Raw genomic sequence first — 57,158 nt, 5'->3', positions numbered from 1 at the left:
TTTCAGACCTAACATTTGGGGAATGTTGGGGCCGTAAACATCTGCATCTAATAACCCGACTTTAGCCCCAGCTAACCTGAGTGCAGCGGCTAGGTTAACTGAGGTTGTGGATTTGCCAACGCCACCTTTACCACTAGAGATTGCTAAGGTTGTTTTTACTCCTGGAATTGTACAAATTTGAATGTAGTTTTTTTTGCTCCAAGAAAGTGGTGATAACGCAGTTTGAATGTCTGTTTGTAACTGGTGTTGGTGAGAACCAATGTATAGACGTAGGTAAACATAGTCATCGACAACACGTAAGTTTCGCACCATTCCTAAACTAATGATGTCGTTTTTTAAGGTAGGTTCGATGACTTGTTTAAGGAGTTGGATAACTTCTTGTTGACGGGCAATAGTGAAAGGATCAGGAGGTGGCGTTTGTGCCGCTGCATCTGACCTATGGAAGGGGGATTGGTGGCTAGACATTAATAACTAACTCGATTTTGGGATCAATTTTGGAAAAAAGCGAGATACTGATATGTAAGCTATAGTTCTCATTATGTAAGGGCATTGAATTTTCTTAGTATCTCTGTGGTTCAAAAATAAATTTGATTAACTACAAAGACACAAAGTAAAATCTCTCGACACTTAATAAAAAGTTTGCAAGTTGTGGACAACGAATTTACTCACGTTCCGATTATTGACATCCAGGCGTTGGTTTTTGGAGAAGGCGATCGCAACATAGTAGCTACTCAAATTGGGCAGGCGTGTCGCGAATGCGGGTTTTTCTATATTGTCGGGCATGGGGTGGACGAGGAGTTACAACAACGGCTAGAACGGCTAAGCCGCCAGTTCTTTGCCCAAGATTTGGAAACAAAGCTTAAAATTCGTATGGCTTTGGGTGGTAAAGCATGGCGGGGATATTTCCCGGTGGGGGATGAACTAACATCGGGTAAACCTGACCTCAAGGAGGGTATTTATTTTGGCGCTGAATTGGCAGAAGATCACCCACTTGTGAAGGCTGGTACTCCGATGCATGGTTCTAATTTATTCCCTGCCAATATTCCGCTGTTTCGTGAGACAGTGTTGGAATACATGGCAGCTATGACGCAGCTAGGATACAGGCTGATGGCTGGCATCGCCTTAAGTCTGGGATTGGAAGAATCTTATTTTGCTGACCGTTACACTTCAGATCCATTAACTTTGTTCCGCATCTTTAATTATCCTCCTGACTTATCATTGCCTGACAATAAAGCTAGATGGGGCGTTGGAGAACACACTGATTATGGTGTTTTGACAATTCTCAAGCAAGACGACTTAGGCGGATTGCAGGTGAAATCGAAATCACGCTGGATTGCTGCACCGCCTGTTCCTGGTTCGTTTGTGTGCAATATCGGAGATATGCTTGATCGCATGACAGGAGGTCTGTATAAATCCACACCTCATAGGGTGCAAAATCAAGCAAGAAGCGATCGCCTTTCGTTTCCGTTCTTCTTTGATCCCAATTTTGATGTCGAAGTGAAGCCAATTGATCTAGGTAACGTCATACATCAAAACCAGGATGAACGCTGGGATGGCGCTAATGTTCACAACTTTCATGGAACTTATGGTGATTATGTGTTGAGTAAGGTGTCTAAAGTTTTCCCAGAATTGCGTCGTGCAGTATTGTAGATTCAGCTAGATTTGCTAGTTAGGCTCTTTGGAAATTTTCATCATGCGATCGCCTCCAGGTTGTAGTTGATAATCCACCTTTTCAATGTCTATCTTGTAACCTTTTGATGTGTAATGTTTCACTATTTCATCTAAATGTTGTGAAGGCTGCCACATTAAAGTTAAGAGTGGGAATATCCGAACTTCCTGGGCAATACGTAGCATTTCACCCACTGAATCGAGGTGAAAATCATAATCAAGATGGTCTGAATATAAAAATAATAAGTGTGAACAAAGGGCTATCTCAAATTCTTGATTTTTATATTCTAATTTAGGCAATTCACCAACTACATATCTATTCTCCTGTTTCCCATTTTCGTAATCAACAATAAATTCTTGAATGACTTTTACTCGATTGTGTCGCAAATCATCTGGAGATTTATGATAGCTCCATACCCAATCATTTTGTGTAGCCTTTACTTGGTTAATGATGTTATCCACAACTTCATTAAATCTTTGCAAAATTTCCTCACTGGAAAATTGGTACAGTGGATCAACAGAAACTACACTTTTACCTTGACGGGTCATTTCAGCATTAAAGCTTGCTGGGCCATCTCCAATTCCAATAATTTTTTTATTTAAATCTGCGTCTGTTAAATTAAATAATTTTACATATTCATCCATCGACCTCCCAAAAGGAACTACTTTATCTAGAATCATTGCCATAGGATTTATCTCAATAAAATTTCTGGAAACAGATTATACATTACACTGGAGCCACTACAGGTATAGTTCTAATTAGAATTAGAAAGTACAATAATAGTTTGCTAGAATAACGCGTACAGGATTGATAGCAGGAAAACCGAGTTTATGTCTATCGTCATTTCTCTGAGTCCAGAATTAGAAGCACAACTGCGTCAAAAAGCTACACAACAAGGTCAAGATGTAAGCCTTGTTGCGGCTGAATTGATAACTCGCATTCTGGAGTGGGAGTCCCAAGACTCAGAAGCAGCTGTTGCAGGTATCCAGCGCGGTTTGGATGATTTTGAAGCAGGACATTCTCGTTCCTTTCAAGAGTTTGCTGAGGAACAACGCCGTAAGTACAATCTGCCAGTTGATTAATGAGTTATCAAGTTGAAATTTCCAGCATAGCTGAGGCAGAAGCAGACAGTGCATTTGTTAAACTATATTAATTGACAAATCCTGAGAGAGTAAGACAATGGTATGAAGGGTTGCTAAGAACAATTGAGTCTTTATCGAAAATGCCTAAGCGTTGTCCTCTAGCAAGAGAAAATGAGTATTTCAGCCAAGAAATTCGGCAAATTCTCTACGGTCGAGGCCGTAATTCTTACCGTATTCTCTTCACTATTCTTGAAACTACTGACTTTTCTATAGTTCGTATTCTCCACATCCGGCACGCTGCACAACAAACCTTAGGTGAAAATCAGGAGTTCAACGAAGCCTAAATTACCAAAATACAAGCATGTAGACGTAAAGTTACTTGTTACTAGTATAGTACGGCAGAAATAAGCAGACCATTAAATAGCCAAAACTTTGCCTTTATATGTCCACTAAATTTTTCTAATTCCGGCTTCCTGTTCAGAGGATAGTGCTTGTTTTAGGGTTTGTGAGTACTGTATTCTACTAATTATCACGAAACAAGAGACGGCAATTATTGAGCAGCGTCTCAAGTTCTCTAGTAACTTTAAAGGGATTTTTACCTATAAATACAGCTGCGATCGCAGCTTCATAAGGATTTTTACCTATTCTCTTAACAGCAGTTATGGCATCTTTATTAGATAATCCTCGAATACTAACTAACCATGCAGCTAATACATGACCAGTGCGTCCAATACCACCTGAGCAGTGTACAACTACTTTCTTACCTTGGTTGTCTGCTGTTATTAAAAAAGGAATTATTTTTTGTGTAAGTGTTTCTAAATCAGCTAAATGGAAATCTTCAATAGGTGCAGAGCAGACTTGTTGATTTCCGAATTCGTGTTGGTATATGCCTAGAAGATTAGAGTATTTAGCTAGTTGTTTATCGGGAAGAAGACAACAAACTCGCTGGATGTCTTGTTGTTTCATAAACTCAATCCATTCGTATACCTTATTTTGAGAATATCCTGGTCGTGCAGCACCAAATACTATTGGTTCATGCTCCCAGGCAGGAGCAAATTTATACATACTTAAACCTCTGAATTTTTAATCTTTTTAATTGCCCGTTCTGCGTAAATACAAACATCTCTATCTGGATCATATAATGCTTGCTGAAGAGCATTTAATGCTATAGGATCGCCTAAATTACCTAAAGTGATCGCAGCTTCTTTTCTGACATCTGAATACTCATCTGTTAATGCTTCAATTATTGTTGGTAAATATTGTAAATCGGGTATTTTTTGCAACACTTGCAGGGCAAATTTCCGTACTTGCCAATGTTCATCTTTAATAGCAATTCCCGCAGCGGAAGCAGCTTTAGGATTAGCATGAATTGCTAAAGATTTAGCAGCATTACGGCGTACTTGCCAATCAGAATCAGATGTCAGTGCTTGAGTTAATAATTCTATAACTTTTTCATCTCCCAAATGTCCTAAAGTTAAAGCTGCTGCACGGCGCACGTTGTTATCTGAATCAGCTAAAAGAGATAAAGCGGGTGGACATATCTCAACTTGATTTAGATAACGGAGAGTTGTGATAGCTGCTTCTTTTAATTGAGGATGTTCTGACTCAAAGAAGGACAGTACCGCAGGTAAAGATTTAGCGTCATGAATTTTTCGCAAAAGAATTAATACGTTGAGTTGAAGATTCACATTTTCTTGCTGCAAAGCATCAAGTAATAGTAACAGATGCTCTGAGGAAACCAACTCACCTAATGCTGATAATGCTTCACTACGAATTTCCGCTTCTGGGGAAGCAAGAGATTGCAATAAAGCAGGAATGGCAGCAGGATTAGCTAGTTCCCACAATGCAGTTAATACGATTTTTTGCACAGCGGTGCTTTCGTCTTGTAAAGCAGTAATTAGGGCATCAATTGCTTCTTCTTCACCCAAATGTTGCAGAGTTTTGACTGCCACTAAACGCTCATTAACATCAGGCGATCGCAGCATTTCCAACCATTGATTTAATTCAGAATCTGTACCTGTAGACATCCCAACACCTCTACCGCAATAAGAAAGGAATTTGTACTGTAATCGCGTTTGTCGGACATTCTTTCTCGCAGGGTAGACAAAACCAGCACTCATCGTATTTCATATACGCTTTGCCTGTTTCTGGATTTTTTGCTAACACATCTAAAGGACAAACTTCAATGCAAGCTACACATTTCTCTAAACATTTTGACTCATCTACGATTACAGGAACGTCTACTCTTTGATTAATTAAAGCCATATTTTTACTCTACTTTGTGAGAATTTGTAAGTACTCTTTCACCGCAGTAAATAGTCCGATATCCAATGCATCAGCAATTAGAGCGTGACCAATAGATACTTCTAAAATTCCGGGAATTGAACAGAACTTTTCGAGGTTATGCAGATTTAAATCATGTCCAGCGTTCACTCCTAAACCAATTTCTTGAGCTTTTTCGGCAGCTGTATGGTATTGCTGAAATACAGATTCTACATTGCCATTACGAAAAGCTGTCGCATAAGGTTCAGTGTATAACTCAATGCGATCGCTGCCAATCTCTTTCGCTCGTTGAATTTGACTCAAGTCTGCATCCATAAACAGACTCACTCTGATTCCAAGGTCTTTTAACTCTTGAATGATTGGTTTGAGCCAAGCACCATCAACAGCCAAATCCCATCCGTGGTCTGATGTGAAAGCATCAGGTGCATCGGGAACTAATGTACACTGTGTTGGCTTGATCTTTCGGATAATATCTAAAAATTCAAGCGATGGATAGCCTTCTATATTGAACTCAACACTTAATATCTGCGACAATGCATCAACATCTGCCGGCTTAATATGTCGCTGGTCTGGACGTGGATGAACTGTAATACCTTGTGCGCCTGCTTTAATGCAGGTAGCAGCAGCTTCAATCACACTCGGTCGACCAAAGTTGCGAGTATTTCTAAGTAAAGCGACTTTGTTTAGGTTAACACTGAGATTTGTCATATTTTACTTATCAATAGTTGCACGTAAAAAGCGATAACCCAAATCAATTTCTGTGAATTCGCGGATTTTTCCATATTTTGTATCCCATTGACCATTACTCAAATCTGTTGCAAGTGACTTCAATCCTTGCTCAAATAAACTCGCGTCAGCTAAGGCAAAAGATGATATACCGGCACGGACTTCTGGTTGTAAATATAATTCAGGTCGTCTCCAGGCTGCTGCGGCAAATAAATCAGATAAATCGTAGGGTAACATTAAAGGAAAGGCTTCAACATTTCTTTGGGTATTTGCCTGTATTAACTCTATTTGTTCGTTGAGTGGTAGAAAGCGTAAGGCATCTTCCCAAAGCCAAGGAAAGTAATCGTAAAGCCAGATTTTTTGAGCCAGTCTAATATCAAAAGTCAATAAAACAATTGTCCCTGATTTGACAATTCGATGCATTTCACGAAAGGCTTTTTCTAGGTTAGAAAAGTGATGAATTGCTAAAATACTTATTAATGCATCAACAGATTTGTCTGCTAAAGGGAGAGCTTCTGCATATCCGGTGAACCATTTTACTTGGGGATGTTCTGCCGCCTGTGTTCGCATTACTGATGAAGGTTCTATGGCATAAACAGAATATCCTTGGTTGGCGATCGCACGACTGTAACCACCAGTACCAGCGCCAATATCAGCAATAATACTATTTTTCGGCTGGTTAAGCAAATCAATTAATGTGTTGACAATCCGAATATCAGGAACGCGAGTTTTTGTATATTGTTGACCAATCGAATCGTAAATAGGCATTTTCAAAACTCAAGATTTGAATTATTTTTGATTGCTCATGAGAACGAACGCCTCCAAGAGTTGCCATAACTTGAGGATCTTGATGCATAATGCAAAACTGAGCAAGATGTTCAAGCTGTAAGCGATCGCCAATGAGATGAGTAGTGGAAAATGTTTCTATAGATTGCATATCATCAGGATTTGACTCTTACCGAGTAGATATCATTTAAAGATGATCCGAGTATCTCCATAACTGTTAAAAAATTTTTACCTAAATCATGAGAAATAGCCATTAGAACAGTAACAATAAATGAGCTTCAAATTCTAACATAAAAGCTATTCAAATTATCTTGCATATTTTATCGCAATTTACCTAAAAATAATCCTGTAAATGCAAAAAAATAACACTTGAAATAACCAAAAAATAAATTTAATATATTTTGTAATAGTTGCCAAAAATGTTTTCATTAACACACTTGGTAATATAAATACCCGCTCCGTGTGGGAGTTTATATTATCTTTTATCAAAACAGAATTCAGGAGTCAAAAGCCAGAATTCAGCATGAATTCTGTACTACACTTCGACAAGCGGTAGTTGAGCGCAGTCGAAACTCAGTGCATCGCTGGCAGATGAATAAACTGGTTTAAGACCCGCCAGTGATTGCATTCTGACGCCAAGCCGCGAGCGTTACCGACTCCGCTCCTGTTAGCGTAGCGGGGCACAGCCCATTCTGGATTCTGAGTTCTTCTTCAACGGCTCAAAAAGGAAAATTATGCTTAGTTTAAATATCACGTGGCCCATACCATTAATCTTGTCTATACTAAGTTTTGGGTCGAATATAAAAACTGTATCAGCACAGTCTACTGATAATACTTATACATTTTCCGCTGACTACAATACATCAGTTGTCATTGATCCAAACTTTAGACCAGACCTAGGTATTGTTAGGGCAACTATTACAGGCGAAAGCGTCGAACCCGCCCCTTATGGGTTGAATTCATTTACCAGCAATACTTATGGCAAGCTTGAGCCGATTGTCAATCCATCCATCAACAAATATACCTTTAATTCAGATCCAACCGTATTTGGCTTAAAGGATGAACCAATACTTTTTGACAGGTATTATGGCGGTGCTAATGAGTTATTTGGTAGAGCTAGTGATACTGCGGAAATTAACTTTGCAGAGCAGACTATCAAGGGTGGTGGTACTATAACTATTTTTGGCGGCACAGGCTTGTTCAAGAATGCTACAGGCGCAATAAGTTTTACTGAAGAAGATAAACTTAGTCCACCAGGAACTCCCTCTAAGGGTTTAGCTAAACTGACATTCTCTTTGCAAACTGCCCGGCAGGTTCCAGAACCAACATATACTACTACCCTAATTGGCATAGGTGTAATTGGAGCAGGTTTACGATTAAAGCAACAGCGTCATAAAGCTTCTTTAAAAGAATAAAACTTCGACATAATTGGGAAGGGAAACAGGCTTTATACCTGACTTTGAGACCCACAGCAGTATTCAGAATCAAGCAGCGCTAGTGCGGCTGTCTCAGCTACAAGATAACCGTTTTGAGCAAGCGTATATGGACGAGGGTGGCGTTAATGCTCAGTTAGAGAACGCAGCTATTTTCCAACGCGAAGCAGCATTTGGACAAAATCCCGATCTCGTGGTGCTGGAAACCGGGGATTGCCTATTATTAGGAAGCACTTTAATACTGCCAGTGCCATCACAAATTACCAATTTTCCCAGGTTGCACGGAGATATAATCTAGCTAGTAATTCTGGTAAATCAGTTACAACATCTGGTCAGTAGGATAATGCAAGATAGCTGACTTAGAATCAAATTGATTTAGTGGCGATCGCTTGCGGTGTCCAAGTGGGGCCGTCACAATGTGGTTTATCTGCTGTCCAAATCAGCTTATCTAAACAGATTTGCCGCTTATCCATGTTTTTCGTCCAAGCATGGTAGACCATGTACTCTGTCTCACCATCTGGCCCAAGAACAATAGAGTTATGTCCCGGCCCTATAACAAAATCAGGGACAGATTTTAGCACGCGCGGCCCAGTTTCGTTTCCCGCATCCGAGTAAGGCCCCATCACGCTATTAGCAACGCCGTAATCTACACCGTAGTTCTCGGTTTCCCAGCGTCCACCACTATAAAAGCAATAGTATCGGCCCTCATGTTTACGGACACAAGGGCCTTCTAAAGTATGCCAGTCAAAAATTTCACCATACATCAAACGGTTGGCTAAAAACCGTTGCCAATCTGATCGCGCACGCAAAACGACCTTACCCTCACCAGCAAGCTTTGTCATGGTTTGCAGGCGGTCTACAAACAGTGCTGTGCCAACACGTACACCACCCTCTGTATCCAGAAAATCACGGGCGTAAAACAGATACCACTGTCCATCATCATCGCAAAATGGGTGCGGATCAATTGCAAAGGGACAAGACTTCAGGTTTACAAGCGACTCGCCAACATCTTGATAAGGGCCTAACGGGGTGTCGCTTGTAGCTACACGCAACTGATGATTTTTATCTTCGTGTCCCACAGAGTAGTAAAGATAGAATTTGCCATCACAGTAAGCTACTTCGGGGGCCCAAAAATTATTACCAAGGGCGGGGTCTGGCCGCAGTAGTGCGTTACCAACAAAATTCCAATTTACAAAGTCAAATGACTGTAACAGAGGAAAAACACATTGATTTCTAGTGGAGTCAATGTTTTGGGCGGGAGCTACTTCATTAACTGTTCCTTCCGCCTCTGCTGCACCAGTACCGATCGCATAGTATACGCCTTGGTGCTGCCAAACAAAAGGATCGGCCAAATAGCCTTTGTAGACTGGATTAGTATAGGTTTGCATTTAATACCAGCTTCAATTTTTGTATAAATTACCTAATACAACAGAATTCAAAATAATGATTTTCAAAAATCTTTGCAATAATTGGAATCGGCTGTATCAGTTAAGTAGGTCAACTCAATTAAAGATAAAACAATAGTAGGGTGCGTTGTCGTGTAGCGCAACGCACCATCTTGATATCGTCTATCATTGTGCATTAGGCGTTCCACCATAACATACCCTACATCTTAGATTTTTTAGGTTAGATTTTTTAGGTTGAGCTACTTATTTGGTGAAATAATATCAGAGAGTTTGCATGGCTAATATATCGATGTAGAGACATTGCAGTGCAACGTCTCTACTAACAATCATTAACTGAACCGTATTGCTTTATAAATTCTCTGCACTAGCTGCAATTCGATTCCAAGCTGCTATCACTGACTGTAATTTCTTTGGTAGCTGATTTTGAGAAATATCGTTGTACTGAACTGTACCCTCTTGGCTGGTAAGAGTGTAAGTAATGAAATCAGCAGAACCGTTAGGTGCTGGATAACTCAAATTTTTGAATTCAGCAAATTTCTTTTTCTCTAATAATCGTTCAAACTGTTGCACTAATCTTACAGAAACGCGGCGAACACTACGCTCAGAATCATTAGCATCACCAATCCGTACCCGAATCAAACGCCCATCATTAAGCAAAACAGTTTCGTATGTTCTGCCAGTTATGCCTCCACTAGAGATTTCCCGAAATACCACACCTTGATCTAATGGTGGTGGTAACTCACTTGCGGGAATTGAGACAGGGCGCAGTGTACTATCGCTAGCCTTTTCATTTAACCTAATTGCAGAACCTGTTTGATTGGTGTGATAAACCAAGCTTTGCTTTCTCTCACCAACAACTACTTGCCAACCTGGGACTAAAGCTTGGGTACAGAATTCGTCAACATTAGGCAATTCTAAACAGCCATCTCTCCAAGTTTGCTTTTGAGCTTTAATGATAGTTAGTTGGGAAACTGGAATTTGCAAACGCTCAGATGCAGCTTGCAAAACCGCATTTTTGACAGATTCTGGTAAATTTGCTGGCAGGCTACTAATTAAAAATTGATTGGTTCTTTCTAGTGAGAGATTTGTAGAATCAGCAGAAGCACTTTTTATTAGTGTTAATCCACTACCAACCGACAAAATAGCAGTCAAAACAAAAGCAGTGAGAACTCGTCTTTGATTGGTAGTATATTTGCTTTTTAGGAGATTGTTCATAGTAAAGTGATTCACATTAGTAATTAACCAGTGTCTACTACTTATTTGTTATTAGTTACTGGCCAAAAGGCAAAGTAACAATAACTAGTAAGTAATGGCAAAAGAAAGCATTGGCAGATAAAAGTATAATATCCGGTTTTCCAGATCGGAATCTTTTTTAACTTATCTCAGATAATTCAGAGATTTACGCAATTACATAACAAATCTCGATTAAGCCGCATTTCTACTTATTTCAGGAACACCCGAAACTAAACTACTACTCTGTCAACGAAAAATTGAAGAGTATATGCTGTTCGTAGTTGGCGTCCTCTTCGCTAAAGTGTCAACTACGAATCTATCAAATCAAACGTGAATTAGCATCTGTCTTCTGCTTAGGCAGATATAAATACAGACGCTTATGTACTGATTGTTTGTTCCTTAACATTTACAATAAATTTATGTAGCGTTGTAAAAGAAGATATCTAATAACAAGTCCTTTTTTTGCAGTACTGTCTCACCACTGCCTCCATATACCCCAATCTATCAGCAATGCCAAAATTTAAAATAATCTGAAGCGGTTTTAGGCGCTAATAGCTTGTTGTTCAGATTCCATTAATTGATTACTTAGGGCATCAAATCTAATAGTACAGGCTGCCCAGTCTTTCAAATCAGGTGCTAGCCAGACTAACTTACGAAGAATTTCATCATTGACCCACAAAATTAGGGGAAAATGAAATTGTTTGCGAAACTCGTTCCGCATCAGATTGGCGCTGCTGATTAGTTGATTAATTTCTACCACAGATTCTAAACCCCGCACCATCAAAGCTTCTGGTTGGGTAGTGCCAATTGTAGTTGTGATAGTTGTGTAAAGTGTTTGGGCGTCAGGGGAGAGCAGGATTTCTTGAATGCCTGTTGATGAAAATTCTGTTAACAAATTCAGTATTTGTTGCTGGTTTTTAACAGAGTTACAACAGGCTAATAACAGTGAAAACTCTCCATCAGAAACCGCGATCGCCCTCGCTAATCTCTTAGTGGCGGCTGTGGTACTGATCATGCTATTTTCCGAATCACTTGAGCTTATCATTAAAAAATCCTGCTTTTTATTTTAAAAATAGCTGAGCGATATTCAGCTATTCTACCCTGTTAACTTTTACTCAAAAGTGTTACCCAGATATTGGGATAGTATTTTCTCTGTGATACCTAGCATAATCTGACTCATATCTGATCAGCAACTATACAGTCAACGGATAATTGGCAAGTAATGTCAAATTCGTGTAAACCAAAGAGAGCAAAAGCTAAGTTAGCACTCAACTATCATCCTAATCTCTAAAATGTCATCTCTGTCAGCAATTAAGTACAAAGCTTAATAAATATAGTTAAAATACACACTAAGTATAAACGGTAAAATAAATATCGAGAAGTGGGATAAAACTTAATTAGTTACTGGCTTATATGAAGGGAAACGCAACTTCTGCCCAGTTATCTCAGTCATTGTTCATAATTTTGATGAAGTTTGTAGCTAATTATGAACAGGTTTGTAAAGTGGTGTGTTGAGTTTCATCCTTGGCGGAATTTTCGCCAAAGTAGAAAGCCAGGATTATTTGCCATAATCGTTACCTTGAGTGTGTTAGCTACGGTAATGCTATCGTTTCCTCTGAACGCTCAAATCATGGGACAGCGATTGTCTCCGGCATTGCGCTTGGCGCAATCGCCAGCATCTGAGCTAAGGGGGGTATGGTTAACAAATATTGATAGTGATGTGCTGTTTTCGAGCGATCGCCTTAAAGGTTCTTTGCAACGCCTTGATCAACTAAACTTTAACACTATATATCCAGCGGTTTGGAATTGGGGGTATACATTATATCCCAGCAAAGTGGCTGCCAGAGTTATTGGGCGATCGCTTGATCCCACACCGGGGCTGCAAGGGCGAGACATACTCAAAGAAATGGTCAATGTGGGGCATCAGCAAGGGCTAACAGTCATTCCCTGGTTTGAATTTGGTTTCATGGCTCCAGCTGATTCCCTGCTAGCCAAAAATCGTCCCCAATGGCTCACCAGTCGCAGCGATGGTAGCCGAATTGTCAAAGAAGGAACACATAATCGGGTTTGGCTAAATCCCTTTCGCCCAGAAGTACAACAATTCATCCAAGATTTAATTATTGAAATCGTCAGAAACTACGACATCGACGGTATTCAATTTGATGACCATTTCGGCTTGCCATCGATATTGGGATACGATGCTTACACAGTGGCACTGTACAAAAAAGAACATCGTGGAAAAGCGCCCTCAAGAAACCCGCAAGATCCAGAATGGGTGCGCTGGAGAGCAAACAAAATTACCGACTTCACAAAGCGGGTATTTAAAGCCATCAAAGCCACTAAAAAAGATTGCATCGTTTCTGTTGCGCCAAATCCTCAGCGTTTCTCCTACGACTTCTTTTTAGCAGATTGGCAGAAATGGGAACGGATGGGAATTATCGAAGACTTGGTGTTGCAGATATACCGAGATAACTTAAATGTATTTATTAGTGAATTAGAGTACCCAGAAGTCCAAGCTGCAAAGAAACATATTCCTGTGAGCGTAGGTATTTTGGCTGGTTTGAAAAACAAATCTATACCGATGCAACAGATAGAGACACAAGTGCAAAAAGTACGCGATCGCAACTTTGCCGGTGTCTCTTTCTTTTTCTATGAAACCCTCTGGAACATGAGCAAAGAAAACCCGCAACAACGCCAGTCTGCTTTCCGAAAAATCTTCCCAACCCCAACGACTTACCCAAATTTGCTAGCAGATTGGAAACCGTAGGGGGATGAAGGGGCAGGGGGCAGGGGAGCAGGGAGCAAGGGGAGAAAAACTCTTGACTCCTAACTCCTCACTCCTAACTCAGCACTCTCAATACCCTACCTCCTAACTTCCTATTCCCAAACGCCCAGCCAAGCCGGGAGTCAGAGGGAGAAGAGTCGCAATCATTAAGAATAGAGCCAAAAGACCTAAAGCGGCTCTGGCATCATCGGGTTCACTGATTTCATTCAAGCTGGGGCGTTCTTGCTCCCGTTGTAAGAAGAAAATTACGATCGCCCAGTACATGGCAATAACATTACCGAGAGAGACTAGCGCCAACAAAATTAAAGTTGCTACTGTTGCCCTTCTTGCAGTTTTGCGTCCATAAATCGCTTGAACGATACGTCCTCCATCTAGCTGTCCAGCGGGCATTAAGTTCAAAGCGTTGATTGTTAATCCTAGCCAACCAATCACCACGAGAGGATGGATGCTTACTAAAGGTGACTGCAAAGCTGAACCAAGGACAACTCGTGCTAAGCTTCCTACCAAAATCGAGCCTTGGAAAAACTGATTTGGCAATTGAAATAAACTACCAGGGTGGGAAAGCAGTAAACCAGTGATCAACATTAGTAAAGAAACAATACCACCTGCGGCTGGCCCTGCCAAAGCAATATCAAATAGTACCTTGCGGTTGGGTAACAAGGATTCAAAACGGGTAATTGCGCCAAAGGAGCCAATTTGTACAGCGGGTAGAAAGTATGGCCAGCTAAGGCGGATTTTGTGACGTCGAGCAAGTAACCAATGCCCAATTTCATGTACTACCAAAATCGCAAATATCCCAGCACCTATCGGCAAAGCTTGTGTAACCCGTTCTGGATTGGCAAAGAAATCAAAATTCAGGAGTAAACCTGCGGCTTCTAAACTTGTGGCGATTGTCGCTACTAATAAGATACCCGCAAAGGCTTTCTGTGATAGTAACATCGGACGGGGATCATTGCGGCTCGGCAGGACAATCACCACGGGTTTACCATCTGTGTTTTCTACTAAAAACAGGCGATATTGCTCGCCAAGACGTGCTTGTAAACTTGCTGTTAAACGGTTGTGAACCTCCTCTGGTTCTCCTCGCAAATTGCCTTTAAAAATGGCTCCATCTTGATAAGCGATCGTTTCTGTGGCAAAAAACGTGTCAATACCGAAAATGCCTTTAATTGCGCTCAAGTCATCTTCAGGTATCGGCAGGACTTCTGGTTTTAGTTCTACAGTTACTGCTGACTGTGTAGAATTTGCTTCAGCGGAGGAATTAGCACTAAGCCTTTCGGTTGCCCGCTGCTTAAGTATGGCTTCTTGTCCAGCTGCGCGTAATCGTTTTCCCAAAAAGATGTACAACCCAGCAGAACCCACCACCAAGAATAATATACCCACTATATTGATATAAATCCCGGCTGCAAACAGTCCAAAAAACAGCAACCAAGGAGCCATCAACACCACCGACTGTAACCAGGCTAAGATTCCCAGCTTACCAAAAGGTCTGGCGCGATAAAAGCCCCAGCCCAAAATGCCGAAAGCTACCAGCACGATCGCCGCAATAATAGAAGTTTCTGATAAAGTAGACATCTCCAAACCTTTGCTATTGAAACCAAGCCAGAACAAGTCCGGTATTGCAGATACATCTATTAATCTATAACGCCAGCCGTCGTCTGCTCAAATGATATAGCTAACGAGGGCGATCGCCTCTTATCCTTCTCCTATCGGAAGCCAGCGCAATTATGCCCATAGGAGTTTACCGCAGTACGTAAAACCCAATTGCACAAGTCGAACTTACAATAACTCGACTTAATTAAATTATCGGTGAAAGTATCTCCATAAATTAGCTTTATCGTGGAGATACTCACCAAATATTGATTGTGCTGTCCTGACTGCCGCTGGCAGGCTTCTTTCCATCCAGATTGAAAGCGGCAGACCAAACTTTTTAAAAGTAGAGAATCTGTGGCTTTCAAACATTTTCTAATTATCTGTAATCACAAAATCAAATAGTTGATGCGCCATTTCTAATTTAGAACAAGGTGTAATTTCTAGTTGACGCCCTTGCTTATCTAAAACGATCGCTTGATTTTGATCACTGCCAAAACCACTATCAGGTTGATCGATAGGATTAGCAACAATAGCATCCAATTTTTTACTTTGCAATTTTTCCATTGCAGGCGTAACAATATCCCCAGTCTGTGCTGCAAACCCAATTAGCAGTTGATGCGGTTGTTTGTGTTGTCCTAATTGGGCGATGATATCTGGTACAGGTTCTAAAGGTAAGACTTGAGGCAGCGATCGCTTGGGTAATTTTTCTGTACTATAATCCTTGGGTTTGACATCCGCTACTGCTGCCGACATCACAATTAGATCAGCGTTAGGAAAATACTCTAGCATTGCCTGCTGCATTTGGTCTGCACTGAGAACAGAAATTGCTTGCACTCCCAATGGTACGTCCCAACTAGCTGGGCAGTTTACCATTGTAACGCTTGCCCCTCGGTGAAGTGCCGCTTGTGCTAAAGCCAATCCCATTTTACCTGTGGAGGGATTGCCAATAAACCTCACTGGGTCAAAATGCTCCCGCGTTCCCCCAGCACTAATTAATACCCTTTTTCCTGCTAAATCTCGTTTGCCTTGAGTGTGCAACAACGATTGAATATAAGCCAAAATTTCCGGGGGTTCTGCCAACCTACCAGCACCAACGCGATCGCACGCTAGTAAACCTGATGCTGTACTCATTCCATGATATCGGCTATCTAGCAATAGCTGTTGCCAATTCCGCTGCACCGTTAACTGTTCCCACATATCTGTATTCATTGCTGGCGCTAAAAGTACAGGACAAGTAGAAGCCAGCACAGTATTTGTGAGCAAATTATCAGCCATGCCGTAGGCTAACTTTGCTAGTGTATTAGCTGTTAAAGGGGCAATTACTATGACATCTGCCCATTCACCTAACTCGATATGTAAAGGGCGAGAGTGAGTTGCTTGCCAAAAATCATTATCTGTGTATGCAGGATGACGCGATAGAGTGGCTAAAGTCAAAGGCGTGACAAACTTTTGTGCCGAATCGGTGAGGATGACTCGAACTTCCACCCCAGATTTAAATAATGTTGAAACTAGTTCACAAACTTTGTAGGCGGCAATACCGCCGCCTACACCAACTAGAACCCTTTTTAATTTGGGATTTGACATAGTAAAGAACTAGGAGTGATTAGTTACAAAGAGTCAGAGGTTGGAAATATTAACATTTAACTCCTAACTCCTAACTCCTAACTCCTAACTAAGCAAATCGTTACGCCTCATCGTAGGGTTCCAAGTCTAAGAGGTAGATATAGGGTTCAACTAACTCAGGACGCTGAAACGCGATCGCGCGTAGCAGATGCCAATCATTCAAACCCTCAAAAGCATTACTGTAATTATCCAGCTCCAGACGTGTAGCCAACTGTTCTACTTCTGTCGCAGTCATGGCAGCAATTTCTTTCCGGGAAATGCTTAGAGTTGTCATAATGCTTGCCCCTCCCTAATGCAGCACTCAGCAACGCCACTTGCTCTACTTGGGGAAACCCCAAGACCCTTCGGGTTCGGCAGTTGTTCATGGGGGAAACCCCAAGACCACACTCCCTTATCGCAGTGGCTCCTCAGCATGGGTTAAGTTGCGCTTTTTTGCAGCCACCCAATATATATTACTCATTTAAGAGCATTGATTTCGTGAAATTTTTCAGGATTTATACCAGAAATTGTAAAAAATTTGTAACCCTGATTAACCAATTGCATTTACAACAAAATTTCGTAGCACTTCTAGCATTTGTGGACTGATTTCATGTCCCATGTCAAATTCGTGGTAATCTACCGCGATTCCTAGTGATTTTAAAGTTGCCTGTGCTTTTATGGCTGCTTGCAATGGCACAACTTCATCTTTTCTTCCATGAGTAATTAAAGTTGGCGTCAAACCATTGTTAGCTGCTGTTGCTGCACCGGGATGTAAATACCCACTCATCACAACTAAACCTGCAAAAGGTAACTTCAATCCCACATCCAAAGTCATTGCGCCGCCTTGAGAAAATCCACTCAAAATGGTGCGCGATAAAGGTACACCAGTGCTACTCTCTAGAGATACTAACCAATCTATTAGCAATTGCCGACTTTCTGGCAGACCCTGATACATATTTTCTGCACTTAAGTCGTACCATGCTCTCCCTATAGGAGAATAGGGATAAGGAAAAGGTGCATTAGGAAAGACAAAGTGATAATCTGGCAAGTTGAAAAATGGCAATAAAGATGCCACATCCTGAGCATTTGCACCCCAACCGTGTAGAGTAACAATTAAGCCTTTAGGTTCTTGCCCTGTGCTTGGGGAAACGGTGATAGATTCTAAAGTTTTAGTCATTGGTCAATGGTCAATGGTCAATAGTCATTAGTCAATGGTCATTAGTAACTCGCAACTGACAAATGACAGTCTTATTGCTAAGTATGCAACGGCAGGAAGAGAAATTTCACATTTCTTACCCCTTCTTGGTACTCTTAGTTTCTTGGTGGTTTGTAAAATAAACATCTGCCCCAACTTTTTCACTTCAAAGGAACCTTGGGAATTATGGCGCGTCTGGCACTGCTGAGTGTATCTAACAAAACTGGTTTAGTTGACCTTGCCCGTAGCTTGGTTGAAGAATTTGAATTCGATTTAATCAGCAGTGGGGGAACAGCCCAAGTCCTCAAGGATGCAGGGTTACCAGTTACAAAAGTCGCTGAATATACAGGTTCTCCAGAAATTTTAGGTGGCCGAGTCAAAACACTGCATCCCCGGATTCATGGGGGAATTTTAGCGCGGCGAGATGTGGCGCAAGATTTAACAGATTTAGAAAATAATCAAATTCGCCCGATTGATTTAGTGGTAGTAAATCTCTATCCTTTTGAGGAAACTATTGCTAAACCTGGGGTAACTTTACCGGAAGCGATTGAACAAATCGATATCGGTGGCCCAGCAATGCTAAGGGCAGCATCAAAAAACTTTGCCCATCTGACAGTATTGTCTAATCCAGGACAGTATGACGAGTATTTGCAAGAGTTACGCCAAAATAACGGCGAACCTTCTCTAGAATTTCGTCAAAAGTCAGCACTACAAGGATTTTTGCATACTGCTAGCTACGACCAAGCGATCGCTTCTTATCTCAGCAGTCAATCTCAGGAATCTCTACCGTCACAGTACACCCTCTCCGGGCAGCAATTGCAACCTCTACGCTACGGCGAAAATCCTCATCAAAGCGCTGGATGGTATCAAACTGGAAATACCCCAACTGGATGGGCAGCCGCTACCAAACTGCAAGGCAAAGAACTCAGTTACAATAATTTGGTGGATTTAGAAGCAGCACGGCGGATAATTTCTGAATTCACCGATAGCCCCGCCGCCGCAATTCTCAAACACACTAATCCTTGTGGTGTGGCTTTGGGAAATTCTCTGGTAGAAGCTTATGAAAAAGCTTTTAACGCGGATGCTGTTTCGGCATTTGGTGGGATTGTTGCACTCAACCGTCCGATTGATGCTGCGACTGCACAAGAATTAACTAAGACATTTTTAGAATGCGTGGTAGCACCAGCAATTGCAGAGGACGCCCAAGAAATTCTGGCAAAAAAATCTAATGTGCGCGTTTTAACTTTAGCAGATTTAGCTACTGGGCCAAAAGAAACAGTCAAAGCGATCGCTGGTGGTTTTCTTGTCCAAGCTGCTGATGATGCGAACGCTGACACTAGTAAATGGCAAATAGTCACTGAACGTCAACCCACTCCTGTGGAGTTAGCAGAATTGTTATTTGCGTGGAAAGTTTGCAAGCACGTTAAATCGAACGCCATAGTTATTACAGGCGATCGTACTACTTTAGGAGTTGGTGCTGGTCAAATGAACCGTGTTGGCTCGGTTAAAATTGCCTTAGAACAAGCTGGAAACAAAGCTAGAGGCGCATTTCTTGCCAGCGATGGATTTTTTCCCTTCGATGATTCAGTGAAAACAGCGGCGGCGGCGGGAATTACTGCCATTGTTCAACCAGGGGGAAGTTTACGTGATAAAGATTCCATTAAAGCTGCTAATGAACTCGGCTTAGTAATGGTGTTTACTGGTGTGCGTCACTTTTTACACTAAATTGTTATTGGGCATGGGGCATTGGAAGTCCTTAGTGGGGAGTCAGGAGTAGAGACGCGATTTATCACCTCTGTACAGGAGTCAGGAATCAGAAGTTATTTGGTTATTGTTCCTTTAATTCTCTGCCCCTCTGCCTCTTAAAAGTTCTAGTCCCCAAATTGGTACAGTTTGCAAATTGTCACCTAATATACTTGCTTTTTAATTGAAGCAGTGTTATCTTACAATCGTGTGTGAGGAGCAAGTTAAAAATAAAAAGCGTTTGGGGTGGAAACACGGCAACACTCCCAAGCGCTTTTTAATTTATGCTCAGCAATAGCATTTCTAATCCGGTTTTGAAATTGTCACCTAATATACTTGCTTTTTAATTGAAGCAGTGTTATCCTACAATCATGTGTGAGGAGCAAGTTAAAAATAAAAAGCGTTTGGGGTGGAAACACGGCAACACTCCCAAGCGCTTTTTAATTTGTGTCCAGAAATAGCATTTCTAATCCGGTTTTGAAAGTGTCACCTAATATACTTGCTTTTTGCTTGAAGCAGTGTTATTCTTCATTTGTGTGTGAGGAGTAAGTTGAAACTAAAAAGCGTTTGGGGTGGAAACACGGCAACACTCCCAAGCGCTTTTTGATTTATGCCCAGAAATAGCATTTCTAAATCCGGTTTTGAAAGTGTCACACAAGACACTGCTACTTTAATTGAACTAGTAATACTATGTACTCATGTGTGAGGAGCAAGTTAAAGCTAAAAAGCGTCTGGGGTGGAAACACGGCAACACTCCCAGGCGCTTTTTACTTGGTATGTCGTAAAACGCCTTCACGCATCTGCTAAAATTTTTAAATCATCATCTGTAGAGTAACAGCAAAGCTTCAGGTGCAAATTAACCGACTGACGCAACAAATTCAGTTCATTATCGAAATTGATCAGCTTAAACAGATAATGCGCCAAACCCTGCTCATAGATGGGTCACGCCGAGAAAATAGTGCAGAGCATTCTTGGCATTTGGCTATGATGGCAATGTCGTTAGCAGAATATGCACCAGATGCTGTTGATATATTTCATGCTATCAAAATGTTGCTGATTCACGATTTGGTAGAAATTGATGCAGGTGATACTTTCTGCTACGATGTGCAGGCGAATCAGCATAAAGCTCAAAGAGAAGCTCAAGCAGCGTTACGTTTATTCGGACTTTTACCAGCAGACCAGGGGGAAGAGTTACATCTACTCTGGGGTGAGTTTGAAGCAGGAGAAACACCCACAGCGAAATTTGCCGCAGCCCTAGACCGCATACAACCCTTACTGCATAATCAGAAAAATGGAGGCGGGACTTGGCGCGTGAATGGTATTACGCGGAATCAAGTAATGAAACGGGTAGCACCTGTAGAAATAGGTGCGCCGCAACTATGGCCGTTTGTTGTACAGTTAATTGATGATTGTGTGGCAGCAGGATATTTACAAGAATCTCCTGATTTGGGAGTGCTGAGTTAGGAGTCAAGAGAGACGCGATTAAACTCTTACGAGAAGCCGCTCTTCGAGCATCTACGCGTCTGTACAAGGTTAGTTATTTCTTTCCCTGCTCCCCAATACCCAGTTCCCTGTTCAAGACTGATGGGTTAAAATATGCTCCCACTCAGGCTTAGAGAGGGGTTGCGTATTTATTTGCATATCAAAACAATCACTAGCAGCAACAACTAAGGCTGAAATAATTTTTTCCACACTTAGGCTTTGGGGCAGCTGCACGTCCGTAAAAGATTCTGCACCAAAGACTTGAGAATACAACTCAGCATCCGATTGTAAACGGATAGAACCATGTTGCAAAATTGTGCTACCGCGTCGCAGTTGGGCGCTACCAATGAGTTTGCTTCCATTTGGTAAAACTAAATCTGCACCAGTAGCCGTGCCAAAACAATTAGGGTTGTGGATATAGCCTCGCCCAGCTGTACCATAATGCAATTCTACGCCAAGCGATCGCCACCCTTGAATCAAAAACTCACAAATTTTTTCATATACTTCCAGGCGTTTGCCAGTCAGCCTAGATGTAATCACAGCGTAAGTTAAATCACCTTGGTGCAACACCGCCCGTCCACCTGTAGGACGCCGCACCAAATCTAGTTTTTGACCTTGCCAAGTCAAATGCTGCCAATATTCAGGATATTGGCGTTGATGATAGCCGAGAGAAATGGCAGGTGGCGACCACCTATAAAAGCGCAGAGTTGGGGGATGTTTGCCTGAATGGTGCTGTTCTAGCAACCAATGGTCAATCGCCATCTGCACATTTCCGGTAGCTTCTAGTTCGGGAATCAGTCGCCACACTTTAGAGTTCAAGGTCAAAAGTTAGGAGTGAGGAGTTATGAATTAAAAAAGTTGATACAACTGACAACTCATAACTCACAACTAGAGCGAAGCGACTTAGTTAAGCCGCTCCAAATTCAGATTGTAAAGCTTCATCGTTGTCATCAGCGATCGTTGCCACGATTGTAATCAACCGCGAGACTTCGCCAGGAGATAACTCCGCTAAGGTGCGTGTCGAGATGACAACTACTTGGTTGTCAATAATACCGTAACGGGCTTCAAAGGTGCTAGAGCAGTTCAACTCTAACAAACGTCGTAGTAACTTGGGTTCATCTTTAACAGGCAACTTTAGCACTACAGACCAAACCGTTATAGTGTCTTCATCGCTTGTCCCACTAAGTTGTACAAATACTTCCACACTGCCATACTTAAACTTCCAGAGATAGCCACCCTCTGGGCTGTGGCGAACCATCGCGCTGTCATCTTGTTCTAGACTGTCTATAACATTTTCGATTACTTCCAGATGGTTAATGCTTGTTGTATCGGCATTTAACTCATTGGTGAATTGGTTGCTAGTTGGGGTTTCTTGGTAGCTTGTCATACAGATTTTTGTTTGAATCTACTCACACTTTCATCTACACATACTTTATAGCTTGTGAGCAAGGTTAATTTGAGCTTCCTTAAGTGATAGTCTTGTCATCAGTCATACCGGATATATTTCAGGTAAATATAGTAAAAAATATTACATTTAATCAGCTAAAAAATTATTTGTAAGATATTTTTAGCTGCACCTAGCTTACACACACAGAACAGCATATTTAAAGTCTATCGCCCAAAAGGATGCGCGAAACTATGTCTTCTATCTCCCAAATTGTGCAACGTGATGTTCGACGGTTGGGTATTAACCCGAATCACTGGTATGTGGTTGCACGGTGTAATGAAGTAACAACTAAGCCTAAAAGTGTGATAATTTGGCAGCAGGCGATCGCACTTTATCGCGACAGTAAAGGACAAATTCACGCATTAGAAGACCGCTGTCCCCACCGCCAAGTTAAACTGAGTCACGGGCAAGTTATTGGCGATGAATTGGAATGTGCTTATCACGGTTGGCGTTTTAATTCTACAGGTGAATGTGCAGCAGTTCCTTACTTAGCAGCCAATCAGAAACTACCAAATTGTAAAATTCGCCGTTACCAAGTCCAAGAACAAGACGGTTTTATATGGTTATTTCCCGGAGACGTTGAACCATCTGTAGAACCTCTGGGTTTACCAGAATGGGAACATTTAAATTATATTGCGACAGTTTCAGTTATTAATTGTCAAGCTCATTATTCTTACTTAATAGAAAATCTGATGGATATGTATCACGGACATTTACATCAAGATTTACAAGCTTGGGCTGAGGCAGTCTTACAAGATATTGATGAAGATACTAACCGTGTGGATGCTCATTATACAGCACAAAGTTATTATAAAATAGATAAAATTTGGTCTATATCTCAATTATTTTTTCCAGCATTAAGGCGGTTGCATCCTGAACTATTAGACGTGAGTTATGTTTATCCACATTGGGTTTCTACACTAGGAAAATATTTTAAAATTTATTGTTTATTGTGTCCAGTGAATGAGACACAGACAAAAGCTTATTTAATTCATTTCACCTCATTAAATGCATTTTGGCGTTTGCATAAATTGCCTGTATGGTTTCGGCGATTTGTCAAAGATAGTTTGTTTGGTGCAGCGCAAAAGTTACTTGATGGTTTGGTTATTCAAGATGTGCAAATGATTGAAGAGGAACAGCAGGCATATTTGCAGAATTCCGAGAGACGTAATTACGAATTGAATCGAGCATTGGTAAGCGTACAAAGGTTAATGCAGAGTCAAGTTCAGAGGTTGGAGTAAGGTTTTGAATTACTCCTGGTGCAGAGTATGCGGTGAAAGGTTAATGCAATGGATGAGCAAGAGGGAGCTCAACTTACACCAGGTGGACTAAAGAAACTTGGCAATCTTGTTAATATTAAAGATGAAGCTATTAGTGAAGCTATATAAGAATGTGGTAGAAAGCAAGACAGGTTAATCAGTTACGCAGCAATTATCAAAATTCTGAAGCCTAAAACAACAGCGTAAATTACTATTCACGAGTATTAATTATGACCCAAGTTTCAAGGATTGAGGAAATCAAAACTATGCTTTTTCAGCTACCAATTGAAGAACTAATAACGTTGATAGCAGAAATTGAAGAAAAACTCGAAACAGTGAGAATCATGCAACTGGCAGAAACAGGTTTTCAGGAGTGGAACGACCCAGAAGAAGATATTTATAATGACTAAGCCTAAAACATCAGAAATTTGGTTAGTCCGATTTCCTTTTAGTGATTTAACTTCCACAAAACTTAGACCAGCCCTGATTTTGGCAGTGCATCGAGAAGAATTAATTATATTAGGTATTTTCTCCAAAATTCCTGTTGGTGAGTTAGGGGAAACTTGGGTATTAATTTCATCAACATATCCTCAGTTTTCACAAACAGGACTAAAAAAGACATCTTTAATCAGGGCTGATAAAATTGCCACTGTTAATGAGTCAGTATTTGAAAGGCAATTAGGAAACTTGCCATCAGATATCTTGACTTTGGTGCAAGAAGCACTGAAAAAATCTCTTAACATTAATTAGGTGAAGCGATCACTCCTAGTATTCGCTGCATATCGAAAATGCTAGAATCACCATAGCGCAAATGCTTTTACAAGAGTCAGGGTGGAAAAAATAGAACTGTAACTCGATGAGAAAAACCTTGAGAAAGCGCACGCATTAGCAAAGTCTCGTCATTTTATCAACGGATTGAAGCACTCGGTTACAGTCTAAAGCTGGATAATTGGCGAATATAGATACTCTTCTGTCTAGGACAGGGCAAAATAAAAACAAGTAAGAGCGATTCTAAGCGCCACCCTGCCAATGAGCTACTGTCTTAATCCCCGTTGTCCAAAGCCTGAAAATACTGATGATGTCAAGTTTTGCCTGACTTGTGGTTCCAAATTACTTCTCAAAGAACGCTACCGCGCCATCAAACCAATAGGACAAGGTGGTTTTGGCAGAACCTTCTTGGCGGTGGATGAGGATAAACCCTCCAAACCCCGCTGCGTGATTAAACAATTTTATCCTCAAGCCCAAGGCACTAATACTGTGCAAAAAGCTGTGGAGTTATTTAACCAAGAAGCGGTGCAGTTAGATGAATTAGGCAAACATCCGCAAATACCCGAACTGTTAGCTTATTTTACTCAAGAGGATAGACAGTATCTTGTCCAAGAATTTATTAATGGGCAAAACTTAGCGCAGGAATTAGCATACAGAGGCGCTTTCAATGAAACGCAGATTCGGCAATTACTCAATGATTTATTGCCAGTACTGCAATTTTGTCATGTAAGACAAGTTATTCACCGTGATATTAAGCCAGAAAATATTATTTTACGTGAGAGCGATCGCAAGCTAGTTATAGTAGATTTTGGAGCCTCTAAATCTGCCACTAGCACTTCTTTAAATAGAACTGGAACTAGTATTGGCAGCCCTGAATATGTTGCCCCAGAACAAATGAGAGGCAGGGCTGTTTTTGCCAGTGATATTTATAGTTTAGGTGCTACTTGTATTAATTTATTAACTGGGCGATCGCCTTTTGATTCTTATGATACCAATAACGATACATGGGTTTGGCAGCAATACTTGCAAACTCCCGTGAGCAATCAGCTGAGTAGCATTCTCAATAAAATGCTAGAAAGTTTCCCGGTTCGACGTTATCAAACAGTAGATGAAGTTCTCAAAGACTTAAATCAACATTCACAAGTAGCTGCAACACCAGCAATAGCAGTAAAGCCTGCTCCGCAACCACTGCCTACTTCTGCACCCCAAATTTTCACAAAATCTCATAGTCAAATTGACTTAGAACTAGAGGAGATGAAAACTCAATTTTTGAGTGGTGGGAAAGCCAAAAATAATCCAAGCCAAACACCAACTCCTCAAGCTCAACCTTCTAGTACAGACAAAATAGATAAAGAATTAGAAGAGTTAAAGGCTAAATATCTTGGTAATAACAACTCTTAACTCTTGTACAGACGCCATGAATCGCGCCTCTACTCCTAACTCTTGTACAGACGCGTAGACGCTCGAAGAGCGGCTTCTCGTAAGAGTATAATCGCGTCTCTTAATTCAGCACTTGTAAAAAGAAAGTGACTCTGAAACTCAGAGCCACTGTTAAATCTGCATTTTGAAACTTTCTAAACTTTCAGAATCTGCCGATGTAGAGGCGTGAAAGTCTATTTTTTATCAGCTTCAGCAATGGGAACCCATTCAGTATGGAAAGTCCCAGGCTTATCAAGACGAAGGTAAGTGTGTGCGCCGAAGTAATCGCGCTGTGCTTGAGTGAGGTTTTGGGGCAAGCGATCGCGGCGATAGCTGTCAAAATAATCTAATGATGCGCTAAATGCGGGTACTGGAATTCCCAGCGTTGCAGCTGTCGCAATCACTTCCCGCCAAGCAGTCTGCCTATCGAGAATTGTCTGCTTAAATTCGGGAGCTAACAGCAAGTTAGGCAAAGCTGGATTTTCGCTAAAAGCCTTCTTAATCTTATTCAAGAAGCGAGCGCGAATAATACAACCACCTTTCCAAATCCGCGCTAATTCACCCAGATTCAAATCCCAGTTATATGTTTTTGAAGCTGTGGATAGCAGCGCCATCCCTTGAGCATAAGAACAGATTTTTGAGCAATAGAGAGCATCGCGTACTTTGTTGATAAAGTCCTTAGTTTGCCCCTCATACTTGCCGCTGGGGCCTGTAAGGGCTTTAGATGCTGCAACCCGCTCCTCTTTAATGGAAGATATAATCCGGGCATTAACTGCTGCTGTAATTGTGGGAATAGAGACTCCCAATTCCAACGCAGTCTGCACAGTCCAGCGTCCAGTTCCCTTTTGACCTGCTGCGTCAACAATCAAATCCACCAGGGGTAGATTTGTTTCTGGGTCAATATACGGGAAGATATTCTTCGTAATCTCAATCAAAAATGAATCGAGTTCATCCGTGGTGTTCCATTCAGCAAACACCTCATGTAGCTGAGTAGTGTTTAATCCAGCCACATTTTTCAGCAAGTCGTAGGCTTCAGCAATCAGCTGCATATCCCCGTACTCAATGCCGTTGTGTACCATTTTCACGTAGTGACCCGAACCACCGGGGCCAACGTACGTTACACAGGGACCATCATCGACTTGGGCAGCAATTTTGTTGAAAATTGGTGAGAGATACTCGTAGGAACTTTTTGTACCTCCAGGCATTAGTGAAGGGCCGTTTAGTGCGCCTTCTTCACCACCGCTAACACCCATACCGAGATACCGAAGTCCAGCGGGTTCTAATTCCTGAGTGCGTCGTTCTGTATCTTCAAACCAAGAGTTGCCACCATCGATAATGATATCGCCTTCTTCTAGCAAAGGTCTGAGTTGAGCAATCACCGCATCCACTGGCTTACCAGCTTGCACCATTACTAGGATTTTGCGGGGACGTTCCAATAATGCGACAAATTCTTCTAGGGTAAAGGCGGCTTTGACGTTCCGTCCTGGCGCACGCTGCGCCATAAAAGCATCCGTTTTTTCTCTGGAGCGGTTGTAAACTGCAATTGGGAAGCCATTACGCTCGACGTTTAGAGCGATATTCTCACCCATAACGGCTAATCCAATCACACCAAAGCTTTGTAGTGTCATAAATTTGTTTGGCTAACTCTTGCAGATCCTTTTATCTTTAAGGGTAGTCCGAGATTTTCGCTGATCTCCTAAAGAAGACCTTAAGAGTTGATATAAATAGCAAAAATCCGCAACTAACACAGATAATTAATTTTAATTTGTATCTTAATCAACAATTAACTGGCAAAATTTGCAAAATTGTTAGTTGAGGGATTGGGGACTAGGGACTAGGGACTGGGAAAGAATTTAATTGACTAAATTAGTTTTTTCCTAATACCTAATACCCAATACCATATACCCAGTCCCCAGTCCCCGATCCCCAGTACCCAGTCCCTAGTCAAAGGAGTAACCAAATAATGCTGGCATATGTCCTAGCTTTAGTGGTCGGTCTTGGTAGTTTAGCCCTTTACATATCAGCTTTCTTTTTCCCAGAAATCCACCGTAAGAATGACTTTATTTGGAGTGGAATAGGACTATTTTATGCTTTAGTTTTATGGGTGTTTGCACCACGCATTTCTGGAGGATTGCTACTTGGTCATATAGCTAGTGTGGCTCTTTTGGTTTGGTTTGGCTGGCAAACTCTTTCATTACGTCGGCAACTAACGCCACAGGCACAACAAACCCAAGTACCCAGTTCTGAAACGGTGAAAACTAGCATTCAGGAACAGGTTAATAAATTGTCTGTTCAGGAACGGCTAGCTCAGTTCCAACAAGGTCTTGGTAGCACCTTCAGTGGTGTGAAAGACAAAGTACAGCAGACTGTGAGTAAAAAAACACCCACAACCCCCAAACCTGAAGACATTACCTCTGTACTCAGAGAGCAACCCACTGTTGAGATTATTGACAAAACTACTGCTACACCAGAAAAACCAACAGAGGAAGCAGTTACAACTACTGACACAGAATTAAATACCGAGAGTTTGCCGGAAGTTATTCCACCAAATCCTCCATCTCCCGAATTGGTGGAAGCAGCGCAACCAGATACTGAAGCTGAGGACAAAAAACCGATTCCTGTAGAAGAAATTGCTCCAGATGCGGTACTTGCTCCCCCAGCAGAAGCACCACCTGAAGAAATACCGCCTAATCAAACTAGTTGAATTCTGTGAAACCCAACGTTAACCTAATATGATGTTGGGTTTCACTCAACTAGTTTGAATGTTTTGCCACAAATCGGCTGCAACAAATCTAGATAAATGACCAACATTAGTTGTTGCAATTACTACATCTGGAATGTCAAGAGTTACAGCTTGAACTACTAAAATTATGTTACCGTCAATTGTCTTATCACCATCTGTTGGTTGTCCTTGTTGACGAGCCTGCGCCCATAATAAAGCAGCTTGGCGCATTGCAGTTGTAGTAATGGGTAGGTATTCTAGAAGTCTAATTAACTCATCTAAGCGAGCAATACCCTTAAGCTTGTTTGCTCGTAATAATTCTCGCCGCACTTCATAATCGGCGATTTCAGGAATTATAACTCGACTTCCACAGGAAACGAGTACTTGCAGCCATAGGGTGCAAGCTAAGCTTTCAGCAGATAGCTTCGGATTTGTGACTAAACCTATTGGCCCTGCATCCAAGAGAATAACCTGACTTACCAAGTTACACCCTTTAACTCAACAGGAAATAATTTACGCTCAGATAGTCTATCTTCATCCAAGGCATGAATTAAATACTCTCCTGTTTCTTGGTGCTCATCACTGTTACTTTCATTCATCCAAGACTGAAGCACATTGACTAACTTAGACTGTTTTTCTTTTGGCAGAATATATTCTTGTAAAACCTGCAAAGTATATGTTTCAACAGAAAGCCCTTGCTGTTTAGCTTTTTTTGATTTTTTCTGCGTTTTCCCTGGCAGAAACTTTAGCACTTGTAGTTAAATCTTGAACTGAAGATACAACAAAATCAGAATTAACTTTTTTAGCCTTAAACAGGGCGTTCAAAGTGATTGCGTGTTCTACATCAATTGCAAATACTAGAAGAGGCTTGTATTTTTCTCTATTGTTAATATAATAATCAACAATTTGATTGTTACGCGTACTAGATTGAGCAATTTTCTCAGCAATTTCCTTTGGCAGCCTGTCAAAATCTTCGATATGTTTGATTTGCCTTGCATTCAATGCATTTAATTTTTGCTTTATTTCTATGTTCGTTTTTAGATTTTCAAAAGTTGGTTCAGCAAGGATTCCTTTAGAGATTAAATTTCTCAGATGTTCTGAAAAGATAATATCATTTGGGAAAACTAACTTTAGCAAACTCTTCTCACTCTCATCTGTTCTGAAGGGAGTAGCTGTTAGCCCCAGCATTCTAAAGCCGTTTTCATGACCTCGCTTCTGTAGATTATCCTTGACAGCATTAATTAACTTGCGATAAGTCTTAGCTGTTGCATGATGTGCTTCATCCACTACTAAGAGAACTTCCTGTAAGTTACCGACCCAGTTTTTCAACAAGTGATCAAGCCCACTGTTTAGACTATTTTTACTGGCAATGATAATGTCATCACTGGGTTCAATGTGTACGGGCCGTCCATGTTTAGGATGGCCTAAGATAATGCGGTATCTAAATCCTGATACATTACTCAATAATGATGAATAAGCACTAAGGCAAACTGTCTCAAGTGCTTGGTCAAGTAGTTCATGGCGATGAGCAATCCACAGAACCTTTTTCTTGTTGTTAATAAAATTACGTAGTAGCCAGTGAACTGCTGTCAATGTTTTTCCGCCATCGGTGGGTAGAACTAGTAAACCTTCAAAGGGAAATTGATTCTTCTTATTCAGCGCTATGATTGCTTCGTTCTGGTGGGAGTATAGCTCTTTGGGAGTTTCACCCCTTTTAACTTCAATCCGACCTGCGTAGGTAACTTCAACCATTGTCATAAACAGTAAAATCCTAGAAAGACTGTGCTTTAGGGAAGAGGTTGGAACTTTTTCTACCTCAACGGATTACAGCAATCCATTACCCTAATTGTCAGTATTCCCAATCCAAAGGTGCTGTCTAACTAATTACTAAGTCTTACTGCTACTGAAATATCAATTAAACTTACAGCAGTTTTCAGGTATTTAGAGCATAACGCGATCGCTCCCACTCGCATCACCTATTTTTGCAACTAGATAAATAATGCTGGGGAGACATTAAAAAATTCTCCTAGTGCTTTAGCTTGCTCTTTACTAATTGATCTTTTTTCGTTCAAAACTTCTGAAACAACTCCTTTAGAACCAATAATTCCTACTAAATCAGATTGTTTAATTCCCTTTGCTTCCATCAAGTGTTTGACAATTGCGTGAGGCGGTGCTGGCTCTATGGGATAGTGTTTGTTTTCAAACTCTTCAACTAAAGCAACTAAAAGTTGTAGTATAGCAGTCTGCTCTGGTGTTCGCGCTTTACAAGCCATTAATTTCTCAACAGTTTCTAGAGTGCGATCATATTCTTCTTCTGTAGTGATAATTTTAGGCTGAAACTCTACCAGAAGTTGACTGTAAGTAGTTGTATTAAAATAAGTGGTCATATACCTTTTCGCCCGCTTGGCGGCGACCCAATAATTAGGAGAATTGTTGACTGTTATCGGCGGCGATCCGTATCATAACTTACTCCAATTCCCAAAAGTTAAGTGATGAATCTTAGCCACTATCAACTACAGTCATCTAAGATTAGTTCTATCAAAAGAAAGGGTCATCTTTCCATTTATCTTTATCGTATTCAGCATGAGTTAAAAAATATTTGTAGTAGACTGTTTGGATTCCATAATCAATACTAACAATTAAGCGATAGGCGTTACCTTTGATATTGAATACTATGAAATTGCTCACGACATCTGCTGTTGGGTAAAATTGTCTAACCTCATTGAAGTTTTGCCATGATGCAGATTTTACAACTTGATACCAAGAGTTCACTGGTTCTATTGCATCTGGGTATTTACCAGCATCAGCACGTAAGTTACGAATGCTGATTAGGTGCATTTTTCATCTTTCGATATTAAATTAGATATTTTACTTTTTTACCAAGTCATTTTACGTTCTCATTTTGAGAACAAGTTGTCAAGGTTATTTTTTGAGCTTCATGCCATCTTCTATAATTAGTAAAATCTGCACAATTAATTTTAGGCATGAGACTGTGACAGAACCTGGAAGCTACAAAGATACTGTAAACTTACCCAAGACTAGTTTTGATATGCGGGCGAACGCGCTCAAGCGTGAGCCTGAAATCCAGAAATTTTGGGAAGAGAATAAAATTTACGATCGCCTCTCCGAAAACAATCCCGGCGAATTATTTATACTGCACGATGGGCCTCCCTACGCCAACGGTTCACTTCATATTGGTCATGCCTTAAATAAAATTCTCAAAGATATTATTAATCGCTACCAACTGCTACAAGGGCGTAAGGTTCGCTACGTCCCAGGTTGGGACTGTCACGGCTTGCCGATTGAGCTGAAAGTTTTGCAGAATATGAAGTCAGCAGAACGGCAAAACTTGACGCCATTACAACTGCGGCAAAAAGCGAAAGAATTTGCTCTAACTACGGTAGATGACCAGCGCCAAAGTTTTAAACGCTACGGTATTTGGGGTGACTGGGATAATCCTTATCTAACGCTGAAGCCGGAATATGAAGCGGCGCAAATTGGTGTGTTCGGGCAGATGGTGTTAAAAGGCTACATATATCGTGGTTTGAAGCCTGTTCACTGGAGTCCCAGTTCTAAAACTGCTTTGGCAGAAGCTGAGTTGGAATATCCTGAAGGTCATACTTCCCGCAGTATCTATGCGGCTTTTCCTGTCACTTGTCTTGCTGAGGCGGTTAAGCCAGTGCTGGGGGAATATCTGCCGGATTTGGGCGTCGCTGTCTGGACGACTACGCCTTGGACTATTCCGGGGAATTTGGCGGTGGCGGTGAATGGCGAACTCAACTATGCGGTGGTGGAAGTCTCACGCAAAGACGCAAAGACGCAAAAGGATTTTAAATATCTCATTGTTGCAGCTGATTTGGTGGAACGTTTATCTACCACACTGGACATTCAACTAAATGTAAAAGCTACTTTCAAGGGTAAGGATTTAGAACATACAACTTATCGTCATCCGCTGTATGACCGCGAAAGCCCGGTTGTGATTGGTGGCGATTACATCACTACAGAATCGGGTACTGGGTTGGTACACACTGCCCCCGGTCATGGTCAAGAAGACTACATCGTTGGTCAGCGTTACGGTTTACCGATTCTCGCGCCTGTTGATGATAATGGGGACTTTACCCAAGAAGCGGGAGTGTTTGCTGGGTTGAATGTCCTGGGTGATGGGAATCAGGCGGTAATTGATGCTTTGGCGGCGGCTGGTTCCTTGTTGAAGGAAGAAGCTTACGCCCACAAATATCCCTACGATTGGCGGACGAAAAAGCCGACGATTTTCCGGGCGACTGAACAGTGGTTTGCTTCCGTGGAGGGATTTAGGGAGGAAGCATTAAAAGCGATCGCTTCGGTAAAATGGATTCCAGCCCAAGGTGAAAATCGGATCACGCCAATGGTGGCAGAACGTTCTGATTGGTGTATTTCCCGTCAGCGTGCTTGGGGTGTGCCAATTCCAGTTTTTTACGATGAAGCCACGGGGGAACCACTGCTGAATAAGGAAACTATCAACTACGTCCAAGGAATTATCGCAGAAAAAGGTTCAGATGCTTGGTGGGAACTCTCAATAGAGGAGTTGTTACCAGAATCCTACCGTAATAATGGTCGGTCTTACCGCAGAGGTACAGACACGATGGATGTGTGGTTTGATTCTGGTTCATCTTGGGCGGCTGTGGCAAAGCAGCGTCCAGAGTTACGCTATCCAGCTGATATGTATTTGGAAGGTTCCGACCAACATCGCGGCTGGTTCCAGTCGAGTTTGCTCACTAGTGTAGCGGTTAACGACATTGCACCTTACAAAACTGTGCTAACTCACGGCTTTGCTTTGGATGAACAAGGCCGGAAGATGAGCAAGTCAGAAGGAAATGTGGTTGACCCAAATGCAATCATTGAAGGCGGGAAAAATCAAAAAGCAGAACCGCCCTACGGTGCAGATGTGTTGAGATTGTGGGTATCATCGGTAGACTACTCCGGTGATGTACGCATTGGTAAAAACATCATCAAGCAACTGAACGATGTCAGAGGCAAGATTCGCAATACAGCGCGGTTCTTGTTGGGTAGCTTGCACGATTTTGACCCGGAAAAAGATGCAGTACCTTTTGAGGAATTGCCAGAACTTGACCGCTATATGCTGCACCGCATCGGTGAGGTGTTTCAGGAGGTGACAGAAGCCTTTGAAAGTTTCCAATTCTTCCGCTTTTTCCAAACGGTGCAGAATTTCTGCGTAGTGGATTTATCCAACTTTTATTTGGATGTTGCCAAAGATAGACTGTACATCAGTGCAGTTGATGCTTTCCGCCGTCGCAGTTGTCAAACAGTGCTGAAGATAGCTTTAGAGAATTTAGCACGAGCGATCGCTCCTGTGTTATGTCACACCGCTGAAGATATTTGGCAACATCTTCCCTACAAAACACCTTATAAATCGGTGTTTCAAGCTGGTTGGGTGCAGGTAGACCAGAAGTGGCAGAATCCAGAGTTAGCAGAATTCTGGCAACAAGTCCGGCAAATCCGCACTGAGGTTAACAAGGTGCTAGAGCAAGCTAGGGTAGAAAAATTGATTGGTTCTTCTCTAGAAGCGAAAGCATTGCTCTATGTGAAGGACGAGCAATTGCGCTCCTATGTGAAAGCACTGAATCCATCTGTTGGTAACGGTATCGATGAACTCCGCTATCTATTTCTTACCTCCCAGGTAGAATTGTTAGATTCTCCTGAAAAACTGCAAGACGTGAAATACAACTTGCAGTCTGATAGCTGGGGAATTGGAATAGTAAACGCAGATGGAAAAAAATGCGATCGCTGCTGGAACTACTCCACCCATGTGGGAGAATCAGCAGAACATCCCTTAATTTGCGAACGTTGCGTTGCAGCATTAGCAGGAAAGTTTTAGGTATTGGGCATGGGGCATTAGAAAAACTTTTTCTAGTCCCCAGTCCCCAGTCCCCAGTCCCTTACAACTTCAACAACAACTCTTGAGCTAACTGATTGAACGCTTTAGAACCAGAAGATTGGGGAGCATTTAAAACAGCTGGCATAAAACTATCAACAGCCTTAGCGACATTGACATCAATTGGGATTTGGGTTTTACAAATTTTTTCTACACCGAAATCTTCAACAACGCGGTGCATCACTTGTTTGTAATATCTGGCGTTTAGCAGGTTAGTGCTGGACATACTAAAGACAATACCCAGCATTTTAATATTTATCTTCGCTTCATGTTCATGACTATCTTTTAATTGACCAATGCGTCTTTCTAGCAGTTGAATACCTACCACAGATAAAGGCTCAGGTTTCGCAGGAAGTATGTAAAAATCGCTTGCAGCTAAAGCGCTACGAGTCAATAGATTATAACCGGGGGCGCAATCTAGGAGGATAAAATCATATTCTTCACGCACTGGTTTTAAAATGTTGTTTATCAAGACTCTTTCAAAGCGATTCCAAACTGTTTCAAAATCTTGTTCACCCAAAGCTGTTGCTTGTTGATGCAGCATTTCTGAGACAACAAACTCATCATATAAATCGATATCTCCGGGTAACAAATTCAGCCCAGGAAGATTACAAACTTGGGATTGAATAATATCCTGAATTGTCAATGTTCCCCGCGAACCTGGATTTATAACTTCGTCTATCAGATACCTAAATGTTTTACTTTGTTTGCGGCGCTTGGCAAAGTCTAAAGGCGACATCAGACTGAGTGTGGCACTAATTTGGCTATCTAAGTCAAGAACCAGCACCCGTTTACCATGATTTTTCGCTAAACAAGTAGCTAAGTTAACAGTGATGGTAGTTTTGCCGACACCACCTTTCATATTTGCAGTAGCAATTACATATCCCATTGATTCATCCCTCTGTTGACGCATTCCCATCTAGGTAGCGTACACATTACCTAATTTATTAAAACTTTCGCTAATTTTAATATTGTCCCGGACTCAAGAGAGTGATTTTAGTTATCTTGTCTTGATTGAGGCAGTCAGATTATAGCAGTAGGTAGTGCATTGCTGAAGGATAAGCTTGATTTCAGTCTAGGAGGCTGGTAGTAGAATCTTTGTTGCAAATAGGCTTTGTAAACGCTGTAGTTGAGGCCCAACTTGGTAGAGTAAATCACCTTTCCCTAAAAGGTAGGCTGCTGCGGTTGACGTACCACCCAAAATAATTTTTGAATCAGCTTCGCTTCTGGTACTTAGTGCAATTCGTCCAGGTAAATTAGAACGAATGATTGGGGTAACAATACTAGCTTCTGGACGTTGAGTAGCAATAATTAAATGAATTCCAGCAGCTCGTGCCATTGCTCCTAGTCTTTTAATGCTTTGTTCTAGCGCAACGCGGATTTGTTTTTCTGTCATAAAGTCCGCATATTCATCAAAAATACAGACAACACGAGGTAAAACTTGTGGGGATCGATTATTGTAGGCGCTTAAATCAGCACACCCAGCTTTTTCAAACTGCTGGTAACGGGACTCCATCTCTGCAACCAACTCATCCATTAGTTCGATTGCGCGATCGCTATCTTTAACAACAGGTGAATATAACCAGGGCATTTTCTCAAACTCTGGAAACGTGACTCGCTTGGGATCAACTAGGGCAATTTTCAGATGCTGCGGAGAATGGCGGTATAGTAAGCTTAGGAGGAGGGATCGCAAAAACTCACTTTTACCACTACCAGTTGTACCACCAACTAAAAAGTGACAAGTATTCGGATCAGATAAATCAGCCTCTACTAACTCTCCCTCTAAATTTACTCCAATCGCAATTTTTATAGTGGCAGTGGCGGGTAATATTTGCGATTTTATATAATCCTCAAACTTAGCAACTTGCCTGTCTTTACGAGGTAAATCTACACTTACATAACCAGCTTGTGGAGCAATCAAAGGTGGATTTACCAAACCCAACTGCACTTGCAAATCCGCAGATGATTTTAACAGCGAGTTAACTTTAACGCCAAGATGTGGTTTTAACTTCACTCGGATAAAACCAGGAGCGATCGCAGCACCCTGGTAATCTACACCAATACCAAAAGATAATAAAGTACTAACCAGTTGTTCACCCATAACATCAGCGTTTGGTGTATCCTGACTATTAGTTGTGAAATGCTTATCTTGTCTGCCACTCTCAGACGACGTAATAAAATAAGTCTGACACTTTTGTTGTTGTGGACAAATATTACACAAGTTTGGTTGAGTTGTTGGTGGGGGTGGATTATCATTAGGAGGTTCCCAACTCAGCCATTGCTGCATCTGGTGTAATTTATAGGGAATCAACTGATGCACAGTGTTTTCTAGCTGTTCCCAAGAATACTGATACTCTTTAAACTCTGGCAAAACACAGTAAACTGCTGAGTCAACAGGTACTTTTTTCTTTTGCCACAGCATATAACTATAAAGAGAAACCTGAGCCAATTGTGCTGATGGATCTATAGGCTGATAGGTTTTAAACTCAAGTACACATAGACGCTTGACTTCAAAATTATAAACTAAGCAATCAAATTCTCCTCCTACTCTTTGTTGTGTGCCATCAGCTAGCTGAAAATAATGCTCAAGCTTACGTTCTTCTGCAACAAAAGTATTGCGAATAACTGCATCTGCACTACAATAACGCCTATTTACTATAAGTAATTCTGCAAAGCGTCGGATTAATCCTTGCACTCCTTGCCAAACTTTGTATAGTGGTTGTGCAATACTAGAATCTTTCTCGACAGCTTTTTCTAGATAAGCAGAAAATTTAATTTCATAAAAAAGCTGTTGCAGATGAGAAGTAATTTTCTCAAGATTTAATTGGGATACACTTGTTTTAAATATTTCTGTAAATCTTGGTTCACTAATAGCTATATTTATAAAATTCTCAGCTACTTGATGAAAAATATTGCCGATTCCAACATGATTTTCTGGTGGTATAAATAAAGTATTTACGCCAAATCGCTGATGGAAATAAAATAACCGGGGACATTCAAAAGCAACCCTAACCTTAGTAGCGGTTAAAGATGTGTTTATAGATTTTTCTGTTGATTGCTGTGAACCATTAGGTATCATATCAAAAATATTATTTACAAAATCCGGGGTATAAATTTGTAATAAGCGGCGATGGACAGCAGCCAAATACACTGTATCCATTGCTGCATATTGTAGCTGCTTGTCACTAAGAGGACGCTTTCCCCAATTACTTTTTCCTTCTTCTATATCTACATTAGAAAAGTGGCAGATTTCTGTTGCTAAAGTTTTTAGTTTTAAATTAGATGTTTTTAATATTTTTTGGCTAATCTTTCTTGCTAACTTGAGAGTACAGGTAATGTTCTGTGCAGAATTTCCACCCAAGTACTTTAAATCAAAACTTGCATTGTGAAATACTTTTTCGATTTGGGAACTTACCATGATTTGGTTAATAAATAGTGCAACCAAATTAGGTTTATCCAACACATCAAGAATAAAAGTAAACTCTCCTGTATAATCTGTGGGTTCTGCCAATACTTGAATTAATGATAATCTTGGAGAATAAGTGTTATAGTCAGCTACTTCTGTATCTAGCCATAGCACTTTAGCCAAAGCGAGTTTTGGAATTTGGGTCTGGATTTCAGCAGATTCTTTCAGGTAGTGCATTGGCTAAAAGTCTATCAAAAGTTACTTCTTAGTGACTAAACAAATTAATTGATCTTGCAGTTTAGCTTTGGGGTTAATAATTTTCACATTTTTTTCTTGACATAAGAGGTCAATTAAGTTTTGAGTGTCAGTTTCTTTCACAGAAGGAAATTGACTACCAGCCTCCTTAATTAAAGTTGGTACTCCCATATAGCCTTGGGTTATTACTAGATTTAATAAGAAGTCTTTGACTGGTCTTAAATCTTGTTTACCATTTCCGTTTCCGTTATTTTCTACAGAATTTTTTCTAGGAACAATTCCTAAATCTTGCAATAAAGTACATTTATGCAAAATCTCAGACTCACTAATTAAATATTGGAGTTTTTGCAAAGTAATGGTTTGACCTGCTAGTACCAATTCATGAGCAAGTGCAGAATTCACCAAGCTATGGTATGTCGCTAAGTAGTGAACAGAAGCCACATTTGGCTTAATATGATAATGGTTAGTATATGTAAAAATCTGTCTATATATTTGATTTCCAGCAAGGTTTGGCTGTCCCACACCCGCAAGGCGAATCAGTTGCAGACTGTTACATAGATTATTAGAAACCACTCTCTGACAAGCATTCATTACATCATAAAATGGTTTCATCCCTGGCTCTTCTGTCCAGACTACTCCAATCCTTTCTTTATTATCAAGCTGTTGATAAATTAAGGAATAGCTGGCATACTTCCCACTTAAGAGTTTAGGCTTAATAGCCTGTACTTGCAATGCCTCTAAAGCTTCTTGTAACATCCGAATTAAATCAGGTGCAGCTAATAAGGTTATTTTGGTTATTTTGCCCTGAACTTTTTTATATTCCTGCTGCCAAAATAATTCTAATTCTGCTTTTATTTTATCTGGTGGAGGTGATGGAGGTGGTGGCATTTCACCATCTAACCATTTTGGCTTTGGAGGTTGTTTATTCTTGAATAGCCATTCTTTATATTCTTGGAATAGTTGTTTACCTAACGTTAGCACCAGACGAGGTGAGGCTTTACGACCGGGGAATGCTTTCCCTAGCACCTCTGTATTCAGGGGGTAAATTGGAGAATTAGGTAGAGAGTAAGCTTGATGGTGCAACTGATAAAGTCTAGAAGCTAAAAGAGCTTCGGCTTCGTCTAAAGTGATGCGTTTGAGAGGTACTTTTACACTAGCCCTATCCAAATCAGCAGGTTGGATTCGCTTGTAATTTTCATTCCAGGTACTAGTTCTGACGCTGATGATAATCAGGAAACCTTGCCACTTACCGTTATAAATCGTAGAGTTGACATTGAATAAAGCTTGTAGGTCAATAGAGCCATCTGACAAACGAGCAATGTTATCTAGTTGATCAAAACACAAAACAATGGGCTGAGTTTTACCAGAAATTTTGCTAAAATTGCCTAAAATACCTCGTGCCGTATCTTCATTATCAATAGATTTATTAATTTGTAACTTTTTCAGGCTTTCTTCATCTAGACCATCCCCTTTTAACCATTCACAGGCTAGAGAGTTTAAGTCTGGATTAGTTAGGTCATAAAGGACACCAAAAAACTCATTAGCATTGTAAATTCCCTTAGTACCTATGGTTTTTTTGAGGATGTCAATAAATAATTTGCGATCAGCATTAGCATCTATTTTCGTTTTTCCAAAAAAACCTTTTATTCTGTCAACCAAACCTTGTTGTTCACTTTGTAAGTCGTGACGAATAGTAGATAGAAAGCTTTTGAGCCAAAGAATTAATTGGGAATCTGCTTGTCCTGCTGGAGCATTAACCAAGCTATCAACGGTGTGGCGTAAAATGTGCCTCCAGATATGGTCACTTTGAGGAAACGGCTCTATGTATACGAAGAAAGCTTCATTATTTAGCTTTTGTTTTAGCCGACCCATAAAATGAGTTTTGCCCACTCCAGCATCGCCATAGAGAATCATGGTACGGGTTTGATGGTCTTGACCAATCTGATCCAAAACACTTTGGATTTGAGTTAGTGCCTCTTGATGAATAGAGTCAACAGTAGGAAATGGCTCCTGCTCTTCCCAAAAATTACCTGCTGCAAAGTTATCAAATGGGTTAAGTGATTGTTTAATAAGTTCATCAATTGTTGACATATTGATATATCTGTTTTATTGAAAGTTGACCTGCTTATAACTTGGGTATACACCGCTAATTCACTGTGATGAAGAACAAGCAGCCACCGCTTATTTGTGAAATTCCAGCGTCAACTTGTTCAGGAGTATAATCGCGTGGCTCTGCCAATGTACTTAGCTCAATTTGGTTAGCCTCTTCAAGACGATACAGCACCTGATCTAATTGATCCCGTGATAATTGTGGTTCTAACTTTTGCCGTAGATGGAAAATTGGTAAATAATTCTCTGTACCCAAATCTCTGTATAATTTCTCTATAATTTGTAAAATTTCTTTATCACTGATATTGGTAGTTGTTTCAGAAGATAAATGTTCACTAATAAGTAGTGAACTAAATACTTGCTCTGGCTTCACCCGCAGAGTTTTCCGTAAAAACCGTAGGTAATTGTTCAGTAGTTCCAAGCTAATGACAGGATTAGAGCCTTTGTTGGGACTGTAATCATCCCGCAAATATTCAATTCCTCGTTCAGTCAGCCAAATCTCAGCTTTACTCTTTGCCTTTTTGATTTCAGCTTCAATTAATCCCCTATCACTCAACGCTTTCAATATCGCATCTCGTTCAGCAGCTTTCAGCGAGGTAATTTTGCTGGGGGTGATTTTGCTTGAAGCTTTACTGATCTTCTCCAGTACCTTCAGTTCTTTGTCTGTGATAGGTATTTCACCTGGATCTTTCAGTAGGGCATCACCTGGCGGTAAAATTTTGACTGTAGCAATCTCACGAGAATAGTCTACTAGTTCGCGCTCGCCTAAATCCAAACAAATTTTGTCTTTACCTTTAAAAGTCTTAAAAGCGCTTGCAGTAAGGCTAGAGCGATAATCGGGGCATCCCAACAGCTTTAAGAGAAACTTTAACTCATTCGTATCCATCTAAGTAATTATGCTTGTATTTAACTGAGGATTACTTTAGCTTGAATGGCAAAAATTTACACAGTTATTTTTCATCGTAGCTATAATTACTGCCAATGACTACAAGACGCTAATCGGTTGTAAATTGATTTCCCTCAGATTAAGACAGTTCTTTTTACAACCTAATTTCTTTTCGAAATGCATCAGACGCCTTAAAACATACAAGTACTTAATTCAGAATAAAAAGCGATTGCAGCGTGGCGTTCTCATATCAAATAAAGTAAATATTAAGAAAATCTTAAGTATATATACTCATCTGTCCCTAGAGGGTAGTTAATCAGGTTTAAGAAAAGTAAAAATTTTAATAGAAAGTTTAACTTGCTTTTTTAAAACTTATTTACTCAAAAGATTTATCATGCTCTCACCTTGGCGAAGTCCACTCCCGCTCAAAGAGTACATGACGAGCCGAGTCAGTGTTTACTTTTATAACGGCAGATGGATTCCAATTATATTTTATACATTGGGAGAAGCGATCGCGCTTCACCGATTAGCACTGCGATTCGGGAAAGAACTTTTTGTTTTTCCACATGATTGCAACCCTAATGAGGAACCCACTAGCAGCATTGCCTCGTTTTCTAAGTTAAAAATAAATTCTTCCGTGAGATAAGACTTTTAGTATTGCTGAGGATATAGCGCCGTGCTTTGGTTGCCAAAGTTGAGGCGAATGGCATCGCTAAGTAGTACCTATTAATGTAGATAACAAGATTTTCAGGTTTGGAATTGAGCGCTGCACTCTGTACGGTTACTTTCCTCGTTACAGAGTAACTAAGAATGTCTACTTGCAGGAAACACCTTAGTAAAATGCGAAGCGTAGCAATTTTGACTCTTAAATAAGTAAAGCTGATACTAGTTATCAGCTTTACAAAAGTTAAAAACTTGCTGAAAAAATGTAAAGCAATGTAAAGTACTCACATAGGCAAAAACAAACCGCCTAAATACATACATAACTAACCGCAATCATAAAACCATGACAGCAACCTTACAAAGACGCGAAAGCGCCAACGTGTGGGAGCGGTTCTGCAACTGGATCACCAGCACCAACAACCGCCTATACATCGGTTGGTTCGGCGTACTGATGATTCCCACCTTGCTAGCTGCAACCACCTGCTTCATCATCGCCTTCATCGCTGCACCTCCAGTAGACATCGACGGCATCCGCGAACCAGTAGCAGGTTCCTTGATTTATGGCAACAACATCATCTCCGGTGCAGTTGTGCCTTCCTCCAACGCCATCGGCTTGCACTTCTACCCAATTTGGGAAGCAGCATCCTTAGACGAATGGTTGTACAACGGTGGCCCTTACCAATTGGTAGTGTTCCACTTCTTGATTGGCGTATTCTGCTACATGGGACGTGAGTGGGAACTATCCTACCGCTTAGGAATGCGTCCTTGGATTGCAATTGCATATTCTGCACCAGTTGCAGCAGCAACCGCAGTATTCCTCGTATACCCAATCGGACAAGGTTCCTTCTCAGACGGTATGCCCTTGGGTATCTCCGGAACCTTCAACTTCATGATTGTCTTCCAAGCGGAACACAACATCCTCATGCACCCCTTCCACCAGTTAGGTGTAGCAGGTGTATTCGGCGGAAGTTTATTCAGTGCAATGCACGGTTCTTTGGTAACCTCTTCCTTAGTTCGTGAAACAACCGAATCAGAATCACAGAACTACGGTTACAAGTTTGGACAAGAAGAAGAAACCTACAACATCGTTGCAGCCCACGGCTACTTCGGTCGTCTCATCTTCCAATACGCTTCATTCAACAACAGCCGTTCCTTGCACTTCTTCTTGGCAGCATGGCCAGTAATCGGCATCTGGTTCACCGCTTTGGGTGTCAGCACAATGGCTTTCAACCTCAACGGTTTCAACTTCAACCAGTCGATTATTGACTCACAAGGTCGTGTAATCAACACTTGGGCAGACATTATCAACCGCGCCAACCTGGGTATGGAAGTCATGCACGAGCGTAACGCTCACAACTTCCCTCTGGATTTGGCTTCTGCTGAAGATGCTCCTGTAGCCCTAACTGCTCCTGCTATTAACGGTTAATACAGTTTGAGACCCGCTGTAACAGCGTCTCTACTAAATGAAAGCGCTCTCTATAACAGGAGGGCGCTTTTTAATTTCTATTTTTTAGGAGTAGAACTTACATCAATCTAAGCCGTTCTTTTACCATTGCTGTTTCTCTCATTAAGATGCATACAATAAAGCCTTATAGAATAAAGCAGTTTAGTTTGTTGTACTCAAGAGAAAGTTAAAACAATGAAAAAAATTTTTTCAAATTTTGTTCTGATAATAGCCACAGTTTTAACATTTATGCTGGCACAAATACTTCCCTGTCAAGCTATTACATTTGACTTTAACTGGAATGGTAATGGTAGTTATTCAGCTAAAGGTTCGTTTAGTTATGATGAAAGTACAGCCCCTCAAAGTTTTTCAGAGAATGGAAAAGGAGCTACAAATGTTTTAAAATCGTTTAACATCTCTTTTTTTGATAGTCATAATAATTTGAGTGCGACTTACAATAATGTTGTAAATGGTGTTTCAAATAGTAATTTATTCAAATTCAACTTTAATACAGTTACACAAGAAATTTTTGGAGAGATAGATTTAGGAGGTGAAATAGCGGGTGACACTTATTTATCAGGAACAGTTAATAATAAATTGTCACTGTTTAATGTTCCTCAATCTGGTTCGGATTTGATAATAGATAGTAATCCAGGAGCTGTTGCTACTAAACCAACCAGTACCTGAAGCAAGTGTATCTTCGCATTCTTCCAAAAGCCCTTCCCGGTTATAAATATCTGGAATATCGCTCAGCCATGTGATCATTACTCCAACAGACATTAATAATATAGTTACTGAAGTTTTAGAAAAATCCATGCTGTACCCGGCTTTGGGGTTAGCGCGAATATAACCTAAAGTATTCAAAGTCCACCGCTGAAGTATATTTAGATACTCTGTACTGCGGTATTTTTCTCCTCAAAATATTGAGTAACCTTCGATATTTAGTTCAGCACAGCATACTATAGTAGTAATGATTTTCTACTGTATTTTCCACCTGCACCGTGTTTCTACGTTTTGCCCACTAATCAAACACATGCTTATGTTGGACTGTTGTGGAAAAAGTTATACATATATTTCTTATTAGTCAAGGTATAAAACATTAAAAAAAATAGCAATTTTATACTTTGATAGTTTACGAGATACATTTTTGTATTTATCAAAACTAATTTACTTCATATTTAGATATAACTTAGAGAAGAAGTTTAAAGAAATTAAGTTACTTAGTCTTGTAACTATTGTTTCAAGCTTCGCGGGAGAAGGGTCATGGCTAGAATTAACCCAGTGCAATTACAGAAACACTTGAAAGGAATAGACTATCCAGCTAGTAAGCAAGAACTCATAGTTCATGCTCAACAACATGGTGCTGATGAAAATGCCATATCAGCATTAGAATCTTTACCAGAAGACCAATATGAAACCCCAACGGATGTAAGTAGAGCTATTAGTGAAACCGAATAGTACAAAATAAGTATTTTGCAACTTGAGCTTTGTGCGCTTTTGGTTATGTGATTGGTAAGACTATGACATTTCTTGACAAAAGCTCATCAGCGGAGACAACAACAGAAGCGATCGCCTAGCTTTAGCATAGTCTCCGCTATTACTAGCATCAAAGGTAGTTGATTAGACGTGAATCAACCAATTCAAGAGGGAATGGGGAACAGGTAAAAAGGAATAAAAGTGTACTGAGTTTTTTCAACAATCAAATATGAGTCCTATATCTGCCTATAAAGATGAATCTGATACTTATAGATTCACCACTACTAATACCAAGGTTTAGGGACTTTCAAAAAATAAAATCATTAGCTATTAATAATTATAATACTTAGTTAGAAAAAACGTATTCGACAGAGAACAAATCTACCCCATTAATATTAAGGCGATCGCGCAAAAAGTCAAGATAAGACTAAAGCCTTAAACCCTAATAAGATACAAGTAGCATCCATCTGTGGCTGATCTGCTAAATTTTTACTTCTGACTCCTGACTCTTGTACAGACGTGTAGACGCAGGGAGTGCGGCTTCTCGTAAGAGTATAATCGCGTCTGTACTCCTAACTCCTGCTGTAAGTTTTAAACCTCCCGCTCAAGTGAAGTCCTTTTACTCCGATGTGGTTTAAGAAGCATACTGACTCCAGTTGCCCAGGCAATTGAGGCTGTCCAACCTGCTAAAATGTCGCTGGGATAATGAACTCCTAAATACAGGCGCGTCCACCCAATAGCCAAGACAAACAAACTTCCGACAATTAAAACTAGCCAAAACCAGCGACTGCCCCGTGTGAGAATTAACAAGGCAGCTACTAAGGTCATACTTGACATAGCATGACCACTAGGAAATCCATAGTCAAACTCTGGAGATGGTGACTCCCAGAGATGAGGGCGCACTCGATGTAGTAGTACTTTTGCTGTGCGATTAATGATGATGCTTCCCAGTAGGGTAGTGATTAAGTACGCAAATTTACGCCATTGTCGTTGAATAAACAGATTAAGCGAAATTACACTAGCAACAGGAAACACCCCCCAGAAAACCCCCAATTTAGTTAGCGTTGAGGCAAAAACATCTAATTGAGGTTGAGCGGTTGAGTGAATTGCTAATAAAATAGGTACATCCCACGGAAAACCGCCTTCATTCTCCCAAATCTCTTCTGCTAACTCACCAAAAACTTTTAGAGGTAGAAATACTCCAATTAATAAGAGTAGCAAGGAAGTACGATGAGCTGTTATGAAATGCATCAGAAAGATTAAGAAAGACCGGAGATATCTCCAAAAACTAAAGTTAAACATTTGGGAAATTTTGCTTTTTCTATATGCGCTCATCTCTTTTGTAGAATTGGCGCTTATTTCTATTAATGCTGAGTTACTACCTGAATTATCCCAAAATTTATAAATTCTAGCTGCGTTTATTTGGTCTATCCGCCATGCCACACACATCCCAAATTGCCATCAGTATTTCGGCTTGTCCAGTGTTTTCCTAATTAGCTCGGAAACTGTATCTTAAGAAAGATATTGTGAACTATTCCTTGTATTTGAATTTGCACACAGTTATATGTACTTAAGTAATAGCTGGCATACAAGGAGAACAGATGTCCAGAACAACGTCAAATTCAGAAATGCTCTACCGAGTTCTTGGCAGTACAGAAGAGAAAGTTTCTGCGATTGGACTGGGTGGTTGGCACATCGCTTTAAAGCACGTTGATGAGCAACTCGGTATTCGGATTGTTCGTGCAGCGATTGATCGCGGCATCACCTTTATGGATAACAGTTGGGATTACAACGGTGGAGCCAGCGAGATTCGTATGGGGAAGGCGCTACGTGATGGTTACCGAGACAAAGTATTTCTGATGACGAAAATTGATGGCCGCTCGAAGAAAGAAGCAGCCAGACAACTAGACGAATCGCTTCAACGTCTCCAAGTTGATTATATTGATCTCGTTCAGCATCACGAAATTCTCCGCTATGAAGACCCAGATCGGGTTTTTGACGAAGAAGGCGCGAATGCCGCTTTAATTGAAGCGCGGGAAGCAGGTAAACTCCGCTATATTGGCTTCACTGGGCATAAAGACCCCCATGTTCATCTATATATGCTGGAAGTTGCAGCCGATCGCGGCTTTAAGTTTGATACGGCTCAGATGCCGCTCAATGTGATGGATGCACACTTCCGCAGTTTCTCGAAGTTGGTTGTGCCAGAACTGGTTAAACAAAACATTGGCATTCTGGGTATGAAAAGTCTGGCAAACGGTATTCTTTTACGGTCAAATACTGTTACGCCAATTGAGTGTCTACACTATGCCCTAAATCTGCCTACATCAGTTGTGATTACTGGAATTGACAGCATGGAGATTCTCGATCAAGCATTTGAAGCAGTGCGAACATTCCAACCAATGGATGAAGAGCAGGTGCGATCGCTCTTAGCTAAAACGGCAAAAGCAGCATCACGCGGAGAGTTTGAGCCATTCAAAACCTCATCAATTTTCGACAGCACTGCTCAAAATCCAGATTGGCTAGGAGAAGAACCACAGCGTATCCAGAAATTGATGTCAGCTTGAGTAAGAGTCAGAGACGTGATTATACTCTTATGAGAAGCCGCTCTTCGAGCGTCTACGCGTCTGTACAATAAGTATTTCTTACGCTTGTCCGCCTTGTTTTCCTGCTCCCTGCTCCTGCTGTAAATTTTCTGAGTAGGGAAGCAAGCCTGATAAGAGGATATTAACTGTACCTTTATAAAGAATTAACATCCCCTTGGTAGGTTCTAAACGGCAAAGTATCATCAAGCATATTTTATCTGGCAGAAGAATGTAGTGTTTCAAGCCCTAATGTGAGGGTGTTGATTACAAATTTACAATCGTTCTGCCTTTTTAGTGTCAGATATTGCTTTGCCATCCTTGACCTATTAATTGGGGGTATAAGATGGTAAATTACGGACATTTCGAGCGGTTGCTCCACAGCCGAATCAAGCGACGTAACTTAATCATTGGGGCAGGAGCATTTACTGGTTTAGCGATCGCTAACCAATTTTCCAATCAAAGAGCGATCGCCACAGGTAGATTTTCCAATTATCCTTTTACGCTTGGTGTAGCGTCAGGTGAACCCTATCCAACCAGCGTAGTGATCTGGACTCGTCTGGCTCCCGATCCCCTGAATGGAGGCGGAGTACCACCTGTTAACGTGCCAATTCGCTGGGAAGTATCGACTGATCCCAATATGAAGCGCATTGTCGCCAGAGGAACCGAGTTTGCTACTCCAGAACTGGCTCATTCTGTCCGAATTGTAGTTGATGGACTCCAAGCTGATACTTGGTATTGGTATCGGTTCAATGTAGGCAACGAAGCCAGCCCGATTGGTCGGACTCGTACTGCTCCTTCGCCAGAGAGCTACTTGAGTAAATTTACCTTTGCACTGGCTTCCTGCCAGAACTATCAGCAAGGGTATTTTACTGCCTACAAATATATGGCTCAAGAAAACCTCAACCTAGTAGTTCATGTTGGTGACTACATTTACGAGGGAGGAATTGGAACAAATGTCGTCAGACCGCACAACAGTCCAGAAATTATAACTTTAGAAGATTACCGTAATCGTCACGCTCTCTACAAAACCGATGGTGATCTGCAAGCAGCTCATGCAGCATTTCCTTGGATTGTCACTTGGGATGATCACGAGGTAGAAAATAACTATGCTAACGACATCTCAGAAGTCGATAACGAACCAGATCAGAATCGGGCAATCTTTTTGCAACGGCGAGCCTTTGCTTACCAAGCTTACTACGAACATATGCCACTGCGTCCTTTCTCTCGTCCTCGTGGCCCCAATATGCAACTTTACCGTCAGCTTTCCTTTGGAAATCTGGCAAACTTTTACGTCCTAGATACCCGCCAATATCGCACCGATCAGCCCTGTGGAGATGGAACAAAAGAACGTTGTCCAGAAAATTTTGATCCACAGGCAACAATTACTGGCAAACGCCAAGAAGATTGGTTGTTCAATGCTTTAAATCGCTCGGAAAACAAATGGAACATTCTAGCTCAACAAGTTCCAATTGCTCAAAGAGATATGAAACCAGGGGAAGGCGGAACCTTCAGTATGGATAAGTGGGATGGTTATCTGGCTTCCCGCGATCGCCTTTTATCTTTTTTAGAACAGCGTCAACCCTCCAATCCAGTCTCCCTAGCAGGCGATGTACATTCTCACTGGGCAATGGATCTAAAGGCTGACTTTAATAACCCACAATCCGCTACAGTTGGAAGTGAATTTGTCTGTAGCTCAATTAGCTCCGGTGGAGATGGGTCAGACACAAACCCCACAGTTGCAGCCTACTTACCAGACAATCCACATATCAAATTTTTCAATAATCAACGGGGGTATGCGCGTTGCGAGTTGTCTCCCACAAGTTGGAAAACAGATTACCTAGTTATGTCAGAGGTAACAACACGACTTGGCACAATTAGTAACCGTGCCTCATTTGTAGTTGAAAATGGCCGTCCAGGGGTAGAGCAAGTCTAATTTCTGGGCGTAAAGGTTTCTTCCCCGAATGGCACTAAGAAAAGGTAAATGGTCGAGGCAGCAAGGGGAGCAAGGGGAGCAGGGGGAGCAGAGGAGGAATTAGGTAAGAGGGGAACTGGGGCAAGGGAGGAAGTGGAAAAAAAAGCAACGCCAGTTCCTCTACCTCCCCTGCCTCCCCTGCCCCTCTGCAATCCATACACTGCCTACTTTTAGGCTTAACAAGCGTGCCATTCGTTTCTTCCCCTATATCCTTTCTAATACAATAGTCTTAATACCTCTGCTTAATATAAATAGCGGAGGTATTCATTTTTTGGTACTAAGGTACTCTACGAGCGAGAATTTATATCTACTTCCTTTGCAGCTATATTGAGCATTGGCATCTGAAAGTTTGTCAGAAGTACATTTAATAGATACAGAGCAGGAATTTGTCTATATATTTGAGCAACGGCTTCAGTTGACTGTTATCTGGATAAATTTGTCTAAAACCAGTATGTAATCTCAATTAACAATTTTTGATTAGTTTTGCAATCACCCATAAAGCTGATTACATTTGAAATTTTATAAACTTCTATAATAAGGTGGATTTCTTGTCAAGAGTGCTTTAAATTTATTTATTTTTCCAACAGTAAAAAGTTGTAAATTAGAAATTGGAAAGTACATAACCTTTAAAAAAATACTTGTTGACTGTAGGATTTAGCTTTGCAAGTCTGAGTTTCCACAATGGAAAACAGTTGAATATTAGAACTCAGTTACTAGGCAAGGAACCTAGTTAGATTTTGGAAGAATTTTGATTTAGTGTCTGAGTACGAAATCGTACCGACTTTCTCGACTGAATTTTTTAGTATTTAAATAAGACTGAATGTAGGCAATTATTGAAGAAATTTTTGGCAAATTAATCAAGTGGTAAAGAAGAGGGAATTCATAACATATTTTACCTTTGCCCCCTGCCTCCTTGCGTCTTCGGCCAGACCCATGAGGAATTAATTAATAGTTTGTTTCTAGCCAGAGACTAAAAACCTATATACCACCGAACTTAAATAATGAACCAAGATACCTTTACCCAACAGGTAGAATCGCTGTATGGGCGCTTAACTAATTTGTACCAAGATGCGATCGCCTCGGGAGAACCGAAAGCCAATTTGCTGCCAGCTGTCTTCATGGAACTCGGCACAGCTTCGGAAACACTAGAGGTAGCTACAAAGAGACTGTCACAGCAAACACAAGAATTAGCGATCGCACGAGCGCGATTTAGAGCAGAACATCGACGCTACCAAGACCTATGCGATCTTATACCAAATGCTTACTTGGTAAGCGACACACGAGGGAAAATTCAAGAAGCAAATCGCGCGGCTGCTACACTGTTTAATGTTGAACAGGAGTTTTTACTAAACAAACCGTTGGTTTGCTTCATACCCTTAGACGAGCGTCAGGCGTTTCGTAATCAACTCAGCCGATTGAGCTTTGAGTATGTACAAGAGTGGAGGCTACGTATACAGCCCCGTCACAGTGAGCCTTTTGACGCTGCTTTGACTGTATCCCCTGTTCGCGACTTTGAAAGCAACTTAACTGTTTGGCGTTGGATAATACGCGATATTACTGAATCCAAGCGTGCACTACTAGCATTACAAAGCAATGAGTACGATCCTACTCAGGATCGTCCCAAGTATAATTATTGCAAGGGAGATATTATCCCACTACAACCCAAAAGCATTTGGCTAGTTTCTCAAGGTTTAGTAAAACTAAGCACAATGAATGAAACCGGCGAAGAAGTCTTCATTGGTTTGGCAGGGCCATCTATGCCCTTTGGCTCTAGTATCACTTCTCTACCTATTTATCAAGTAACGAGCCTTTCGCCAGAAGTCGAACTAGTTTGCATTTCCCTTGAAGAAATTGCTGCTTCACCTCGTCTAGCTCAGGCTCTCTTACCTCAAATAAGTGCGCGTGTCCGCCAAGCAGAATTGCTTTTAAACATTGCTGGAAAGCGTCGTGTTAGCGATCGCTTATATTATCTATTGCTGTGGTTAACACAGGAATTTGGTGAACCAGTGGCACAAGGTACTCGTTTGAGTGTTCGCCTTACACATCAGGATCTCGCTGATGCTTGTTGCACCACAAGAGTGACGGTGACGCGAGAGCTAAACAAGTTACAGCAACAAAGAAAGATTTTGTTTGACTCCAAACATCATATTATCTTTAGTTCAACTTTTGCCAATTAAAAAAGAGTGTAGAATCAATCAGTAGAGATATTGCATTGCAACGTCTCTACTTAATTCCTATCTTGAAATCTAGCTTTTCCGAAGCATTTTAAAATAACTATCCCACATTCTCCTTTGAGTATCGATAGAAAATCGACTGACTTGCTCTTGAAAGTCTAAAGAGCTTTTTACTAACTCTTCTTGTAATTTAGCTGCCTTCTCAAAATCGTCAGGGAGATTTGATATATTTATATTTTGCATATTTAATATCATCGACTCCCAGTTCACAAAAATTGATTTTTGTAACTCACTAAGCTGCCTAAAAAACTGATCAAAGCTATTAAACAAATCCATTGCCTTTACTCCTATAGCCTTATGGCTTGAACTTATCTATCTTCTATTTAATAGCTTGATACCTAATATTTGATTTATTTCTTTAGGTTGATTTATTAATAGTTTTGGTTTGCAATATTACGGAATTCGAAACTAAGGTTAATATTGAGTAAAAGCCTCCTTATATAAAGCTAATAACAGTTTAAAAGTAAGCTAGGTTCAGTTATACTAAGCGATGAACTCCAGTGAAGTCGATTTATATGCGTTTACCTATTATTGCTAGTGCGGGATTACTGATATCTCTAAGTTTGAACGTACCAGTAATGTCTCAGCTGCCTATACAAGTAGCTGAATCAACAACAGAATCATCAACCATCACTAAATCTGATATACAGCAGTACAAGAAGAATCGCCGATTGTGGAATCAGCAAAATATCCTCAATTATGACTATACATACACCAACGGTTGCTTTTGTGTAGAAGAAGCTAGAGGGCCAGTAGTCATTCAAGTACGTAACGGGAAAACAACTTCTGTCACTTTTAAGGGTCAGCCAGTCAGTAATCCAGAGTTTTTTCAAAAATACGATACAGTTCGCAAGCTCTTTAATGTGATTAACCAAGCGATCGCTCATAGAGCATACAAAGTGGATGTGCAATATGACCCCACATTCGGCTACCCAACCCAAATTACCATTGATAAAGACGCTCAATTAGCCGATGAAGAAATATATATCGGAATAAGCGACTTTAAAGTGATTGAGTAAGTAGAAGGGGGAGACAGAAGATAGGACTTAAGAATTCTTATTCTTTTTTGGGTTTCCCTTCTGCTCCCCAGTACCCAGTCCCTTCATTTATTAATTCCTTTAAACCGTTCTTGCGCGGTCTTAAACGCTTCTTGCATTACAGACTGAATTTTCTGAGGATCGGGTTTTCTACCACCCATTAAGTCGCCAAAGTATACGCAAGCTGTTTCTCCTAGCGACCAAGTATAAGCAGCTGCCCAAGAAGCAGCGATCGCACTCCCGAAACCTGGTATAAATTTAACTAACTCTCGTCCAATCGCCTGTGCAAGGAAACCACCAGCGATCGCACTCACAACTCCTCCAGCTTGGGATGGCGTCAGCGTCTGTCCGTATAATTTTCCTAACAGGCCCACCATTGATACTTGCAAGGCTGTTAGCACAGGCATTGTGGCAAATGGCAGAGGTACAGCCGCGAGTGTGGCAGACATAATCGCGAATGGCAAAATGTAACGGCGTCCAGCATCCCGATAGAGATTGCCGATTTGCTTACCAGCTTCCTCTCGATCTAACAACTGATGAATTGCCTGGGCTTCTGCTTCAGGAAGTAGCTCTGCTAAGGAATCTATCAGAGCTTCTAAGCCATAAAATATTGGTGTGTAGCCGTCTTCTTCTAAAGTAAAGTCAATCAGTACCGAGCGATTGTATAGTCTGGTAAAAGCTTGCTCAATTGCCGCAAATGCGCGGTTTACCTCTTGATAATCTGGCGGATAGGCTGGATGATCTTCTGTAGTAGAAGGATAAAGCTCATGCAAGCAGGTAACTGCTAGTAAACAAGGAATATCTGGATACTGCTGACGCAGTTGTTGAGCAATTTGTCGTAGGGTGTCAGTTGCAAAATCATTGATTTTAACAGTTAAAATCAGAACTCTAGCGCTGCGACTTTCCTGTTTCAAATCGCCAACTAACTCTTTAATAATACCTTGAGTATCCTGTTTGACATCCCCTAGTCCTACCGTATCAGTAAAAATCAGCAATGGTAGGTCACTAGAAGGATAGGCATAGCGCTGGGTATTTTGTGTGTGAGGACGAAATCCCTGACCGACAATTTCGGCAGAAACACCCGTCAATCCCCGCACAATTGAACTTTTTCCTGCTTGAGGTTTACCAATCAGTAGTGCTTCCGTAGTGGGCAGTTCGGCTCGAACTTTCTCCAAAATTTCTACTACCTGAGCGTCGCTAACGCTAAACCATTCAACAACTGTCTGTGCCAGTTGTTCTACGGGTAGGAGTTGTGTTAAGCGTGCTGTTGTCTGGTTCCACACACCAGCAATGCGATCTGTCCAGGAACTATCGACCGACTTGGTAGTCAATTTATCGGTCGGCTCCTGAGATTGCTGAGATTCATCTGACGGTAGATCAGCATTACGTTGCTCAGTCATTCCCTTTAAAATGGCAGATTGCTGTCCATGATTTAAGACACTTACTAGGGTTAGCGTTGAGATTGTTAGACCCAGAAATCCCTTAATACTGGTTTTATAGCGAATCTCAAAGCAATAAACCTTTAGTAGTGTAAAGGACTTGCAAGAGATAAAACATCTATCTTGTAGTAGGGTGTGCAAGCTGCCCACCCTACCCCATTAAAAGCATAAACGCATCTTGCTTGGCCAAATCTGCGTCATCAATTCAGTAAATTAGTGCGATCGCGTAAATAAATTCCTTTAGCCAGGACTTTTCAAGCTTTTAAAATCTCTTGCTTTGTGAGTGAACTAAAGGATGGTGGCAGTAATATCGAGTTTCCAGGGCCGCTAACCAAAAAGGCTGTTAAAGTAATTGCTAATTCTCTAGTTGCTGATCCTAAACTAGGTGCGCTACAAAACATTAATGGTGTACTAGTGCGTCCCCTACTAGCAGGTAGTCCTGCGATTAATTCTGGTGTTGCAGGGGCAAAAGGGCAGTTTCCGATGGATTTAAGTACAAAGGCGCAAAGTTTTCTTTAGCGTCTTTGCGTCATTGTATGGGTATGTATCTATGTATAAATTTCAAACGTTGTTGGAAAGACTAAGGCTGTTACTGTAGCGTCGTTGAAAAAGAATTGCTGCTAAATTAGACAGCAAACAGGTGATTGCTAGCCATAGCAAAATGTAGGTGGGAGGCATAACCACACCAATAATGAACCAAGTATATACGTGCAGTATCATTACGGAAGCGAAAAAGCTGGCAATTCCAGCCGATTGCCACACTTGATGTGATGGACGATGTACTGCTGTCAGGAAGATTGTCAAAGATGTGACAAGTAAGTTTGCAGGCACGAGAAATGCACAGATACTTATGCAATTGGCGCGAGAGAAGTCAGCTAAGGTGTTGAAATCGAGCATTAATTTCTTGGGAATAATGTTAGCAGGCTACTATTTTAATTTAACTCTAAATAACGAAATTTACCTTAGCACACGATGTAAATAAGCAAATTAGAAATGTAACATAAATTTAATAAATTAACTAAGTTTTCATTAAACTAATAGTTATAATAATTAATCTTAAAATATTTGGAAAAATAGGGTGGGTGTTGCCCACCATAAGTTAATTAACCCGGCAAAATCACTGTATCGATAACGTGAACTACACCATTATCAGCTTCGATATCTGCTGCTAAAACTGTGGCATTTTTCACTTCAAAACCATCAGAGGTACTAATTTTGATGGGGGAGCCTTCTACAGAATTAACTGTACTGAGCTTTGCCAAATCAGCCTGCAACAACTTTCCTGAAACGACATGGTACTTCAAAATTCGCGTTAGCTGAGGGATATTTTGTAATAGAGTTTGTATAGTTCCCGGTGGTAACTTAGCGAAAGCATCATCATTTGGTGCAAAGACGGTGAATGGGCCAGGACTTTTTAATGTTTCTACTAAACCAGCGGCTTGTACAGCTGCGACTAGTGTCTTGAAGGAATCGTTACTAGCTGCAATATCAACAATATCTGCCATATGTCTTACCTAATCTCTGCAAATGATTTTAAAGGATAATAAACCTATTTTAATTTTTATTAAATAAAATGAGAAGTTGAATAAACTACTCTTATGTGCATACACACTCAGGTAGAGCTATTCGTCAGACACCGCAACTTCAGGGGTAGTTTGGTAACAGACATCGACTTATGATCTTTGTAAGAAAATCCCTTTGTAAAAGAAATGTCCGATCGCACGTACGCCATTCTGGGAACTGGTGCTTTAGGCGGGTTCTATGGAGCCAAACTCCAAAAAGCTGGTTTAGATGTCCATTTTTTGCTCAAGAGTGATTATGAACAGGTAAGCAAATATGGTTTAGTAGTCGAATCCAAAGATGGTGACTTTACGCTGCCGCAAGTCCACGCCTACGACGATGTTGAGAAGATGCCACAATGCGATGTAGTGGTGGTGGCATTAAAGACGACACAAAATCATTTACTGCCAAAGTTGCTACCACCTGTGGTTAAGAATGATGGGGTGGTTTTGGTATTGCAGAACGGGCTGGCGATAGAAGAAGATATTGCTCAAATTGTGGGTAACGTTAGGGTTATTGGTGGGTTATGCTTTCTGTGTTCTAACAAAGTGGGGCCAGGAAAAATCCACCACTTAGACTACGGGCATATTACCTTAAGCGAATATGCTCCTAATTATTCTCCGATGGGAAATACAGATAGGATGCAGCAAATTGCCAATGACTTTACAAATGCTGGTATCCAAATGGAGTTGGTTGAAGACTTACTACTGGCACGTTGGAAAAAGCTGGTATGGAATATCCCCTACAATGGGCTTTCTGTGATTCTCAATGCGACAACAGACGAATTGATGGCCGATACTTACACCCGCAAGTTAGTTGAAGAGTTAATGTATGAAGTGGCTGCGGGAGCGAAAAGTTACGGGCGCATTATCCCCGATAGCTTTATCTCGACAATGCTCGATTACACTGTGAAGATGAAGCCATATCGCACCAGCATGAAAATTGACTACGATGAACATCGTCCCTTAGAGGTAGAGGCAATTTTCGGCAACCCATTACGGAAGGCACAAGCAGCAGGTGTGAATTTATCACAGATTAGTTGTGTGTACCATCAACTGAAGTTTTTGGATGCAAGGGGGAGATGAGGGAGTGGGGGAGTGGGGGAGTGGGAGAGTGGGGGAGTGGGAGAGTGGGAGAGTGGGAGAGTGGGGGAGTGGGGGAGTGGGAGAAAGTAGTCAAAGTTTGAGCTTCTGAACCTCAATGTTGAGCTTTTGAACCTCAATGTTAAGCCTCTGAACTTCAAGGATGACCTTCTGAACCTCAATGATGACCTTCTGAACCTCAATGATGACCTTCTGAACCTCAATGATGACCTTCTGAACCTCAATGATGACCTTCTGAACCTCAATGATGACCTTCTGAACCTCAATGATGACCTTTTGAACCTCAACGTTGAGCCTCTGAACCCCAAAGTTGAGCTTTTGAACCTCAATGTTGAGCTTTAAAGGTCATTTATAAAGTAAAAGTAAATTTATTGTAGGGTGTGTTAAGCGCATATTTCAATCTGATTTATCACGGAAAACATGATTAAAG

At 41.0% G+C, this 57,158-nt stretch carries 60 protein-coding genes (1 of these 60 running past the window's edge); 26 read left to right on the top strand and 34 right to left on the bottom strand.

The window, feature by feature from the left end:
* Positions 1-465, bottom strand: partial view of an Mrp/NBP35 family ATP-binding protein gene (locus WKK05_RS10995; RefSeq protein WP_341529763.1) — the 5' end (the start) only. The gene continues 612 nt to the left of window position 1, outside the view; only the first 465 of its 1,077 coding nucleotides appear in the window; it begins with the start codon at positions 463-465; its stop codon lies beyond the left edge, outside the window.
* A gap of 183 nt (positions 466-648) precedes the next feature.
* Here WKK05_RS10995 and WKK05_RS10990 point away from each other — a divergent pair, with 183 nt between their 5' ends.
* The gene (locus tag WKK05_RS10990) at positions 649-1,650 is read left to right on the top strand and encodes a 2-oxoglutarate and iron-dependent oxygenase domain-containing protein (protein WP_341529762.1); all 1,002 of its coding nucleotides are present in this window, start codon (positions 649-651) and stop codon (positions 1,648-1,650) included.
* Positions 1,651-1,665: 15 nt separating this feature from the next.
* Here the strand turns inward: WKK05_RS10990 and WKK05_RS10985 are convergent, their stop codons facing one another.
* A complete protein-coding gene (locus WKK05_RS10985) occupies positions 1,666-2,355 on the bottom strand; it encodes an SAM-dependent methyltransferase (RefSeq protein ID WP_341529761.1) in 690 nt (229 codons plus the stop codon).
* A 144-nt stretch (positions 2,356-2,499) separates the two neighbouring features.
* On the opposite strand from WKK05_RS10985, the gene WKK05_RS10980 reads away from it, so the two are divergent.
* On the top strand, positions 2,500-2,751 hold the full coding sequence (locus tag WKK05_RS10980) for a hypothetical protein (protein WP_341529760.1): 252 nt from the start codon (positions 2,500-2,502) through the stop codon (positions 2,749-2,751).
* A 71-nt stretch (positions 2,752-2,822) separates the two neighbouring features.
* Entirely contained in the window at positions 2,823-3,095 is a 273-nt protein-coding gene (locus tag WKK05_RS10975; protein ID WP_341529759.1) for a type II toxin-antitoxin system RelE/ParE family toxin, read from the top strand.
* Positions 3,096-3,273: 178 nt separating this feature from the next.
* On the opposite strand, the gene WKK05_RS10970 is transcribed toward WKK05_RS10975, so the two are convergent.
* The 6 genes from WKK05_RS10970 to WKK05_RS10945 are packed head-to-tail and all read right to left on the bottom strand — an operon-like array spanning position 3,274 to position 6,697.
* A complete protein-coding gene (locus WKK05_RS10970; protein ID WP_341529758.1) occupies positions 3,274-3,816 on the bottom strand; it encodes a dual specificity protein phosphatase family protein in 543 nt (180 codons plus the stop codon).
* A gap of 2 nt (positions 3,817-3,818) precedes the next feature.
* Positions 3,819-4,778 carry a HEAT repeat domain-containing protein gene (locus tag WKK05_RS10965; protein ID WP_341529757.1) on the bottom strand — a complete coding sequence of 320 codons (960 nt, stop codon included), beginning with the start codon at positions 4,776-4,778 and terminating at the stop codon, positions 3,819-3,821.
* Positions 4,779-4,788: 10 nt separating this feature from the next.
* Complete coding sequence (locus WKK05_RS10960; RefSeq protein WP_027401230.1) at positions 4,789-5,016, bottom strand: ferredoxin family protein; 228 nt, start codon at positions 5,014-5,016, stop codon at positions 4,789-4,791.
* Between the two features lie 9 nt (positions 5,017-5,025).
* Entirely contained in the window at positions 5,026-5,742 is a 717-nt protein-coding gene (locus WKK05_RS10955) for a pyridoxine 5'-phosphate synthase (protein ID WP_341529756.1), read from the bottom strand.
* A 3-nt stretch (positions 5,743-5,745) separates the two neighbouring features.
* Complete coding sequence (locus tag WKK05_RS10950; protein WP_341529755.1) at positions 5,746-6,528, bottom strand: methyltransferase domain-containing protein; 783 nt, start codon at positions 6,526-6,528, stop codon at positions 5,746-5,748.
* Positions 6,476-6,697 (bottom strand): hypothetical protein, encoded by a 222-nt coding sequence (locus WKK05_RS10945; RefSeq protein ID WP_341529754.1) that lies wholly within the window; start codon positions 6,695-6,697, stop codon positions 6,476-6,478. The genes WKK05_RS10950 and WKK05_RS10945 overlap by 53 nt, the downstream gene beginning before the upstream one ends.
* Positions 6,698-7,280: 583 nt before the next feature.
* Here WKK05_RS10945 and WKK05_RS10940 point away from each other — a divergent pair.
* Entirely contained in the window at positions 7,281-7,961 is a 681-nt protein-coding gene (locus WKK05_RS10940) for a hypothetical protein (protein ID WP_341529753.1), read from the top strand.
* A 13-nt stretch (positions 7,962-7,974) separates the two neighbouring features.
* The gene (locus tag WKK05_RS10935) at positions 7,975-8,277 is read left to right on the top strand and encodes a hypothetical protein (RefSeq protein WP_341529752.1); all 303 of its coding nucleotides are present in this window, start codon (positions 7,975-7,977) and stop codon (positions 8,275-8,277) included.
* Between the two features lie 67 nt (positions 8,278-8,344).
* On the opposite strand, the gene WKK05_RS10930 is transcribed toward WKK05_RS10935, so the two are convergent.
* The 4 genes from WKK05_RS10930 to WKK05_RS10915 all read right to left on the bottom strand — a co-directional run bounded on the left by WKK05_RS10930 (position 8,345) and on the right by WKK05_RS10915 (position 11,663).
* Entirely contained in the window at positions 8,345-9,367 is a 1,023-nt protein-coding gene (locus WKK05_RS10930; RefSeq protein ID WP_341529751.1) for a glycoside hydrolase family 43 protein, read from the bottom strand.
* A 62-nt stretch (positions 9,368-9,429) separates the two neighbouring features.
* The gene (locus tag WKK05_RS10925; RefSeq protein WP_341529750.1) at positions 9,430-9,576 is read right to left on the bottom strand and encodes a hypothetical protein; all 147 of its coding nucleotides are present in this window, start codon (positions 9,574-9,576) and stop codon (positions 9,430-9,432) included.
* Positions 9,577-9,733: 157 nt separating this feature from the next.
* On the bottom strand, positions 9,734-10,600 hold the full coding sequence (locus WKK05_RS10920; RefSeq protein WP_341529749.1) for a hypothetical protein: 867 nt from the start codon (positions 10,598-10,600) through the stop codon (positions 9,734-9,736).
* Positions 10,601-11,159: 559 nt separating this feature from the next.
* On the bottom strand, positions 11,160-11,663 hold the full coding sequence (locus tag WKK05_RS10915; RefSeq protein WP_341529748.1) for a hypothetical protein: 504 nt from the start codon (positions 11,661-11,663) through the stop codon (positions 11,160-11,162).
* A 441-nt stretch (positions 11,664-12,104) separates the two neighbouring features.
* Here WKK05_RS10915 and WKK05_RS10910 point away from each other — a divergent pair, with 441 nt between their 5' ends.
* Entirely contained in the window at positions 12,105-13,385 is a 1,281-nt protein-coding gene (locus WKK05_RS10910; protein WP_341529747.1) for a glycoside hydrolase family 10 protein, read from the top strand.
* Positions 13,386-13,487: 102 nt separating this feature from the next.
* On the opposite strand, the gene WKK05_RS10905 is transcribed toward WKK05_RS10910, so the two are convergent.
* The 4 genes from WKK05_RS10905 to WKK05_RS10890 form a co-directional block, all read right to left on the bottom strand.
* A complete protein-coding gene (locus WKK05_RS10905; RefSeq protein WP_341529746.1) occupies positions 13,488-14,975 on the bottom strand; it encodes a site-2 protease family protein in 1,488 nt (495 codons plus the stop codon).
* A 390-nt stretch (positions 14,976-15,365) separates the two neighbouring features.
* Entirely contained in the window at positions 15,366-16,577 is a 1,212-nt protein-coding gene (gene coaBC, locus WKK05_RS10900; protein ID WP_341529745.1) for a bifunctional phosphopantothenoylcysteine decarboxylase/phosphopantothenate--cysteine ligase CoaBC, read from the bottom strand.
* A gap of 100 nt (positions 16,578-16,677) precedes the next feature.
* The gene (locus WKK05_RS10895) at positions 16,678-16,890 is read right to left on the bottom strand and encodes a DUF2555 domain-containing protein (RefSeq protein ID WP_341529744.1); all 213 of its coding nucleotides are present in this window, start codon (positions 16,888-16,890) and stop codon (positions 16,678-16,680) included.
* 255 nt (positions 16,891-17,145) lie between these two features.
* Positions 17,146-17,772: an alpha/beta hydrolase gene (locus WKK05_RS10890; protein ID WP_341529743.1), complete on the bottom strand. Its 627-nt coding sequence runs from the start codon at positions 17,770-17,772 to the stop codon at positions 17,146-17,148.
* A gap of 204 nt (positions 17,773-17,976) precedes the next feature.
* Here WKK05_RS10890 and purH point away from each other — a divergent pair, with 204 nt between their 5' ends.
* Complete coding sequence (purH, locus tag WKK05_RS10885) at positions 17,977-19,515, top strand: bifunctional phosphoribosylaminoimidazolecarboxamide formyltransferase/IMP cyclohydrolase (protein ID WP_341529742.1); 1,539 nt, start codon at positions 17,977-17,979, stop codon at positions 19,513-19,515.
* Positions 19,516-20,382: 867 nt separating this feature from the next.
* Positions 20,383-20,997 (top strand): HD domain-containing protein, encoded by a 615-nt coding sequence (locus tag WKK05_RS10880; protein ID WP_341529741.1) that lies wholly within the window; start codon positions 20,383-20,385, stop codon positions 20,995-20,997.
* Positions 20,998-21,108: 111 nt separating this feature from the next.
* On the opposite strand, the gene WKK05_RS10875 is transcribed toward WKK05_RS10880, so the two are convergent.
* Positions 21,109-21,777 (bottom strand): biotin/lipoate A/B protein ligase family protein, encoded by a 669-nt coding sequence (locus tag WKK05_RS10875; protein ID WP_341531062.1) that lies wholly within the window; start codon positions 21,775-21,777, stop codon positions 21,109-21,111.
* 145 nt (positions 21,778-21,922) lie between these two features.
* Complete coding sequence (locus WKK05_RS10870) at positions 21,923-22,402, bottom strand: YbjN domain-containing protein (RefSeq protein WP_341529740.1); 480 nt, start codon at positions 22,400-22,402, stop codon at positions 21,923-21,925.
* A 251-nt stretch (positions 22,403-22,653) separates the two neighbouring features.
* Between WKK05_RS10870 and WKK05_RS10865 the strand changes: the two genes are divergently transcribed.
* The 4 genes from WKK05_RS10865 to WKK05_RS10850 all read left to right on the top strand — a co-directional run bounded on the left by WKK05_RS10865 (position 22,654) and on the right by WKK05_RS10850 (position 25,890).
* The gene (locus tag WKK05_RS10865; RefSeq protein ID WP_341529739.1) at positions 22,654-23,703 is read left to right on the top strand and encodes an aromatic ring-hydroxylating dioxygenase subunit alpha; all 1,050 of its coding nucleotides are present in this window, start codon (positions 22,654-22,656) and stop codon (positions 23,701-23,703) included.
* Between the two features lie 248 nt (positions 23,704-23,951).
* Positions 23,952-24,131, top strand: a complete 180-nt coding sequence (locus WKK05_RS10860) for a hypothetical protein (RefSeq protein ID WP_341529738.1) — start codon at positions 23,952-23,954, stop codon at positions 24,129-24,131.
* The gene (locus WKK05_RS10855) at positions 24,124-24,471 is read left to right on the top strand and encodes a type II toxin-antitoxin system PemK/MazF family toxin (protein WP_341529737.1); all 348 of its coding nucleotides are present in this window, start codon (positions 24,124-24,126) and stop codon (positions 24,469-24,471) included. The genes WKK05_RS10860 and WKK05_RS10855 overlap by 8 nt, the downstream gene beginning before the upstream one ends.
* A gap of 279 nt (positions 24,472-24,750) precedes the next feature.
* Positions 24,751-25,890: a serine/threonine-protein kinase gene (locus WKK05_RS10850; RefSeq protein WP_341529736.1), complete on the top strand. Its 1,140-nt coding sequence runs from the start codon at positions 24,751-24,753 to the stop codon at positions 25,888-25,890.
* A 212-nt stretch (positions 25,891-26,102) separates the two neighbouring features.
* Here WKK05_RS10850 and gndA read toward each other — a convergent pair whose 3' ends face one another.
* Positions 26,103-27,536 carry an NADP-dependent phosphogluconate dehydrogenase gene (gene gndA / locus WKK05_RS10845; RefSeq protein WP_341529735.1) on the bottom strand — a complete coding sequence of 478 codons (1,434 nt, stop codon included), beginning with the start codon at positions 27,534-27,536 and terminating at the stop codon, positions 26,103-26,105.
* A gap of 335 nt (positions 27,537-27,871) precedes the next feature.
* Between gndA and WKK05_RS10840 the strand changes: the two genes are divergently transcribed.
* Positions 27,872-28,612, top strand: a complete 741-nt coding sequence (locus WKK05_RS10840) for a Ycf66 family protein (RefSeq protein WP_341529734.1) — start codon at positions 27,872-27,874, stop codon at positions 28,610-28,612.
* Positions 28,613-28,657: 45 nt separating this feature from the next.
* Here the strand turns inward: WKK05_RS10840 and WKK05_RS10835 are convergent, their stop codons facing one another.
* The 5 genes from WKK05_RS10835 to WKK05_RS10815 all read right to left on the bottom strand — a co-directional run bounded on the left by WKK05_RS10835 (position 28,658) and on the right by WKK05_RS10815 (position 31,468).
* Positions 28,658-29,113: a nuclease gene (locus tag WKK05_RS10835; RefSeq protein ID WP_341529733.1), complete on the bottom strand. Its 456-nt coding sequence runs from the start codon at positions 29,111-29,113 to the stop codon at positions 28,658-28,660.
* Complete coding sequence (locus WKK05_RS10830) at positions 29,107-29,382, bottom strand: hypothetical protein (protein ID WP_341529732.1); 276 nt, start codon at positions 29,380-29,382, stop codon at positions 29,107-29,109. The genes WKK05_RS10835 and WKK05_RS10830 overlap by 7 nt, the downstream gene beginning before the upstream one ends.
* The gene (locus WKK05_RS10825) at positions 29,333-30,388 is read right to left on the bottom strand and encodes a DEAD/DEAH box helicase family protein (RefSeq protein WP_341529731.1); all 1,056 of its coding nucleotides are present in this window, start codon (positions 30,386-30,388) and stop codon (positions 29,333-29,335) included. The genes WKK05_RS10830 and WKK05_RS10825 overlap by 50 nt, the downstream gene beginning before the upstream one ends.
* Positions 30,389-30,618: 230 nt before the next feature.
* On the bottom strand, positions 30,619-31,017 hold the full coding sequence (locus WKK05_RS10820; protein WP_341529730.1) for a transcriptional regulator: 399 nt from the start codon (positions 31,015-31,017) through the stop codon (positions 30,619-30,621).
* Between the two features lie 151 nt (positions 31,018-31,168).
* Positions 31,169-31,468 (bottom strand): type II toxin-antitoxin system HigB family toxin, encoded by a 300-nt coding sequence (locus WKK05_RS10815; protein WP_341529729.1) that lies wholly within the window; start codon positions 31,466-31,468, stop codon positions 31,169-31,171.
* Between the two features lie 154 nt (positions 31,469-31,622).
* Between WKK05_RS10815 and ileS the strand changes: the two genes are divergently transcribed.
* Positions 31,623-34,505: an isoleucine--tRNA ligase gene (ileS, locus tag WKK05_RS10810; protein ID WP_341529728.1), complete on the top strand. Its 2,883-nt coding sequence runs from the start codon at positions 31,623-31,625 to the stop codon at positions 34,503-34,505.
* A gap of 61 nt (positions 34,506-34,566) precedes the next feature.
* Here ileS and WKK05_RS10805 read toward each other — a convergent pair whose 3' ends face one another.
* The 4 genes from WKK05_RS10805 to WKK05_RS10790 all read right to left on the bottom strand — a co-directional run bounded on the left by WKK05_RS10805 (position 34,567) and on the right by WKK05_RS10790 (position 41,218).
* Positions 34,567-35,451 (bottom strand): ParA family protein, encoded by an 885-nt coding sequence (locus tag WKK05_RS10805; RefSeq protein ID WP_341531061.1) that lies wholly within the window; start codon positions 35,449-35,451, stop codon positions 34,567-34,569.
* 186 nt (positions 35,452-35,637) lie between these two features.
* Complete coding sequence (locus tag WKK05_RS10800; protein WP_341529727.1) at positions 35,638-38,205, bottom strand: DNA translocase FtsK; 2,568 nt, start codon at positions 38,203-38,205, stop codon at positions 35,638-35,640.
* 21 nt (positions 38,206-38,226) lie between these two features.
* The gene (locus tag WKK05_RS10795) at positions 38,227-40,314 is read right to left on the bottom strand and encodes an AAA family ATPase (protein ID WP_341529726.1); all 2,088 of its coding nucleotides are present in this window, start codon (positions 40,312-40,314) and stop codon (positions 38,227-38,229) included.
* 55 nt (positions 40,315-40,369) lie between these two features.
* On the bottom strand, positions 40,370-41,218 hold the full coding sequence (locus tag WKK05_RS10790) for a transcription factor RcaD (RefSeq protein WP_341529725.1): 849 nt from the start codon (positions 41,216-41,218) through the stop codon (positions 40,370-40,372).
* Between the two features lie 394 nt (positions 41,219-41,612).
* On the opposite strand from WKK05_RS10790, the gene WKK05_RS10785 reads away from it, so the two are divergent.
* The 4 genes from WKK05_RS10785 (at position 41,613) to WKK05_RS10770 (ending at position 44,783) form a co-directional block, all read left to right on the top strand.
* A complete protein-coding gene (locus WKK05_RS10785; RefSeq protein WP_341529724.1) occupies positions 41,613-41,864 on the top strand; it encodes a hypothetical protein in 252 nt (83 codons plus the stop codon).
* A gap of 360 nt (positions 41,865-42,224) precedes the next feature.
* Positions 42,225-43,307: a photosystem II q(b) protein gene (gene psbA / locus WKK05_RS10780; RefSeq protein WP_341529723.1), complete on the top strand. Its 1,083-nt coding sequence runs from the start codon at positions 42,225-42,227 to the stop codon at positions 43,305-43,307.
* Between the two features lie 213 nt (positions 43,308-43,520).
* On the top strand, positions 43,521-44,012 hold the full coding sequence (locus WKK05_RS10775) for a hypothetical protein (protein ID WP_341529722.1): 492 nt from the start codon (positions 43,521-43,523) through the stop codon (positions 44,010-44,012).
* A gap of 576 nt (positions 44,013-44,588) precedes the next feature.
* On the top strand, positions 44,589-44,783 hold the full coding sequence (locus WKK05_RS10770) for a DUF2795 domain-containing protein (RefSeq protein ID WP_341529721.1): 195 nt from the start codon (positions 44,589-44,591) through the stop codon (positions 44,781-44,783).
* A 609-nt stretch (positions 44,784-45,392) separates the two neighbouring features.
* Here WKK05_RS10770 and WKK05_RS10765 read toward each other — a convergent pair.
* Positions 45,393-46,052 carry a phosphatase PAP2 family protein gene (locus WKK05_RS10765; RefSeq protein ID WP_341529720.1) on the bottom strand — a complete coding sequence of 220 codons (660 nt, stop codon included), beginning with the start codon at positions 46,050-46,052 and terminating at the stop codon, positions 45,393-45,395.
* A 350-nt stretch (positions 46,053-46,402) separates the two neighbouring features.
* Here WKK05_RS10765 and WKK05_RS10760 point away from each other — a divergent pair, with 350 nt between their 5' ends.
* On the top strand, positions 46,403-47,365 hold the full coding sequence (locus WKK05_RS10760; RefSeq protein ID WP_341529719.1) for an aldo/keto reductase: 963 nt from the start codon (positions 46,403-46,405) through the stop codon (positions 47,363-47,365).
* A gap of 78 nt (positions 47,366-47,443) precedes the next feature.
* Here WKK05_RS10760 and WKK05_RS10755 read toward each other — a convergent pair whose 3' ends face one another.
* Entirely contained in the window at positions 47,444-47,587 is a 144-nt protein-coding gene (locus WKK05_RS10755; protein ID WP_341529718.1) for a hypothetical protein, read from the bottom strand.
* 139 nt (positions 47,588-47,726) lie between these two features.
* On the opposite strand from WKK05_RS10755, the gene WKK05_RS10750 reads away from it, so the two are divergent.
* The 3 genes from WKK05_RS10750 (at position 47,727) to WKK05_RS10740 (ending at position 51,532) form a co-directional block, all read left to right on the top strand.
* Positions 47,727-49,316 carry an alkaline phosphatase gene (locus WKK05_RS10750; protein WP_341529717.1) on the top strand — a complete coding sequence of 530 codons (1,590 nt, stop codon included), beginning with the start codon at positions 47,727-47,729 and terminating at the stop codon, positions 49,314-49,316.
* Positions 49,317-49,364: 48 nt separating this feature from the next.
* The gene (locus WKK05_RS10745) at positions 49,365-49,529 is read left to right on the top strand and encodes a hypothetical protein (protein WP_341529716.1); all 165 of its coding nucleotides are present in this window, start codon (positions 49,365-49,367) and stop codon (positions 49,527-49,529) included.
* Between the two features lie 827 nt (positions 49,530-50,356).
* Positions 50,357-51,532 (top strand): PAS domain-containing protein, encoded by a 1,176-nt coding sequence (locus WKK05_RS10740; protein ID WP_341529715.1) that lies wholly within the window; start codon positions 50,357-50,359, stop codon positions 51,530-51,532.
* Between the two features lie 69 nt (positions 51,533-51,601).
* On the opposite strand, the gene WKK05_RS10735 is transcribed toward WKK05_RS10740, so the two are convergent.
* Positions 51,602-51,865: a hypothetical protein gene (locus WKK05_RS10735; protein WP_341529714.1), complete on the bottom strand. Its 264-nt coding sequence runs from the start codon at positions 51,863-51,865 to the stop codon at positions 51,602-51,604.
* Positions 51,866-52,104: 239 nt separating this feature from the next.
* Here WKK05_RS10735 and WKK05_RS10730 point away from each other — a divergent pair, with 239 nt between their 5' ends.
* Positions 52,105-52,608 carry a DUF6174 domain-containing protein gene (locus WKK05_RS10730; RefSeq protein ID WP_341529713.1) on the top strand — a complete coding sequence of 168 codons (504 nt, stop codon included), beginning with the start codon at positions 52,105-52,107 and terminating at the stop codon, positions 52,606-52,608.
* 83 nt (positions 52,609-52,691) lie between these two features.
* On the opposite strand, the gene WKK05_RS10725 is transcribed toward WKK05_RS10730, so the two are convergent.
* A complete protein-coding gene (locus WKK05_RS10725; RefSeq protein ID WP_341529712.1) occupies positions 52,692-54,026 on the bottom strand; it encodes a GTPase in 1,335 nt (444 codons plus the stop codon).
* A 318-nt stretch (positions 54,027-54,344) separates the two neighbouring features.
* On the opposite strand from WKK05_RS10725, the gene WKK05_RS10720 reads away from it, so the two are divergent.
* A complete protein-coding gene (locus WKK05_RS10720; protein ID WP_341529711.1) occupies positions 54,345-54,584 on the top strand; it encodes a choice-of-anchor Q domain-containing protein in 240 nt (79 codons plus the stop codon).
* A 42-nt stretch (positions 54,585-54,626) separates the two neighbouring features.
* Here WKK05_RS10720 and WKK05_RS10715 read toward each other — a convergent pair whose 3' ends face one another.
* Positions 54,627-54,962, bottom strand: a complete 336-nt coding sequence (locus WKK05_RS10715; protein ID WP_341529710.1) for a hypothetical protein — start codon at positions 54,960-54,962, stop codon at positions 54,627-54,629.
* Between the two features lie 206 nt (positions 54,963-55,168).
* Complete coding sequence (locus WKK05_RS10710; protein WP_341529709.1) at positions 55,169-55,570, bottom strand: fasciclin domain-containing protein; 402 nt, start codon at positions 55,568-55,570, stop codon at positions 55,169-55,171.
* Positions 55,571-55,774: 204 nt separating this feature from the next.
* Between WKK05_RS10710 and WKK05_RS10705 the strand changes: the two genes are divergently transcribed.
* On the top strand, positions 55,775-56,710 hold the full coding sequence (locus tag WKK05_RS10705; RefSeq protein WP_341529708.1) for a putative 2-dehydropantoate 2-reductase: 936 nt from the start codon (positions 55,775-55,777) through the stop codon (positions 56,708-56,710).
* A gap of 126 nt (positions 56,711-56,836) precedes the next feature.
* Positions 56,837-57,070 (top strand): hypothetical protein, encoded by a 234-nt coding sequence (locus tag WKK05_RS10700; RefSeq protein WP_341529707.1) that lies wholly within the window; start codon positions 56,837-56,839, stop codon positions 57,068-57,070.
* Positions 57,071-57,158 lie beyond the last annotated feature (88 nt).

The sequence above is a fragment of the Nostoc sp. UHCC 0302 genome, from assembly GCF_038096175.1.
GTDB lineage: Bacteria > Cyanobacteriota > Cyanobacteriia > Cyanobacteriales > Nostocaceae > UHCC-0302.
This window is presented reverse-complemented; position numbering and strand designations above follow the sequence as displayed.

Excerpts from the sequence above, each read along its gene's own strand:
- WKK05_RS10770 (WP_341529721.1), top strand. The coding sequence starts at position 44,589 with ATGGCTAGAATTAACCCAGTGCAATTACAGAAACACTTGAAAGGAATA.
- WKK05_RS10855 (WP_341529737.1), top strand. The coding sequence starts at position 24,124 with ATGACTAAGCCTAAAACATCAGAAATTTGGTTAGTCCGATTTCCTTTT.
- WKK05_RS10965 (WP_341529757.1), bottom strand. The coding sequence starts at position 4,778 with ATGTCTACAGGTACAGATTCTGAATTAAATCAATGGTTGGAAATGCTG.
- WKK05_RS10850 (WP_341529736.1), top strand. The coding sequence starts at position 24,751 with ATGAGCTACTGTCTTAATCCCCGTTGTCCAAAGCCTGAAAATACTGAT.
- purH (WP_341529742.1), top strand. The coding sequence starts at position 17,977 with ATGGCGCGTCTGGCACTGCTGAGTGTATCTAACAAAACTGGTTTAGTT.
- WKK05_RS10960 (WP_027401230.1), bottom strand. The coding sequence starts at position 5,016 with ATGGCTTTAATTAATCAAAGAGTAGACGTTCCTGTAATCGTAGATGAG.
- WKK05_RS10870 (WP_341529740.1), bottom strand. The coding sequence starts at position 22,402 with ATGACAAGCTACCAAGAAACCCCAACTAGCAACCAATTCACCAATGAG.
- WKK05_RS10740 (WP_341529715.1), top strand. The coding sequence starts at position 50,357 with ATGAACCAAGATACCTTTACCCAACAGGTAGAATCGCTGTATGGGCGC.
- WKK05_RS10950 (WP_341529755.1), bottom strand. The coding sequence starts at position 6,528 with ATGCCTATTTACGATTCGATTGGTCAACAATATACAAAAACTCGCGTT.
- WKK05_RS10860 (WP_341529738.1), top strand. The coding sequence starts at position 23,952 with ATGACCCAAGTTTCAAGGATTGAGGAAATCAAAACTATGCTTTTTCAG.
- WKK05_RS10785 (WP_341529724.1), top strand. The coding sequence starts at position 41,613 with ATGCTCTCACCTTGGCGAAGTCCACTCCCGCTCAAAGAGTACATGACG.
- WKK05_RS10985 (WP_341529761.1), bottom strand. The coding sequence starts at position 2,355 with ATGGCAATGATTCTAGATAAAGTAGTTCCTTTTGGGAGGTCGATGGAT.
- WKK05_RS10890 (WP_341529743.1), bottom strand. The coding sequence starts at position 17,772 with ATGACTAAAACTTTAGAATCTATCACCGTTTCCCCAAGCACAGGGCAA.
- WKK05_RS10945 (WP_341529754.1), bottom strand. The coding sequence starts at position 6,697 with ATGCAATCTATAGAAACATTTTCCACTACTCATCTCATTGGCGATCGC.
- WKK05_RS10925 (WP_341529750.1), bottom strand. The coding sequence starts at position 9,576 with ATGGTGGAACGCCTAATGCACAATGATAGACGATATCAAGATGGTGCG.
- WKK05_RS10920 (WP_341529749.1), bottom strand. The coding sequence starts at position 10,600 with ATGAACAATCTCCTAAAAAGCAAATATACTACCAATCAAAGACGAGTT.
- WKK05_RS10980 (WP_341529760.1), top strand. The coding sequence starts at position 2,500 with ATGTCTATCGTCATTTCTCTGAGTCCAGAATTAGAAGCACAACTGCGT.
- WKK05_RS10795 (WP_341529726.1), bottom strand. The coding sequence starts at position 40,314 with ATGTCAACAATTGATGAACTTATTAAACAATCACTTAACCCATTTGAT.
- WKK05_RS10940 (WP_341529753.1), top strand. The coding sequence starts at position 7,281 with ATGCTTAGTTTAAATATCACGTGGCCCATACCATTAATCTTGTCTATA.
- WKK05_RS10730 (WP_341529713.1), top strand. The coding sequence starts at position 52,105 with ATGCGTTTACCTATTATTGCTAGTGCGGGATTACTGATATCTCTAAGT.
- WKK05_RS10970 (WP_341529758.1), bottom strand. The coding sequence starts at position 3,816 with ATGTATAAATTTGCTCCTGCCTGGGAGCATGAACCAATAGTATTTGGT.
- gndA (WP_341529735.1), bottom strand. The coding sequence starts at position 27,536 with ATGACACTACAAAGCTTTGGTGTGATTGGATTAGCCGTTATGGGTGAG.
- WKK05_RS10775 (WP_341529722.1), top strand. The coding sequence starts at position 43,521 with ATGAAAAAAATTTTTTCAAATTTTGTTCTGATAATAGCCACAGTTTTA.
- WKK05_RS10815 (WP_341529729.1), bottom strand. The coding sequence starts at position 31,468 with ATGCACCTAATCAGCATTCGTAACTTACGTGCTGATGCTGGTAAATAC.
- WKK05_RS10745 (WP_341529716.1), top strand. The coding sequence starts at position 49,365 with ATGGTCGAGGCAGCAAGGGGAGCAAGGGGAGCAGGGGGAGCAGAGGAG.
- WKK05_RS10790 (WP_341529725.1), bottom strand. The coding sequence starts at position 41,218 with ATGGATACGAATGAGTTAAAGTTTCTCTTAAAGCTGTTGGGATGCCCC.
- WKK05_RS10905 (WP_341529746.1), bottom strand. The coding sequence starts at position 14,975 with ATGTCTACTTTATCAGAAACTTCTATTATTGCGGCGATCGTGCTGGTA.
- WKK05_RS10725 (WP_341529712.1), bottom strand. The coding sequence starts at position 54,026 with ATGACTGAGCAACGTAATGCTGATCTACCGTCAGATGAATCTCAGCAA.
- WKK05_RS10715 (WP_341529710.1), bottom strand. The coding sequence starts at position 54,962 with ATGCTCGATTTCAACACCTTAGCTGACTTCTCTCGCGCCAATTGCATA.
- WKK05_RS10765 (WP_341529720.1), bottom strand. The coding sequence starts at position 46,052 with ATGCATTTCATAACAGCTCATCGTACTTCCTTGCTACTCTTATTAATT.
- WKK05_RS10705 (WP_341529708.1), top strand. The coding sequence starts at position 55,775 with ATGTCCGATCGCACGTACGCCATTCTGGGAACTGGTGCTTTAGGCGGG.
- WKK05_RS10760 (WP_341529719.1), top strand. The coding sequence starts at position 46,403 with ATGTCCAGAACAACGTCAAATTCAGAAATGCTCTACCGAGTTCTTGGC.
- WKK05_RS10710 (WP_341529709.1), bottom strand. The coding sequence starts at position 55,570 with ATGGCAGATATTGTTGATATTGCAGCTAGTAACGATTCCTTCAAGACA.
- WKK05_RS10825 (WP_341529731.1), bottom strand. The coding sequence starts at position 30,388 with ATGACAATGGTTGAAGTTACCTACGCAGGTCGGATTGAAGTTAAAAGG.
- WKK05_RS10895 (WP_341529744.1), bottom strand. The coding sequence starts at position 16,890 with ATGACAACTCTAAGCATTTCCCGGAAAGAAATTGCTGCCATGACTGCG.
- WKK05_RS10930 (WP_341529751.1), bottom strand. The coding sequence starts at position 9,367 with ATGCAAACCTATACTAATCCAGTCTACAAAGGCTATTTGGCCGATCCT.
- WKK05_RS10750 (WP_341529717.1), top strand. The coding sequence starts at position 47,727 with ATGGTAAATTACGGACATTTCGAGCGGTTGCTCCACAGCCGAATCAAG.
- WKK05_RS10800 (WP_341529727.1), bottom strand. The coding sequence starts at position 38,205 with ATGCACTACCTGAAAGAATCTGCTGAAATCCAGACCCAAATTCCAAAA.
- WKK05_RS10910 (WP_341529747.1), top strand. The coding sequence starts at position 12,105 with ATGAACAGGTTTGTAAAGTGGTGTGTTGAGTTTCATCCTTGGCGGAAT.
- WKK05_RS10735 (WP_341529714.1), bottom strand. The coding sequence starts at position 51,865 with ATGGATTTGTTTAATAGCTTTGATCAGTTTTTTAGGCAGCTTAGTGAG.
- WKK05_RS10755 (WP_341529718.1), bottom strand. The coding sequence starts at position 47,587 with ATGATACTTTGCCGTTTAGAACCTACCAAGGGGATGTTAATTCTTTAT.
- WKK05_RS10820 (WP_341529730.1), bottom strand. The coding sequence starts at position 31,017 with ATGACCACTTATTTTAATACAACTACTTACAGTCAACTTCTGGTAGAG.
- WKK05_RS10915 (WP_341529748.1), bottom strand. The coding sequence starts at position 11,663 with ATGATAAGCTCAAGTGATTCGGAAAATAGCATGATCAGTACCACAGCC.
- psbA (WP_341529723.1), top strand. The coding sequence starts at position 42,225 with ATGACAGCAACCTTACAAAGACGCGAAAGCGCCAACGTGTGGGAGCGG.
- WKK05_RS10865 (WP_341529739.1), top strand. The coding sequence starts at position 22,654 with ATGTCTTCTATCTCCCAAATTGTGCAACGTGATGTTCGACGGTTGGGT.
- WKK05_RS10875 (WP_341531062.1), bottom strand. The coding sequence starts at position 21,777 with ATGGCGATTGACCATTGGTTGCTAGAACAGCACCATTCAGGCAAACAT.
- WKK05_RS10840 (WP_341529734.1), top strand. The coding sequence starts at position 27,872 with ATGCTGGCATATGTCCTAGCTTTAGTGGTCGGTCTTGGTAGTTTAGCC.
- coaBC (WP_341529745.1), bottom strand. The coding sequence starts at position 16,577 with ATGTCAAATCCCAAATTAAAAAGGGTTCTAGTTGGTGTAGGCGGCGGT.
- WKK05_RS10805 (WP_341531061.1), bottom strand. The coding sequence starts at position 35,451 with ATGGGATATGTAATTGCTACTGCAAATATGAAAGGTGGTGTCGGCAAA.
- WKK05_RS10955 (WP_341529756.1), bottom strand. The coding sequence starts at position 5,742 with ATGACAAATCTCAGTGTTAACCTAAACAAAGTCGCTTTACTTAGAAAT.